At 62.0% G+C, this 56303-nt stretch carries 61 protein-coding genes (2 of these 61 cut by a window edge); 28 read left to right on the forward strand and 33 right to left on the reverse strand.

Features of this window, described 5'->3' with window-relative positions:
• Positions 1 to 97, reverse strand: the 5' portion of a protein-coding gene (locus PCS43_RS08650) for a cation:proton antiporter (RefSeq protein WP_030536077.1). It extends 1043 nt beyond the left edge of the window; the window shows 97 of its 1140 coding nt (coding positions 1-97); it begins with the start codon at positions 95 to 97; the stop codon falls past the left edge of the window.
• A 7-nt stretch (positions 98 to 104) separates the two neighbouring features.
• Positions 105 to 467, reverse strand: a complete 363-nt coding sequence (locus tag PCS43_RS08655) for a hypothetical protein (protein WP_058226926.1) — start codon at positions 465 to 467, stop codon at positions 105 to 107.
• A gap of 272 nt (positions 468 to 739) precedes the next feature.
• On the opposite strand from PCS43_RS08655, the gene PCS43_RS08660 reads away from it, so the two are divergent.
• Both PCS43_RS08660 and PCS43_RS08665 read left to right on the forward strand, forming a co-directional pair.
• Positions 740 to 1186 carry a cupredoxin domain-containing protein gene (locus PCS43_RS08660; RefSeq protein ID WP_003943263.1) on the forward strand — a complete coding sequence of 149 codons (447 nt, stop codon included), beginning with the start codon at positions 740 to 742 and terminating at the stop codon, positions 1184 to 1186.
• Positions 1187 to 1267: 81 nt separating this feature from the next.
• On the forward strand, positions 1268 to 3058 hold the full coding sequence (locus PCS43_RS08665) for a CocE/NonD family hydrolase (RefSeq protein WP_058226871.1): 1791 nt from the start codon (positions 1268 to 1270) through the stop codon (positions 3056 to 3058).
• A gap of 18 nt (positions 3059 to 3076) precedes the next feature.
• On the opposite strand, the gene paaI is transcribed toward PCS43_RS08665, so the two are convergent.
• The 4 genes from paaI to PCS43_RS08685 all read right to left on the reverse strand — a co-directional run bounded on the left by paaI (position 3077) and on the right by PCS43_RS08685 (position 6572).
• Positions 3077 to 3445, reverse strand: a complete 369-nt coding sequence (gene paaI / locus PCS43_RS08670) for a hydroxyphenylacetyl-CoA thioesterase PaaI (protein ID WP_046380079.1) — start codon at positions 3443 to 3445, stop codon at positions 3077 to 3079.
• A gap of 66 nt (positions 3446 to 3511) precedes the next feature.
• Positions 3512 to 3823: an EthD family reductase gene (locus PCS43_RS08675; RefSeq protein WP_003943191.1), complete on the reverse strand. Its 312-nt coding sequence runs from the start codon at positions 3821 to 3823 to the stop codon at positions 3512 to 3514.
• Positions 3824 to 3829: 6 nt separating this feature from the next.
• Positions 3830 to 5872, reverse strand: a complete 2043-nt coding sequence (paaZ, locus tag PCS43_RS08680) for a phenylacetic acid degradation bifunctional protein PaaZ (RefSeq protein WP_058226873.1) — start codon at positions 5870 to 5872, stop codon at positions 3830 to 3832.
• Positions 5873 to 5960: 88 nt separating this feature from the next.
• Positions 5961 to 6572, reverse strand: coding sequence for a TetR/AcrR family transcriptional regulator (locus tag PCS43_RS08685; protein WP_007730612.1), 612 nt, complete (start codon positions 6570 to 6572; stop codon positions 5961 to 5963).
• Positions 6573 to 6679: 107 nt separating this feature from the next.
• Between PCS43_RS08685 and PCS43_RS08690 the strand changes: the two genes are divergently transcribed.
• From PCS43_RS08690 to paaK, 9 genes are all read left to right on the forward strand, one after another.
• Positions 6680 to 7408 carry an enoyl-CoA hydratase/isomerase family protein gene (locus PCS43_RS08690; protein WP_058226874.1) on the forward strand — a complete coding sequence of 243 codons (729 nt, stop codon included), beginning with the start codon at positions 6680 to 6682 and terminating at the stop codon, positions 7406 to 7408.
• Complete coding sequence (locus tag PCS43_RS08695; protein WP_007730617.1) at positions 7405 to 8262, forward strand: 3-hydroxyacyl-CoA dehydrogenase family protein; 858 nt, start codon at positions 7405 to 7407, stop codon at positions 8260 to 8262. Before PCS43_RS08690 ends, PCS43_RS08695 begins: the two co-directional genes overlap by 4 nt.
• Positions 8263 to 8289: 27 nt before the next feature.
• Positions 8290 to 9075 (forward strand): enoyl-CoA hydratase/isomerase family protein, encoded by a 786-nt coding sequence (locus PCS43_RS08700; protein ID WP_209910233.1) that lies wholly within the window; start codon positions 8290 to 8292, stop codon positions 9073 to 9075.
• 92 nt (positions 9076 to 9167) lie between these two features.
• Positions 9168 to 10136 carry a 1,2-phenylacetyl-CoA epoxidase subunit PaaA gene (gene paaA, locus PCS43_RS08705; protein ID WP_007730621.1) on the forward strand — a complete coding sequence of 323 codons (969 nt, stop codon included), beginning with the start codon at positions 9168 to 9170 and terminating at the stop codon, positions 10134 to 10136.
• Positions 10133 to 10450, forward strand: coding sequence for a 1,2-phenylacetyl-CoA epoxidase subunit PaaB (gene paaB / locus PCS43_RS08710; protein WP_270923017.1), 318 nt, complete (start codon positions 10133 to 10135; stop codon positions 10448 to 10450). The genes paaA and paaB overlap by 4 nt, the downstream gene beginning before the upstream one ends.
• Positions 10451 to 10478: 28 nt before the next feature.
• The gene (gene paaC, locus PCS43_RS08715) at positions 10479 to 11396 is read left to right on the forward strand and encodes a 1,2-phenylacetyl-CoA epoxidase subunit PaaC (protein WP_007730623.1); all 918 of its coding nucleotides are present in this window, start codon (positions 10479 to 10481) and stop codon (positions 11394 to 11396) included.
• Positions 11397 to 11446: 50 nt separating this feature from the next.
• Complete coding sequence (paaD, locus tag PCS43_RS08720) at positions 11447 to 11905, forward strand: 1,2-phenylacetyl-CoA epoxidase subunit PaaD (protein WP_047269445.1); 459 nt, start codon at positions 11447 to 11449, stop codon at positions 11903 to 11905.
• Between the two features lie 4 nt (positions 11906 to 11909).
• Positions 11910 to 12989, forward strand: coding sequence for a 1,2-phenylacetyl-CoA epoxidase subunit PaaE (gene paaE / locus PCS43_RS08725; protein WP_058038340.1), 1080 nt, complete (start codon positions 11910 to 11912; stop codon positions 12987 to 12989).
• 41 nt (positions 12990 to 13030) lie between these two features.
• Positions 13031 to 14332, forward strand: coding sequence for a phenylacetate--CoA ligase PaaK (gene paaK, locus PCS43_RS08730; protein WP_007730627.1), 1302 nt, complete (start codon positions 13031 to 13033; stop codon positions 14330 to 14332).
• 2 nt (positions 14333 to 14334) lie between these two features.
• Here the strand turns inward: paaK and PCS43_RS08735 are convergent, their stop codons facing one another.
• The 10 genes from PCS43_RS08735 to lepB all read right to left on the reverse strand — a co-directional run bounded on the left by PCS43_RS08735 (position 14335) and on the right by lepB (position 22609).
• The gene (locus PCS43_RS08735; RefSeq protein WP_007730629.1) at positions 14335 to 14958 is read right to left on the reverse strand and encodes a LysE family translocator; all 624 of its coding nucleotides are present in this window, start codon (positions 14956 to 14958) and stop codon (positions 14335 to 14337) included.
• A gap of 92 nt (positions 14959 to 15050) precedes the next feature.
• Complete coding sequence (locus PCS43_RS08740; RefSeq protein WP_058226877.1) at positions 15051 to 16244, reverse strand: globin domain-containing protein; 1194 nt, start codon at positions 16242 to 16244, stop codon at positions 15051 to 15053.
• A 31-nt stretch (positions 16245 to 16275) separates the two neighbouring features.
• A complete protein-coding gene (locus PCS43_RS08745; RefSeq protein ID WP_003943059.1) occupies positions 16276 to 16725 on the reverse strand; it encodes an RrF2 family transcriptional regulator in 450 nt (149 codons plus the stop codon).
• A 119-nt stretch (positions 16726 to 16844) separates the two neighbouring features.
• Positions 16845 to 17975: a galactokinase gene (galK, locus tag PCS43_RS08750; protein ID WP_065455025.1), complete on the reverse strand. Its 1131-nt coding sequence runs from the start codon at positions 17973 to 17975 to the stop codon at positions 16845 to 16847.
• Complete coding sequence (gene galT / locus PCS43_RS08755) at positions 17975 to 19075, reverse strand: galactose-1-phosphate uridylyltransferase (RefSeq protein WP_065455024.1); 1101 nt, start codon at positions 19073 to 19075, stop codon at positions 17975 to 17977. The genes galK and galT overlap by 1 nt, the downstream gene beginning before the upstream one ends.
• A complete protein-coding gene (locus tag PCS43_RS08760; RefSeq protein WP_042446400.1) occupies positions 19072 to 19698 on the reverse strand; it encodes an SMI1/KNR4 family protein in 627 nt (208 codons plus the stop codon). Before PCS43_RS08760 ends, galT begins: the two co-directional genes overlap by 4 nt.
• Positions 19699 to 19719: 21 nt before the next feature.
• Complete coding sequence (locus tag PCS43_RS08765) at positions 19720 to 20304, reverse strand: TetR/AcrR family transcriptional regulator (RefSeq protein ID WP_007730752.1); 585 nt, start codon at positions 20302 to 20304, stop codon at positions 19720 to 19722.
• Complete coding sequence (locus PCS43_RS08770) at positions 20301 to 21350, reverse strand: saccharopine dehydrogenase family protein (protein ID WP_209910230.1); 1050 nt, start codon at positions 21348 to 21350, stop codon at positions 20301 to 20303. The genes PCS43_RS08765 and PCS43_RS08770 overlap by 4 nt, the downstream gene beginning before the upstream one ends.
• Before the next feature lie 55 nt (positions 21351 to 21405).
• Entirely contained in the window at positions 21406 to 21759 is a 354-nt protein-coding gene (locus tag PCS43_RS08775; protein ID WP_073513382.1) for a glyoxalase superfamily protein, read from the reverse strand.
• Positions 21760 to 21865: 106 nt separating this feature from the next.
• Positions 21866 to 22609 carry a signal peptidase I gene (gene lepB / locus PCS43_RS08780; protein WP_073513381.1) on the reverse strand — a complete coding sequence of 248 codons (744 nt, stop codon included), beginning with the start codon at positions 22607 to 22609 and terminating at the stop codon, positions 21866 to 21868.
• A 425-nt stretch (positions 22610 to 23034) separates the two neighbouring features.
• Here lepB and PCS43_RS08785 point away from each other — a divergent pair, with 425 nt between their 5' ends.
• On the forward strand, positions 23035 to 24516 hold the full coding sequence (locus PCS43_RS08785; RefSeq protein WP_073513380.1) for an anion permease: 1482 nt from the start codon (positions 23035 to 23037) through the stop codon (positions 24514 to 24516).
• Between the two features lie 3 nt (positions 24517 to 24519).
• On the opposite strand, the gene PCS43_RS08790 is transcribed toward PCS43_RS08785, so the two are convergent.
• The 3 genes from PCS43_RS08790 to PCS43_RS08800 are packed head-to-tail and all read right to left on the reverse strand — an operon-like array spanning position 24520 to position 27968.
• A complete protein-coding gene (locus tag PCS43_RS08790) occupies positions 24520 to 25269 on the reverse strand; it encodes a succinate dehydrogenase/fumarate reductase iron-sulfur subunit (protein ID WP_042921559.1) in 750 nt (249 codons plus the stop codon).
• Complete coding sequence (locus PCS43_RS08795) at positions 25266 to 27218, reverse strand: fumarate reductase/succinate dehydrogenase flavoprotein subunit (RefSeq protein ID WP_007730764.1); 1953 nt, start codon at positions 27216 to 27218, stop codon at positions 25266 to 25268. Before PCS43_RS08795 ends, PCS43_RS08790 begins: the two co-directional genes overlap by 4 nt.
• Positions 27219 to 27968, reverse strand: coding sequence for a succinate dehydrogenase cytochrome b subunit (locus tag PCS43_RS08800; protein WP_047269404.1), 750 nt, complete (start codon positions 27966 to 27968; stop codon positions 27219 to 27221).
• A gap of 156 nt (positions 27969 to 28124) precedes the next feature.
• On the opposite strand from PCS43_RS08800, the gene PCS43_RS08805 reads away from it, so the two are divergent.
• On the forward strand, positions 28125 to 29453 hold the full coding sequence (locus PCS43_RS08805; protein ID WP_065455020.1) for a lipase family protein: 1329 nt from the start codon (positions 28125 to 28127) through the stop codon (positions 29451 to 29453).
• The gene (locus PCS43_RS08810) at positions 29450 to 30706 is read left to right on the forward strand and encodes a Tat pathway signal protein (RefSeq protein ID WP_052416923.1); all 1257 of its coding nucleotides are present in this window, start codon (positions 29450 to 29452) and stop codon (positions 30704 to 30706) included. The genes PCS43_RS08805 and PCS43_RS08810 overlap by 4 nt, the downstream gene beginning before the upstream one ends.
• A gap of 52 nt (positions 30707 to 30758) precedes the next feature.
• Here the strand turns inward: PCS43_RS08810 and PCS43_RS08815 are convergent, their stop codons facing one another.
• Together PCS43_RS08815 and PCS43_RS08820 are read right to left on the reverse strand one after the other, a co-directional pair.
• Positions 30759 to 32135, reverse strand: coding sequence for a spinster family MFS transporter (locus PCS43_RS08815; RefSeq protein ID WP_003942962.1), 1377 nt, complete (start codon positions 32133 to 32135; stop codon positions 30759 to 30761).
• Positions 32136 to 32188: 53 nt separating this feature from the next.
• Positions 32189 to 33064: an SGNH/GDSL hydrolase family protein gene (locus PCS43_RS08820; protein WP_073513379.1), complete on the reverse strand. Its 876-nt coding sequence runs from the start codon at positions 33062 to 33064 to the stop codon at positions 32189 to 32191.
• Between the two features lie 136 nt (positions 33065 to 33200).
• On the opposite strand from PCS43_RS08820, the gene PCS43_RS08825 reads away from it, so the two are divergent.
• From PCS43_RS08825 to PCS43_RS08835, 3 genes are all read left to right on the forward strand, one after another.
• A complete protein-coding gene (locus PCS43_RS08825; RefSeq protein WP_054826048.1) occupies positions 33201 to 34484 on the forward strand; it encodes a PucR family transcriptional regulator in 1284 nt (427 codons plus the stop codon).
• A gap of 181 nt (positions 34485 to 34665) precedes the next feature.
• Positions 34666 to 35073 (forward strand): hypothetical protein, encoded by a 408-nt coding sequence (locus PCS43_RS08830; protein ID WP_209910228.1) that lies wholly within the window; start codon positions 34666 to 34668, stop codon positions 35071 to 35073.
• 55 nt (positions 35074 to 35128) lie between these two features.
• Entirely contained in the window at positions 35129 to 35857 is a 729-nt protein-coding gene (locus PCS43_RS08835; protein WP_209910225.1) for a YdcF family protein, read from the forward strand.
• Between the two features lie 2 nt (positions 35858 to 35859).
• On the opposite strand, the gene PCS43_RS08840 is transcribed toward PCS43_RS08835, so the two are convergent.
• Positions 35860 to 36663 carry an AraC family transcriptional regulator gene (locus PCS43_RS08840; protein ID WP_256670265.1) on the reverse strand — a complete coding sequence of 268 codons (804 nt, stop codon included), beginning with the start codon at positions 36661 to 36663 and terminating at the stop codon, positions 35860 to 35862.
• On the opposite strand from PCS43_RS08840, the gene PCS43_RS08845 reads away from it, so the two are divergent.
• Complete coding sequence (locus PCS43_RS08845; protein ID WP_225320434.1) at positions 36586 to 36753, forward strand: hypothetical protein; 168 nt, start codon at positions 36586 to 36588, stop codon at positions 36751 to 36753. The two genes, PCS43_RS08840 and PCS43_RS08845, sit on opposite strands and share 78 nt — an antisense overlap.
• 190 nt (positions 36754 to 36943) lie before the next feature.
• The gene (locus PCS43_RS08850; protein ID WP_003943002.1) at positions 36944 to 37636 is read left to right on the forward strand and encodes an alpha/beta hydrolase; all 693 of its coding nucleotides are present in this window, start codon (positions 36944 to 36946) and stop codon (positions 37634 to 37636) included.
• Between the two features lie 54 nt (positions 37637 to 37690).
• Here the strand turns inward: PCS43_RS08850 and PCS43_RS08855 are convergent, their stop codons facing one another.
• Positions 37691 to 38122 (reverse strand): MarR family winged helix-turn-helix transcriptional regulator, encoded by a 432-nt coding sequence (locus PCS43_RS08855; protein ID WP_003942924.1) that lies wholly within the window; start codon positions 38120 to 38122, stop codon positions 37691 to 37693.
• A 146-nt stretch (positions 38123 to 38268) separates the two neighbouring features.
• Positions 38269 to 38937 carry a DsbA family protein gene (locus tag PCS43_RS08860; protein WP_209910222.1) on the reverse strand — a complete coding sequence of 223 codons (669 nt, stop codon included), beginning with the start codon at positions 38935 to 38937 and terminating at the stop codon, positions 38269 to 38271.
• A 140-nt stretch (positions 38938 to 39077) separates the two neighbouring features.
• On the opposite strand from PCS43_RS08860, the gene PCS43_RS08865 reads away from it, so the two are divergent.
• A complete protein-coding gene (locus tag PCS43_RS08865; RefSeq protein ID WP_030536057.1) occupies positions 39078 to 39905 on the forward strand; it encodes a helix-turn-helix domain-containing protein in 828 nt (275 codons plus the stop codon).
• On the opposite strand, the gene PCS43_RS08870 is transcribed toward PCS43_RS08865, so the two are convergent.
• The gene (locus PCS43_RS08870; protein WP_042446360.1) at positions 39892 to 40887 is read right to left on the reverse strand and encodes an ABC transporter substrate-binding protein; all 996 of its coding nucleotides are present in this window, start codon (positions 40885 to 40887) and stop codon (positions 39892 to 39894) included. The two genes, PCS43_RS08865 and PCS43_RS08870, sit on opposite strands and share 14 nt — an antisense overlap.
• A gap of 6 nt (positions 40888 to 40893) precedes the next feature.
• Positions 40894 to 42288, reverse strand: coding sequence for an MFS transporter (locus tag PCS43_RS08875; RefSeq protein WP_003942889.1), 1395 nt, complete (start codon positions 42286 to 42288; stop codon positions 40894 to 40896).
• A 119-nt stretch (positions 42289 to 42407) separates the two neighbouring features.
• Here PCS43_RS08875 and PCS43_RS08880 point away from each other — a divergent pair, with 119 nt between their 5' ends.
• Complete coding sequence (locus PCS43_RS08880; RefSeq protein ID WP_058226889.1) at positions 42408 to 43070, forward strand: TetR/AcrR family transcriptional regulator; 663 nt, start codon at positions 42408 to 42410, stop codon at positions 43068 to 43070.
• 6 nt (positions 43071 to 43076) lie between these two features.
• Here the strand turns inward: PCS43_RS08880 and PCS43_RS08885 are convergent, their stop codons facing one another.
• The gene (locus tag PCS43_RS08885) at positions 43077 to 44297 is read right to left on the reverse strand and encodes an SfnB family sulfur acquisition oxidoreductase (RefSeq protein WP_058226890.1); all 1221 of its coding nucleotides are present in this window, start codon (positions 44295 to 44297) and stop codon (positions 43077 to 43079) included.
• Between the two features lie 98 nt (positions 44298 to 44395).
• On the opposite strand from PCS43_RS08885, the gene sfnG reads away from it, so the two are divergent.
• Positions 44396 to 45520 carry a dimethylsulfone monooxygenase SfnG gene (sfnG, locus tag PCS43_RS08890; protein ID WP_058226891.1) on the forward strand — a complete coding sequence of 375 codons (1125 nt, stop codon included), beginning with the start codon at positions 44396 to 44398 and terminating at the stop codon, positions 45518 to 45520.
• Positions 45521 to 45532: 12 nt separating this feature from the next.
• Here sfnG and PCS43_RS08895 read toward each other — a convergent pair whose 3' ends face one another.
• The gene (locus PCS43_RS08895) at positions 45533 to 47059 is read right to left on the reverse strand and encodes an aldehyde dehydrogenase family protein (protein WP_065455056.1); all 1527 of its coding nucleotides are present in this window, start codon (positions 47057 to 47059) and stop codon (positions 45533 to 45535) included.
• 127 nt (positions 47060 to 47186) lie between these two features.
• Here PCS43_RS08895 and PCS43_RS08900 point away from each other — a divergent pair, with 127 nt between their 5' ends.
• Positions 47187 to 48329, forward strand: coding sequence for an acyl-CoA dehydrogenase family protein (locus tag PCS43_RS08900; RefSeq protein WP_007730792.1), 1143 nt, complete (start codon positions 47187 to 47189; stop codon positions 48327 to 48329).
• Between the two features lie 9 nt (positions 48330 to 48338).
• Complete coding sequence (locus PCS43_RS08905) at positions 48339 to 49031, forward strand: GntR family transcriptional regulator (RefSeq protein ID WP_054781111.1); 693 nt, start codon at positions 48339 to 48341, stop codon at positions 49029 to 49031.
• Positions 49032 to 49041: 10 nt separating this feature from the next.
• Here PCS43_RS08905 and PCS43_RS08910 read toward each other — a convergent pair whose 3' ends face one another.
• Positions 49042 to 49662, reverse strand: coding sequence for a TetR/AcrR family transcriptional regulator (locus PCS43_RS08910; RefSeq protein WP_007730794.1), 621 nt, complete (start codon positions 49660 to 49662; stop codon positions 49042 to 49044).
• 116 nt (positions 49663 to 49778) lie between these two features.
• Here PCS43_RS08910 and PCS43_RS08915 point away from each other — a divergent pair, with 116 nt between their 5' ends.
• From PCS43_RS08915 to PCS43_RS08925, 3 genes are all read left to right on the forward strand, one after another.
• Complete coding sequence (locus tag PCS43_RS08915; protein WP_047269413.1) at positions 49779 to 50648, forward strand: oxygenase MpaB family protein; 870 nt, start codon at positions 49779 to 49781, stop codon at positions 50646 to 50648.
• Positions 50649 to 50752: 104 nt separating this feature from the next.
• A complete protein-coding gene (locus tag PCS43_RS08920) occupies positions 50753 to 51892 on the forward strand; it encodes a serine hydrolase domain-containing protein (RefSeq protein ID WP_058226892.1) in 1140 nt (379 codons plus the stop codon).
• Positions 51893 to 52039: 147 nt separating this feature from the next.
• On the forward strand, positions 52040 to 53134 hold the full coding sequence (locus PCS43_RS08925; RefSeq protein WP_042446343.1) for a GGDEF domain-containing protein: 1095 nt from the start codon (positions 52040 to 52042) through the stop codon (positions 53132 to 53134).
• 9 nt (positions 53135 to 53143) lie between these two features.
• On the opposite strand, the gene PCS43_RS08930 is transcribed toward PCS43_RS08925, so the two are convergent.
• Both PCS43_RS08930 and PCS43_RS08935 read right to left on the reverse strand, forming a co-directional pair.
• Positions 53144 to 53356: a hypothetical protein gene (locus PCS43_RS08930; protein ID WP_007730800.1), complete on the reverse strand. Its 213-nt coding sequence runs from the start codon at positions 53354 to 53356 to the stop codon at positions 53144 to 53146.
• A gap of 32 nt (positions 53357 to 53388) precedes the next feature.
• The gene (locus tag PCS43_RS08935) at positions 53389 to 54819 is read right to left on the reverse strand and encodes an MFS transporter (protein ID WP_209910219.1); all 1431 of its coding nucleotides are present in this window, start codon (positions 54817 to 54819) and stop codon (positions 53389 to 53391) included.
• A 63-nt stretch (positions 54820 to 54882) separates the two neighbouring features.
• Between PCS43_RS08935 and soxR the strand changes: the two genes are divergently transcribed.
• Complete coding sequence (soxR, locus tag PCS43_RS08940; RefSeq protein ID WP_003943238.1) at positions 54883 to 55323, forward strand: redox-sensitive transcriptional activator SoxR; 441 nt, start codon at positions 54883 to 54885, stop codon at positions 55321 to 55323.
• Positions 55324 to 55335: 12 nt separating this feature from the next.
• Here soxR and PCS43_RS08945 read toward each other — a convergent pair whose 3' ends face one another.
• Positions 55336 to 56142, reverse strand: coding sequence for an ABC transporter ATP-binding protein (locus PCS43_RS08945; protein ID WP_003943111.1), 807 nt, complete (start codon positions 56140 to 56142; stop codon positions 55336 to 55338).
• A 15-nt stretch (positions 56143 to 56157) separates the two neighbouring features.
• Positions 56158 to 56303: the 3' portion of a FadR/GntR family transcriptional regulator gene (locus PCS43_RS08950; protein ID WP_003943086.1), read on the reverse strand. Its footprint extends 559 nt past the window's final position; 146 of the gene's 705 nt are visible here — the last part of the coding sequence; its start codon lies beyond the right edge, outside the window; the stop codon is at positions 56158 to 56160.

Consider the following 56303-nt stretch of genomic DNA (forward strand, 5'->3'; position numbering starts at 1 on the left):
CGCCGACCACCACGGGGACATGCCAGCTGACGCGAGCGCCGAGCAGCGGGCCGAGAATGCCGGCCAGCGCGACGAGGGCAAGGATGCCGAAGGTCATCGACGACCTACGAGTTAACTGTCGAGGGTGCGATCTTCGCGGGGATGGCGGTGTTCTCGTCCACGTGGTAGCTCGCACAGACACGGTGGTAGCCGTCGGCGATCTGCGCCGGTACTCCGGCGCGGAAGTCTCCCTGCACCAGCAGGATCGGCGACAGCGCGATCCCCTTGCGGATCTTCAACAGGTCGGTAGCAACGTGTGGGTTGTCGACCGGAAGCAGAGGGAGCCCAGCAGCCCGCAGGATGTCTTTGGCCTTCTTCGAGACCAGCGTCGCCGTCTTGAGGGCGTACACGAGAGCTTGGACCTGAACCGGCGTCGCGCCCAACTGGAGGTAATCGCGGGCCGCCGGGTAGTCGTGCTCGTCCGGCAGGTCCTTCCAGAGAACGGCGGGAGCCTTCTCGGCTACCTTCGGCTCTGCTGTCTTGGGAGCCTTCGGCTGCGCTGCCTTCGACGCCTTCGGCTGGGCTGCCTTCGACGTTTTGCTCTTGGCCATCTGTGCTGTTTCCTTCAGTGTCGGTCCGCGAGTGGAGCTGGTGCAGAAATCGTGCACTATCAGCGCCGCAGGCACCACATCGGAGCTGTTTGGCCCCCTAGGCGGCGGGTAATCAGCAGACTGCGGGGGAACGAGCAGGAGGCGAAGCAATGAAGCGGATTCTCGCAGTGCTCGCAGCGCTGATCCTGGCGGTGTTCGCACTGACCGCGTGCAGTGACAACAACGATTCGTCGGACAACGATTCGGCCGATCACGACGGCATGGCGATGACCAGTATGCCGATGACCAGCATGCCGACCAGTATGTCGATGCCGAGCATGCCTCTGGGTATGTCGACGCCGGGAGCGTCGTCGATGGGAATCGTGATCAGCGGCTTCGAGTATTCGACGCCGGAGTCGGTGATGCCCGGACAGGTACTGACCATTCAGAACAACGACACCGTCGAGCACTCGGTCACGTCCGATACCGCGGGGTTGTTCAACGAGGACATCGAAGCGGGTGAGACGGAAACCATCACGGTGCCGAACGAGCCTGGAACGTACACGTTCCACTGCACCTACCACCCGAGCATGCACGGCACCTTGACGGTCAAGTAGAGGTCGGCCCGTCCGGCGTAGCTTTTGCTCCGGAAACTTCGGCGGCGCGCAGCCGATCAGGCTGGTGGAGAACAGATCCGGGTGTACGGTTTTCAGGTGCGCCGGAGAACAGCGATCAGTGTCGTCACGCTCGTGGTTTGCGCCCTCGGCTTTTCGCCGCCGGCGCTCGCGGATTCACCGAACGGCTCGTATTCGTCACAGCTGCTGTACTTCTCGGTCGATGTCGGGCCTGAACTCTCGACGCCGTGCACCGTCGTCGGTGAACTCTTTGTTCCCGATGGTGTCGACGCTGACAACCCAGCTCCCGCGATCCTGACCACCAACGGGTTCGGCGGTTCGTACAAGGACCAGATTCCGGCCCTGCAGAACTTCGCCGAGAACGGGTACGTCGGACTGACGTATTCGGGATTGGGTTTCGGCGGCTCGAGTTGCAAGATCACCCTCGACTCTCCCGCATACGACGGTGTCGCCGCTTCCCAGTTGGTCAGCTTCCTCGGCGGCCAAGAAGGGATTGCCTTCACGGATCAGGCTCTGACGCAGCCCTATCCGGCGCTCACCGCGGTGGTTCAGGACTCCGTCGATCACACCGGTGCACCGTCGACGAACGACCCGCGGGTCGGAATGACGGGTGGCTCTTACGGCGGCGGCATTCAATTCGCCGCCGCGAGTGTCGATCCCCGTATCGACACGATCATCCCCATGATCACCTGGAACGATCTCTCGTATTCCTTGGCGCCCAACAGCACGGGAATCATCTCCGGTGTGTCGACAGCGGAGCCGGGAGCCGCGAAGGTGCTCTTTGCATCGCTGCTCTTCGGCGCGGGCATCGCGAATCCCGGTGTGGACGGTTACATCGCAGATCCCGCACGGCTACCCGGCTGCCCGAACTACGTCCCTTACATGTGCAACGCGATCGCCGAGGCGGTGGTGACCGGCGACATCGGACCGCAAGTAGTGAGTGAGCTCCGAGCGTCGTCGGTCTCGTCGTTCGTCGACCGGATCAACATTCCGGTACTGCTTGCTCAGGGGCAACAGGACACCCTGTTCGATCTGAACGAGGCAACCGCGACTTACGACGCGCTGAAGGATCGTGGCGTCGATGCCAAGATGATCTGGCATTCGTGGGGGCACAGCCACTTGGCCGCTGCGCCGGGCGAGTTCAGCTTCTCCGCACCCGACGAGGATACCCAGTACGAGACCGGTCGCTTCATGGACTGGTTCGATCACTACCTCAAGGACGAGAACACCGAGACCGGCCCGGAATTCGCGTATTTCCGCAACTGGATCGACTACGAAGGAAACGCGGCACCGGCCTACGCGACGTCCGACACCGTCGATGTCGGGACCGCTCGCGCCTTCCATCTGTCCGCTGACGGGGGACTGCTACCGGACGGCACGCCGGTGATACCGGGTTCGAAGACGATCGTCACCGCACCGGCTGGGCTGCCGACGGGCGTAGAGCCACTCAATATCAATCCGGCCGGAAACATTCCGAATGCACAGATTCCGGGAACCGAGGCGCTCTGGACCACTGCGCCGATGACCGAGGCGATGGACGTGGTGGGAGCTCCCACTGTGACGCTGCGTGTTGCGGCGCCCGGACAGCCGGTGGTGTTCGCGAAACTCTACGACGTGGCTCCGGACGGAACTTCCTCGCTGATCAACGGACTCATTGCGCCCATACGCATCAGTGATCCGTCGCAGCCGGTGCCGGTGACGATGCCGGCGATAGTGCACCGATTCGAACCGGGGCATTCCGTTCGTCTGGCAATCACCGGTGGCGACATCAGTTTCCGTGGGGGACTGCAAGGTATGCCGGTGGCGATCTTCGCCGACGGGTCCGGCCCCCTCGAACTTCCCGTCGTGGGCTGATACACCGTGGGCTGAATTTCAGCGGGTGATGGTGCGACTGTCGCCGCGGAACTCGGCCACGACGGTGTCGCCATTGCGAACGGTCACGTCGTAGATCCCACTTCGGCCGCCTCGAGCCTTCTCGGTGGCGACCGCGGTCAAGGTGTCGCCCAGACGGGTCGGACGCAGAAATCTGATGTCCGCGCGCGCTGCAACGGCTGAATCCTCGTAGCCGTTGCAGGCGAGCGCAAACGCGGTGTCCGCGAGCAGGAAAACATAACCGCCGTGTGTGATTCCGTGACCGTTCACCATGGTTTCGCCCACGGTGACGGTCACGGTTGCGCTACCGGGCGCCAGCTCGGAAATCTCGATACCGAGTGCCTGCGATGCCTGGTCCGCGTCGAACATCTCTCTGGCGGTGATGCTTCCTGTACTCACGAGACAACTCCTGTGTGATCGGGAAATTGCAGGGGTCTAGAGGACCGAGACAACTTCCTGGACATACATGTCGACCGTGCCGGTGGCAAAGTTTGCGACATCTTTTCCAGCGGCGCCCATCTCCGGGGACTTCAGGCCGCTCTGCATCGTCTCGAGATCGGGAAACACGAGGTTGGCGACGGCATAGAAGACTGGATCGGAGCCGTCCAGCGTCGAGCACTTGCTGAACGTGAAGTCCGAGAGCCCTGGCACTGCGCTGGCGAGCGGGACGTGGATCTCGTTGTAGTACTTGTCGAAAGCCTCCGGATCGGTGGGGCGTCCGTAACACACTGCTACTCGATAGGTCATGTGCTTTCAATTCCCTTCGGGGCGAGTCTTGGCTACCAGAGTCAGGACGTCGTATGTCGCGACCGGATCGTTGTCCTGGTTCGTCACCACGGCGTCCCAACGAACCTCACCGTAGTCGGCGCTGCTGCGAGGTGTGATGGTCTTGGCTGTGAGGGTGACCGTCAGGCTGTCTTCGGCTTTGACCGGAGTCAGGAACCTGAGGCTGTCCACGCCGAAGTTCGCGAGAACCGGGCCGGGAGCCGGGTCGACGAACAGGCCCGCAGCGAGTGAGACAACAAGATAGCCGTGCGCGACGATGCCGCCGAAGAGTGGATTCGCCGCAGCGGCCACCGGATCGGTGTGAGCGTAGAAGGTGTCACCGGTGAACTCTGCAAAATGATCGATGTCTGCGAGTGTGACCTGGCGCGGACCGCCGACAACAGTGTCACCGATCTTCAACTCGGCGAGACTCTTTCGGAATGGATGTTCGGATCCGGTCGTGCGCTGCGATCCGGTGAACCAGCGCTCGCCGACTGCGGTGAGGACGTCGGGTGTGCCCTGTACGGCGGTCCGCTGCATGTGGTGCAGAACTCCGCGGATGCCACCCAGCTCCTCACCGCCGCCGGCACGGCCGGGACCGCCGTGTACGAGGACTGGAAGGGGAGAGCCGTGGCCGGTGGATTCCTTGGCGTCGTCGCGGTTCAGCACGAGCACTCTGCCGTGAAAAGCTGCGAGACCCAGCACCAGTCGACGTGCGATGTCGGTGTCGGCAGTGACCACCGAGGCGACGAGGCTTCCCTCGCCACGGGCCGCGAGTTCGATCGCATGATCGATGCCGTCGTATCCGATGACGGTGCTGACGGGTCCGAAGGCCTCCAGTTCGTGTACCTCGTGCGCATTCTCTTCCGCCCGGAGAAGGACTGGGGAAAGGAAGGCTCCTGACTGGCCGTCGGCACCGACCACGTCCACGTTGTCCGGGTCTCCGAATACGATGGTTGCCGACTTCGTCAGACCGCGAATGGATTTCAAGACCTCATCACGCTGTTCGATGCTGGCGAGAGCTCCCATAGTGACGCCATCAGCATCGGGGTGTCCCACGACCACTTTGTTCAGTCGCTCGGATGCGGCATCGACAACGGCGTCGACCAGCGAGACCGGGACCAGGGCGCGCCGGATCGCCGTGCACTTCTGACCAGCCTTGACCGTCATCTCGGTGACGAGTTGTTTGACGTACAAATCGAATTCGGGCGTTCCTGGTACGGCGTCCTCGCCAAGGATCGACGCGTTGAGTGAATCGGCCTCGGCATTGAAATGGACGCCCTTGCCGACGACGTTCGGGTGAGCACGCAGCGTTGCTGCGGTGTCGGCGGATCCGGTGAATGCCACTGAGTCCTGCCCGCCGAGGTGATCGAGGAGGCCGCGTGCACTACCGGAGAGCAGTTGGACGGAACCCTCTGGGAGCAAGCCTGACTCGATGATGCGCCGGAAGACGAGTTCGGTGAGATATGCCGTGGAACTGGCAGGTTTGACGATGGACGGCACCCCCGCGATGAATGCCGGTGCCAGCTTCTCCAGGAACCCCCACACCGGGAAATTGAAGGCGTTGATCTGCACGGCGACGCCGCGACGTGATGTATAGATGTGTTGCCCGAGGAAGGTTCCGCCCTTGCCGAGAGGCTCGACGTTTCCGTCCAGAAAGACTGTGCTGTCGGGCAATTCGCGCCGAGCCTTGCTCGCGTAGCTCAGCAGGGTCCCGAATCCGCCGTCGATGTCCACCCCGGAATCTCGCGTCGTCGCACCGGTGGCAGTGGAGAGTGTGTAGAACTCGGCTTTTCCTGCCATCAACGTGAGGGCGAGAGCCTTGAGCGCGCCGGCACGTTCGTGGAAGGTCATCGCGGACAGTGCAGGCCCGCCGACCTCGCGGGCGTACGTAACCATCTCGGCGAGGTCGATGCCGGTTGCGGAGATCCGGGCCACCTCCGATCCGTCCACTGCGCTCGGCAACGGGGTACCTGCGTCCGGTGCGGCGTACCACTGACCGGCCACATAGCTTTCCAACAGTCTGCTCACGACAACTCCATCTCACCGTACGTTCGGTCGGTAATTACGATCGCCCGGTAACGCCGCGTTGTCAAGGATTCGGCAGAACTGCCTGGAGTCAGGCCTTGCGAAGTCCGTCGAAAGTGACGGCGACGACCGCGTCGGCGATGTCGGAGACGGACTCACCCGCTCGGGGTTTGTACCACTCGATCAGTGAGTTGACGGTGCCGAACATCAGCTTGCTGGCGAGGGCTGGTTCGATGTCCGGGCGCAAGTCTCCCTCCGCTGCGGCGGACGCGACGAGACCTCCGACGAAGTTGTCGAATTCGCGTCGACGAGCTAGCGCGGCGCGCTCGACCGTCGTGTTGCCGCGGACGCGCAGGAGCAGGGTGACGTATGGAAGCTCTGCGACCAGCACCTCTACGCTGCGCCGGACCAGGTATTCGAGCCGGTCGATGTACGGACCGGTGGTGGCGCCCTCTTCGGTCGTGACCGCAAACAGGGCGTTGAGTGCACGCGAAAGGGCGAGTTCGAGAAGTTCTGACTTTCCGGACACATGGTGGTAGATCGAGGACTTCGTGATGCCGAGTTTCTTGGCGAGCACCTCCATGCTGGCGCCGTCGTAGCCCTTGTCGTTGAACACCTTCACGGCCACGGCCAGGAGCGAATCGAGGTCGTAGCCGGGACGTCCGGGGAGGCCGGTGCGTCGAGTGGGGCGTGCCGTAGTCATGTCCCCATCTTCTCAGTTCGGGCAAAGCTGTGCACCATCCTCGTTCTCACCCTTGCCAAACGACCGAATGTTCGGTTACTAATGGAGAAGAGCGAGAAGGAGCGAATGTGAACACCCTGCACGTGGACGAGCGCGAGGATCGCGTCGTCGTCACCCTCGACAGGCCCGCGCAACGCAATGCGATCAACGCGGAAATGATCGACGAACTGCATCAGGTTTGTGGACGCCTCGAACGGGATCCGAAGCTGCTCCTGCTTGCCGGGCGCGGAGACCACTTCGCGGGCGGCGCTGACATCGCGGAGCTCCGAGCGCGCGGACGAGAGGAAGCGTTTGCGGGTATCAACCGGACCCTGTTCGACCGTATCGGAAAGCTCCCGCTGCCCACCGTGGCCGCCGTGAGCGGCTATGCGCTCGGCGGCGGGGCAGAGTTGACCTACGCCTGTGACATTCGCGTCGCGACAACGACGGCGGTCTTCGGTAATCCCGAGCCCAATCTCGGCATAATGGCAGCCGCCGGCGCCAGCTATCGATTGCCGAAGCTCGTCGGCGTCTCGATCGCGAAGCAGATGCTCCTCGGTGCCAGGAACCTCGACGCCGAGCAGGCGCTACGAGCGGGCCTGGTTGTCGAGGTAACCGAACCGAACTGCCACGTCGACGCAGCGCATCGGCTGCTCGACCGCATTTCCCGACTGTCCCCGCTGGCACTGCGATTGACCAAGATCATCGTCGATGCGCCGGGATCGCATCCGTTTGCCGACGACATCGCCCAGGCCGTCCTGTTCGAGAGTTCGGACAAGCGCGATCGCATGACGGCCTTCCTGGAGAAGAAATCATGACTGAAGCAGTTGCACCGAAGACCGTCGGAGTCATCGGCGGTGGACGCATGGGTGCGGGTATCGCCCAGGTGTTCGCCAGTCTCGGCGGGGCGGTCACCATCGCGGAGAGTGGCGACACCGCGGCCGCGTTGCAGCGTGTTTCCGCCGGCCTCGACAGAGCTCACGAGCGAGGGAAACTCGACGACCAGGACCCCGCGACGGTGCTGGCGCGCGTGAGCACCGTGGACGCAGTGACCTCGTTGCCACCGTCGCTCGACCTGATCGTCGAGGCGGTCCCGGAAATTGCGGCCCTCAAGGTCGAGGTGCTCGCCGCTGCGGAAACCGTTGCCGGAGAAAGCACCGTGATCGCCAGTAACACCAGTTCCATGTCGATCGCCGAACTCGGCGCAGCGCTGACGGATCCGGGCCGGTTCATCGGTATGCACTTCTTCAATCCAGTCCCGGCGTCGCTGTTGGTCGAGATCGTCCGGGCGCCTCAGACCCGCCCCGAGGTTGTCGACTCGGTACGAGCATGGGTGTCGATGCTCGGCAAAGCCGAGGTGCTCGTCAACGACTCACCTGGTTTTGCAACCAGCCGGCTTGGTGTCGGTCTCGGGCTCGAAGCCATCCGCATGCTCGAAGAGGGTGTGGCGGACGCGGAATCGATCGACCGAGCAATGGAATTGGGGTATCGGCATCCGATGGGCCCGCTGCGTTCGACAGATCTGGTCGGGTTGGATGTGCGCCTGGCGATCGCCGAACACCTCGCGAGCACGCTCGGTGATCGATTTGCACCTCCAGCACTGCTGCGAGAGAAGGTGGCTCGCGGCGAGTTGGGGCGCAAGACGGGACAGGGTTTTCACACATGGAGCTGAACCGAACTGCCTGCGAAAGGAACATCGATGACTGACGTGATTCGCTTGGAGATCGAGCGAGGTTTGGCGACAATCACTCTCGACCGACCCAAGGCCGCCAATGCCGTCAACGGCGAAATGAAGTCTCAGCTGCTCGAAGCGTTGCTGCAGGTCCACACGGACGCAGAGGTTCGAGCGGTGTTGATTCTCGCCGAAGGCAAGAACTTCTGCGTCGGTCAGGATCTGGGCGAGCACGCTGCAGCGTTGGATGCTGATCCGGCGCACGCGATGGATACCGTCGAGGCGCACTACAACCCCATGGTCACGGCGCTGTCGACGCTCTCTGTCCCGGTCGTGGTGGGTATCGGCGGTGCCTGCGTCGGGGCCGGGTTGGGAATCGCGTTGGCCGGAGACATCCGTGTCGTGGGGGCTCGCGCGAGCTTTGCGACGGCATTCACCGGCATCGGTCTGGCCAGTGACTCCGGGCTCAGTCATGCGCTCGTGCACGCGCTCGGACCTAGCCGCGCCAGTGGCCTGATGTTGCTCGGCGACAAGTTCGACGCGCAGAGCGCGCTGGAGTGGGGCTTGGTTCATCGCGTGGTGGCCGACGAGGACGTCGCAGCTGAGGCTCGGGTACTCGCGCGTCGGCTTGCCGACGGACCCACCGCGGCCTTCGCCCACGTGAAATCGCTGATCCGTGCCGTTGCTCCTGGGCTTTCCCAGACGCTGGCGGCCGAGGCGAACGCACAGGTGGAGCTGGGTTCCACGGCAGATCATCGAGGCGCAGTCACGGCTTTCCTGTCGAAGCAGAAGCCGGTTTTCGGGGGCCGCTGATTTCTGGTGCGGCGAAAGATTCTCTTGTGTGCTGGGACACCTCGGTGCATACTAGTTACCAACCGATCATTCGGTAATAAAAGGTAGGTACGATGACCAACGTGGAAGCTCCACAAGACCTGCAGAACCTGTTCGACGAGACGATCGCGGCAGACCAGCGCATCGAGCCTCGCGACTGGATGCCGGACGGCTACCGCAAGACTCTGATCCGTCAGGTTGCCCAGCATGCGCACTCCGAAATCATCGGAATGCAGCCCGAGGGAAACTGGCTCACCCGTGCGCCTTCGTTGCGACGCAAGGCGATCTTGATGGCGAAGGTCCAGGACGAAGCCGGGCACGGTCTGTATCTCTACTCCGCGGCCGAGACGCTCGGTGCCGATCGTGGCGATCTGACCACCAAACTGATCGAGGGAAAGCAGAAGTACTCCTCGATCTTCAACTATCCGACGCTGACATACGCCGACGTGGGTGTGATCGGCTGGCTGGTCGACGGAGCTGCTATCTGCAATCAGGTTCCGCTGTGCCGCAGCTCCTTCGGGCCGTATGCGCGCGCGATGATCCGTGTGTGCAAGGAGGAATCGTTCCATCAGCGGCAAGGCTTCGAGCTGTTGGCGACGATGATGCGCGGCACGGAAGCTCAACGGGCAATGGTGCAGGAAGCCGTCGACCGATGGTGGTGGCCCGCTCTGATGATGTTCGGACCGCCGGACGACGAATCGCCGAACACCGAGCAGTCGATGAAGTGGCGCATCAAGCGGCACACGAACGACGAACTGCGGCAACGATTCGTGGACATGTCGATACCGCAGGCCGAGATACTCGGTGTGACCTTCCCTGATCCCGACCTGCGCTGGAACCCCGAGCGTGGCGCACACGATTTCGGCGAGCCGGACTGGAGCGAATTCATGGACGTGGTCCGCGGCAACGGAGCGGCGAGCGTCGAGCGGATCACCAATCGGAAAGCCGCACACGACAACGGGGCCTGGGTTCGCGACGCCGCGTACGCCTTTGCACAGCGCGAGAGACTCGCGCACGATCGCACGACTGGGGAAACATCATGAGCGAGAACGATCAGGTACAGCGCGATCAGGTGCGGGGCGAATGGCCTTTGTACGAGGTATTTCTGAGGGGAAAGCGCGGACTGAACCACGTGCACGTCGGATCCCTGCGCGCGGCAGACGACCAGATGGCGTTACGCCACGCGCGCGACGTCTACACCAGACGTAACGAAGGCGTGAGTATCTGGGTCGTGCCATCCGCGAAAATCGTGGCTTCGAGTCCGGCAGAAAAGGATCCGTTCTTCGCGCCGAGCGGCGACAAGGTCTGCCGGCACCCGACTTTCTACGACATCCCGGACTCCGTTCCGCACATGTGAGAATCACTTCGACTTCGAGGACCAACAGATGAACGATCACGACAGTGCCTACGACGGCCTGGTCGACGGTGACGGCCACGGTCAGTGGGCGTTCGGAACGAGCTTCGACGACCCCCTCGCCGGCGTCGACACCACGGTGCCAGGCGATGTCGATCTCGGTGCGCTGGCGCGCTACTGCCTCATGCTCGGCGACGACGCGCTCGTCAGTTCGCAGCGACTCGCCGAATGGTCGACGCGGGCACCGGAACTCGAAGAAGAGGTAGCTCTCGCCAACGTCGGCCTGGACTTGATCGGGCAGGCCAGGCTGCTGCTGGCTCGCGCGGCAGCAGCCGATTCCACTGTGGTTCCGTTCATCTCCGATACGTCACCGGTGCCGGCTGAAGATGCGCTTGCCTTCTTTCGTGATCAGTTCGGTTTCCGCAACGTGAGACTGGTGGAACTCGCCAACGGCGACTTCGCGCACACGGTCGTTCGGCTACTCGTGTTCTCGACCTGGCGGCTGGCGCTGTTCGATCGGCTGCGCATGTCGCGCGATCCGGTTCTCGCAGCTGTGGCGAACAAGGGCGTCAAGGAACTGACCTATCACCGCGACTACGCGGCAAGATGGGTCGTCACCTTGGGCGCCGGCACGGCAGAATCCAAGCGTCGGACGGCCGACGCCTTGCTCGAGATCTTCCCGTTCGTGGACGAACTCTTTGTTCCCACTCAGGACGAACTCGTCTTGGCAGAAGTTGGCGTCGGAGTGGACCCGCGTACTGTTCGGCCGGAGTTCGACGCTGTTCTTGCCCAGGTCCTCCATGCAGCCGAAATGGAAGAGCCCCCTTCGCGTTTCTCCGGTTTCGTCGGCGGCCGCGGCGGGCGTGCCGGACTGCACACCGGGGCACTGGGGCTACTTCTCGCCGAAATGCAGAGCGTCGCTCGGGAGCATCCGGAAGGGGTGTGGTGACCGTTACTGCCGCTACCGTCTCTTCCGCGCAGGAGATCGTCGCCTCGGTGATGGATCCGGAGATGCCACTGTTGACCTTGGCCGATCTCGGCGTCATCCGATCGGTCGACGTCGAAGCGAACTTGGTCTGTGTGACAATCACTCCCACCTATTCCGGGTGTCCGGCGATGGCGACGATGCGAGACGACATCGAGCACAAGCTGACCGACGCGGGGTACGGCAGCGTCCAGATCAAGACTCAACTGTCGCCGCCTTGGAGTTCGGATTGGATCAGCGAAGAGGGGCTCGCGAAACTTCGGACGGCCGGGTACTCGGTGCCGGGGGCCGCGCCGCGTCGCACCTCCGGCCCGATCGCCTTGACCTTGACGGCCAAGCCGCGCGACATCCTGTGCCCCCAGTGCGGTTCGGCAAACACCAGACTGAGTTCGGAATTCGGTGCGACCCTGTGCAAAGCGCTCTATCGCTGCCTCGACTGCCTCGAGCCGTTCGATCACGTGAAGGAGATCTGAACAGATGAGTACCGCAACGACGAACCGGAACAAACCATTTCACGTGTTGACGGTCGCCGGTGTCGAATCACTGTGCGACGACGCAGTTGCCGTCACCTTCGACGTGCCTGCCGATATCGCCGATCAATTCGACTTCGGCGCCGGGCAGTCACTGACACTGCGGCGGATGATCGACGGCGTCGAACACCGTCGCTCCTACTCGATCTGTGCACCGGTAGGGGCGTCTCCACGGGTGGGGGTTCGCGAAGTGGCAGACGGACTCTTCTCCTCCTGGTTGGTGCGAGACGTCAAGGCCGGGGATCGAATCGACGTCCAGGGCCCATCTGGCAATTTTGTCGCCGATCCGGCATTGGGTGGACGGCACGTCCTGATCGCGGCGGGCTCCGGAATCACGCCCATGTTGTCCATCGCTGCAACACTGCTGGTGAACCCCGAGGCCGATGTCACCCTGCTGTACGGGAACAGGCGCACCCGTTCGGTCATGTTCGCCGAAGAGATCGCCGACCTGAAGGACCGGTACGGTGCGCGCCTGGACGTTATTCATGTCCTCTCTCGCGAGCCGCGCGAGGTCGAGTTGTTCTCGGGCCGTCTCGACGCCGACCGGTTGCGTGAGATCTTCACCTCTCTCGTTCCGTGCGACCAGGTCGACGGCTTCTGGTTGTGTGGTCCGTTCGGGATGGTCAACGACGCCCAGGAAGTACTGGCCGGCTTGGGAATTGCCAAGGATCGCATCCATCACGAGCTGTTCTACGTCGACGACGTCGCTCCGCCGGTTGCAGTGCATCGTGAGCCCGGAATTGTGGGACCAGGCAGCGAGGTCACCATCACGCTCGACGGTCGATCGACCACCGCGACACTTCCGCGAGACCAGTCGATTCTCGATGCAGCGGAACAGTACCGATCGGATCTGCCCTTCGCGTGCAAGGGCGGGGTCTGTGGAACGTGTCGCGCCAAGGTCACCTGCGGTGACGTCGAGATGCGCAGGAACTACGCACTCGAAGACTACGAAGTCGACGCGGGTTTCGTACTGACCTGCCAGACCTTCCCTGTCGGTGAACAGATAACAGTCGATTTCGACGCCTGACCGCCCGCACAGCGCCCTCACTGAGCCCACCGGAGACAATCATGACCGAACTCGTCACTGCTACTTCGCAAGAAATCGAATTTGCCAGTCGGGACCGCATTTCGACGCTCCAACTCGAGCGGATGCAATGGTCCCTGATGCACGCGTACACCAATGTTCCGCACTACCGCAAAGCTTTCGACGACGCCGGCGTCCACCCGAGCGACTTGAAGGATCTGAGCGATCTCGCGAAGTTTCCCTTCACCACCAAAGCGGATCTGCGTGAGAACTATCCGTTCAAGATGTTTGCGGTGCCACAGGACCGGGTCTCGCGAATTCACGCGTCTTCGGGGACCACCGGTCGCCCGACGGTGGTGGGGTACACGAGCAACGACCTGAACAACTGGGCCGATCTCATCGCGCGCAGTCTCTCGGCCGGCGGCGTGCGGTCTTCGGACAAGGTTCACGTGGCTTACGGGTACGGTCTGTTCACCGGTGGGTTGGGAGCACACTACGGTGCGGAGCGCTTGGGCTGCACGGTCATTCCCATGTCCGGTGGCATGACCGAGCGGCAGATTCAACTGATCGAGGACTTCGAGCCCGACGCCATCATGGTGACTCCGTCGTACATGTTGACCATCGTGGATGCGATGATCAAGAAAGGCATCGATCCCTCGAAGACCTCACTGAGGGTGGGAGTTTTCGGAGCGGAGCCGTGGACCGAACAGATGCGTACCGAGCTGGAACAGCAACTCGACATGCATGCGGTCGACATCTACGGACTCTCCGAGATCATGGGCCCGGGTGTGGCAATGGAATGTGTGGAAACCAAAGACGGGCTCCATATCTGGGAAGACCACTTCTACCCGGAGATCATCGATCCGGTCACGGGCGAAGTGCTGCCGGACGGTGAAGAAGGTGAGCTGGTTTTCACCTCTCTCACCAAGGAAGCGCTGCCCATCATTCGCTACCGAACCAGGGACCTGACCCGTCTGTTGCCCGGTACGGCGCGCTCGATGCGTCGGATGCAGAAGGTCACCGGCCGGACCGACGACATGATCATCCTGCGTGGGGTCAATCTGTTCCCCACACAGATCGAAGAGCTGATCCTGACCGTCCCCGCCCTGGCACCCCAATTCCAGTGTGTGCTGGAGCGTCCGGGCCGGATGGATACTCTGACAGTGCGCGTCGAGGCTCGCCCTGACGCGGCAATTTCCGATCATGCGGCAGCGTCTTCGGCGTTGCAGAAGCTGGTGAAGAACAAGATCGGTGTCACGGTCGAGGTGAGCGTTCTCGAACCCGGCGGACTCGAACGCTCGATCGGCAAAGCGCGTCGTCTGATCGACCAACGTCCGAAGGACTGAAACTACTCCAGGGCCATGCGGGTGGCGAAGATTCCGAGAATGCCACCCGCTAGCCATTTCTGAGCCCGCATCCACACCGGACGCGCCATGAGGAAGGTCGACACGGCTGCCGCACAGCACACGATCAACGCGTTGACGGTGACTGCGACCAGGATCTGCACGCCGCCGAGTACGAGTGCCTGTTGCCAGACCGGACCCGCAGTGGGATCGACGAACTGGGGGATCAGGGCCGCGTACATCAGCGCAATCTTGGGATTGAGCAGATTGGTGGTCAACCCCATCCCGAACAGACGGCCGCTACCGTGGCGGTCGACCTCGCCCACCTCGAAAGCGGACTTCCCACCTGGTCGGAGTGTCGACCAGGCGAGATAGGCCAGGTACAGGGCACCACCGATTTTCACCGCGGTGAACACCGTTGGTACGGCGAAGAGAACCGCCGTCAGCCCTGCACACGTGGCGGTGAGGTAGACCAGGAAACCGGTTGCGACTCCGCCGAGCGAGATCAAACCTGCCCGGCGGCCCTGGCTGATGCTGCGGGACACCAGATAGATCATGTTGGGGCCCGGTGTCAGAACCATCGCCAGGGCGATCAGCGCGACTCCCGTCATCGACGCTGACGTGATCATGTCGGTCTCCCACTACTCGGTACGTATGTTCCGTCGAGTACACAAGGGATTACTGTGGCGCGCCAAGGTCCAGTTCGCAGGCAGTGGTCCGCTCAGGTGTTGGCCCAGCTGTCGGGCCCGAAGACCTCGTAGTGGATATTCTGCGCCGGGACGTCCCGTTCGAGCAACGAGGCGCGCATCGCCAACATGAACGGCATCGGCCCGCAAAGGAAGGCTTGGGTATCGGGCTCCACTGCAATACCTTGCAAATCCGCCCGTCCTTCGTGAACCGATCCGAACGCAACGTGCGTGCCGAGATCCTCGTACCAACGGTGCAGGGTTGCGGCGGGAATCTGGTCGACGAGTGTGCTGAGTTCTGCGCGGTGCGCGTGATCCGCAATGGATCGATCCGCATGGATGACAGATACCGGACGGTCAGCGCCGGTGTCCACGAGATGATTGAGCATCCCGATCATCGGTGTGCAACCGATTCCGGCCGACGCGAGCAGGAGCGGCGAGTTGTCGTCCGGCAAGGTGAGATCACCGAAAGGTGTGGTGACGGAGAGTTCTTGGCCTTCGAATACGTTGTTGTAGAGGAAGTTCGACACTTCGCCATCGGGAGTTCCGGAGATTCGCTTGACGCTGATCCGCCAGTCTGCGCTGCTCGGTATCGAACACAGGCTGTATTGGCGGATCTGGCGGGCGCCGTCGGGCAGCGTAACCCCGACCGAAAGATACTGTCCGGGAGCGAAGGTGGGGAGTGCACTGCCGTCGAGCGACGTGAGCGTCAGTGAGACGGTGTCGGCGGACTGAAGAACTCGTTCACTGATCCTGACTGTGCGCCAGACGTCACCGGCGTCCACGCCGGCGAGTTGGTAGAGGCCACGCTCCATCGTGATGAGGGTTTCCGCCATCAGCCAGTAGACCTCGTCCCAGGCTGCTGCGACGTCGGGAGTGACTGCATCGCCGAGTATTTCGACGATCGCGGCAAAGAGGTGTTCGTGCACGATTGCGTACTGGTCGGGCGTGATTCCCAGCGACGCATGCTTGTGGGCGATACGTGAAAGTATGAGATCGACCTTGGCGCTGTCCGGCTCGAGCTGAAGCGTCGCGAATGCCGCGATGGCGCCGGCGAGAGCCTTCTGCTGTTCGCCCTGCTTCTGATTGCCGCGATTGAACAAATCACGTTCGAGTTCAGGATGTGCGTCGAACATCTTGCGGTAGAACAGGGTTGTGATATCGCCGATGGCGGCGCCGACCACGGGAAGGGTGGCGCGAATGACCTCGGTTGACTGTGGGGAAAGCATGAGCTGCTCCGTTCGGTCGAAATTCGATTGATCAGCCTGCTTCGTCGCTCCGGGTGGTGAGGCGTAGCAGGACAGTTTTGGACGGCTGCCGGATGACGTCTTCGATCGTGACCGCGTCGAGTGAAACGAAAAACGCTTCCTGTGCTTCGCGCAACGCACTTCGAAGGAGGCAACCTCCGCGCAATGGGCACGGTTTGTCGCCTTCGCAGTCGACGACTTCACCCGGGCCTTCGAGGCGTCTGGCCAGCCAGCCGATGGTGGCGGTGCGGCCGAGTTCGGTGATGGAAAGCCCACCGCCGCGGCCGCGCCTGGTTGTCACGATGCCGAGCTCACCGAGCCGTGTAACCACCTTGGTGGCATGGGAATACGACACGTTGAGCTGCTGCGCAACATCCCGAGTGCTGGGGGAGGCATCCGCGTCGAGTACGGCCAACCGCATGACGACGCGCAATCCCAGATCGGTGAACTGCGTCAGTTGCATGATCTGAACCTACATAATTCGCATCTGAGATGACTATTTATGTGAGGGGGATCTCGAGGTACCCCAACCAGGGCGAACGGTACGTTCGGCGCCTCCAGTGCGCTGAACGTGCCGTTCGCTCAGAGACGGGCGGCCGAACCCCCGGCAACGACGCCGAGAAAGTGTGGTGCTCGCCAACCTCGCGCCGCAAAGTCGCGGCTCACCGATGCGATGACCTCCGCTCCGCTTCCTTCCGGAACCAGCGCGATGGCCGAGCCTCCGAATCCGCCGCCGGTCATCCGCGCACCGATCGCGCCGCCGCGTCGTGCTGCGGCAACGGCGACGTCGAGTTCTTCACACGAGACCTCGAAGTCGTCGCGCAACGAGGCGTGCGAGTTGTCGAACAGCTCGCCGACGTCACTGAATCTGCTGTTGCGCAGAAGTTCTGCGGTCTTCCGCGTCCTCTCGATCTCGGTCACGACGTGCCGTGCCCGCGCCCGGAGGATCGGGTCTCGCACTGTCTCGGCCTGGCCTGCTGTAGCCTCTCGCAAGCTGCCGACGCCGAGAGCTGCTGCTGCAGCGACGCATTGAGAGCGCCGCATTCCGTACTGTCCGTCTGCGAGTGAGTGTTTGACCCGGGTGTCGATGACGATCAGGTCGTAACCTGCACCGTGGAGTTCGAAAGGTATGGGTTCGGTGGATCCGTCCTGGCAGTCCAGCAGGAGCGCAGTCGAGGGCTGAGCAAAGAGGGCAATGGTTTGATCCATCCCTCCGGTCGGTGCGCCGACGCCGTCGTTCTCGGCCTGGATGCACACCTGTACCAGCTCATCGCGGGCGAAAGGTGAATCATGAAGTTCGTTGACGGCCAACGCAACCGAACAGGTGAGGGCAGCGGAGCTCGACAGCCCGGCCCCGACCGGTACCGACGAGTCGACGGCAAGATCGATTCCTTCGATCGGGAGGCCTCTGCGCGCAAGAGACCACAGAACGGCTGTGGGGTAGGCGGCCCACCCTGTGGCGATGTCGCCGAGGGGCCCGGTGTACGTCTCGGCGGATTGCCGACTGTGCACGCGGACGACCCCGTCGCTGCGCAGTGCGACGGCAACCAGTGTTCGCTGCTCGAGAGCGACCGGTAGGCACAATCCACCGTTGTAGTCCGTGTGTTCACCGATCAGGTTGACTCGACCGGGTGCCGCCCACACTCCGGTTGCCGGATAGCCGTAGGTGGCGTGAAACTGTTGGAGCACAGAATTGTTCGAGACCGTATCCACTATTTCAACTCCCGTAGGCGGGCCGCGACTGCCTCGGGAACGGTGTCGTTCACCCAGGCGCCCATGGCGGACTCGGACCCGGCGAGGTATTTGAGTTTGCCCGGTGCGCGCAAGATCGAGAACAGCTGAAGATGCAGTCGGCCCAGAGGTCGGTCGATGCGGACGGGAGCTTGGTGCCAGGCCGCGATGTACGGTACCCGGTCGACGCCCGGATAGAAGCGATCGATACGGCGTAGGAGATCTTGGTAGACGACCGCAAGCTCGTCGCGCTCTTGGTCGTTCAGCGAGGGAAGGTCCGGGACGTCTCGGTGCGGTGCCAGGTGAATCTCGATGGGCCATCGTGCGGCGGTCGGGACGTAGGCGCTCCAGTGATCGCCGTCGTAGATCAACCGGGCCTTGTCCTCGCGCTCGAACGCCAGAACATCGGCGAGTAGTGAGCGACCGGTGCGCTCGAAGTGTTTGTGCGCCTGCGTCAACATCGATCGGGTGCGTGGCGTGACATACGGGTATGCGTAGATCTGTCCGTGTGGATGGGTGAGTGTCACCCCGATTTCTTCGCCGCGGTTCTCGAAGCAGAACACTTGTTCCACAAGCGGATCCGCCGACAACTCTTCGGTCCGAGAAATCCAGGCGCCCACAATCGTGCGCATGCGTTCGAGTGGAAGCTCGGCGACGGACGCCGTGTGATCGCTCGAGAAGCACATCACTTCGCAGTGACCGGCCGCTGGGCGATCGCCCGCACCGTCTCCGGGACTGTCAATGGCTTCCTCAGGCGCCGCGGCAAAGCTCGGAAACCGATTCTCGAACACCGCGACGTCGTAGTCTCCGTCGGGTATCTCTGTGGGCGTGCGTGTTTCGTCGGTCGGGCACAATGGACATTCGGCGGCGGAGGGGAGATGTGTCCGTGTCATGCGATGCGAAGCCATGGTGATCCACTCCCCGGTGAGAACGTCGAATCTCATCCGAGACGAGTGGTCGAGAGCCGGCAATTCGCGGGAATCTCGCGCAGAGTGGGCGCGGGCACTGCCGGCATCGTCGAAGTAGAAGATCTGACGCCCGTCGGCGAGGGTGCGACGGGTCGGATCCTGCTTGGGTGTCATGCGTCGACTTCCCATTCCAGAACACCCTTGCTGACAACGGGTTTCCACACTCCGATCGTTGATCCTGTTTCCAGCGCTACGGCATGGGCGGCCAGCATTACCGAGATGGACGCCCAGATCGGACCGCCGTTGTCAGTGGCGTCCGAGGCATACTCGGTCACACAATGGTGGAGTGCGCCGCTGCGGGTGTCCACGAAGTAGTGGTACTCGTCCAGTCCGGCGAAGGGAACGAACGAGGGGATGAACATGGTTGCGGCAGTGCCTGCGTCGCGTTGATCGTGTCGATCCATCTCGTCCTCGGCGTAGAGGTCTGGATTCTCGTAGATCGTCTCATCCCACGTTTCGAGCAGAGTGAGACGAACTTCTGTTGCGACGTCGATGGGGTAGAAGAATTTGTCCGGGAGCACGCTGCCGAGAAAGAGGCCGGTCCGGTCGTCGTGGGTCAGGCTGCCGTTGTGGACCCGATACAGGTCGCGAAGTTCCTGGGGCCACGTGACGCCGGTCGAGGCTTCGAATTCCTCGATAACGGCGTCACCGAGTCCTGGTTGAAACGCTGCAGCCGTCACCGGTGCGTGTGTACGGCACCACGCTTCGATTCGGCTCCATTCGTTTGCAACGCTCATGGGCTTTACGATACGTCCGAGTCAGGACCCGTGAATCAGGTACTGCAGTGTGTCCACGAGCTTTCGGTCCGAAGCCTCGGACTTTCGGCCGGTGATTCCCGATCGGAGAATTGCGGAACCCTCGAGCAGGCTCACGATGGTCTGCGCTGTCGCGCCAAGTTCAGTCGCATCCAGCTCCGGTTGTGCACACGCGACTGCGCGCTCTACGTGTGCGATGTACTGGGCGTAGAAGTCTCGAAGCACGACCGCGACTTCTTGGTCCGCCGCTGCAATGGCCCATACTTCGACGTACAGACGCACCGTGGCCTGGTCGTCCTGTTCTCCGAGCAGGACTCCGATGAAGTGTTCGGATTCCTCGCGGGAAAGGCTCTGATCCGTATCGGGGACGACGGCAAGGCGATCCAGTGAGCGGGTCAATGCACGTGACATCACTGCGCGTATCAGATCTGCACGGGTGGGGTAGTAGTGCTGCAGATGTCCTACCCGCACTCCGGCCGCGGCTGCGAAATCGCGCATTGCCGAGTTGGCATTGCCCTGAGTAGTGAGGACCTGTTCTGCTGCGTCGAGAAGTGCTGCCGCACGGGCGGCGCCCTTGGAGAGGGTCATGGTCGCAATACTGCCACCCCGAAGCTCTCCAACTCGGAGACGGTGCGGCGAGGGTTCGGAAGCGATTCGGGGAAAGTGACTCCAGGCCGGGCATCGTCGGCCAAGGCTCGTCTGACGGCCAGCGCGCCGCCCACCGCGGTGAGGTGAGCCTGGCCCTGCCGGTCGACGATTGTCGCGCTTGTCGTGCCGCTCGGGCCGGTGACATCGATGCGTACTTGCGCGCTCCCGCCCTTGCCCGGCGAGTACAGGAGTCCGCGTCGTAGCGGTGTGAAGCGGTCGCCGCGACCCCAACGGAACAGACCCACCTTCTTGACGGCGAGCAGCGCAGTTGTGGATGCATTCGAACTGAAACCTATTCGAGTGCTGGCAGTTTCGGCGCCCAGGGTCATGGGGAACGTGAATTGTTCCGGAGTGTCGATTCTTCCGACCTTGGTGCGCGATCCGGGGAAGTCGACCCAGCGTGTATCCGTCAACGGGCTGACGGTGATCGGGTTTCCTTGCTGAATCACCTCGAAATCCTGCCCGAGCCGATCGATGAAGTCGACGGAGTCGAGCCCGGCAATGTCGTTGACGTCGTAGCGAATCGAGACGTCGATCGTGCTCGCGCCACCCAGTTCCTCGGCCAGCGCTGCGGCGACGATATTGGTGACTCCGCCCATCCATCCGGACGACAGGTACACCGGTGCGCTCGGCGACTTCTGACCCGCCAGAGTAGCGGCGCGAGCGACGCGGGTTGTCCAGCGGGTGATGTCCACGTACGGAATGCCGGCCTCGACGGCGGCGGACAGGACACGATCGTGGGGATCGTTGACCGTCGACACGACCGCGCGTACGGACGCGTCGAAGGGTGTCGGGTCGAGGAGGTCCCAGCGGCGGACGGAAGCGCCGTGACGGCCGGCCAGTTCGTCGCCTCGCTCGGGGGTGCGTCCGGTGAGGAGTAGTGGGAAGTCGGGGGCGAGCAACGCTGTCAGGGCGCTGCCCACGGTTCCGTATCCGCCGGCCACGAGGATCGGGCCGTCGGCTGAATACTGCAATGAATCGGTCATGCACCTAACTCTAGGTCAAATGACCTAAAACGTCGAATGGGGTTCTTTTCGCTGCTCAGTCCCGGTGTTGCACGATGTTGACGACGTTGCCATCGGGTGCCCGGACGAGGAATCGGCGAACACCCCACTCTTCGGTCGTTATGGGGTGCACGATTTCGTAGCCGAGCCTGCGGGCCTCTTCGTAGGCGCCGTCGACGTCGTCTGTGTGGACTGAGATGACCGAGTCCTCGGCTGCAGTGGCGTCGTGCGTGACGAGCTGTACGTTCGCGCCGGTGTCGGGAGAGGTGTAGCGAGCGACCCACCCCATGTTGAACTCTTCGGTGCTCAGGCCGAGAAAGTCGGAGTAGAAGCTCTTGGCGGTTCCGACATCGGCGACTTTGAGGTTGGCGGTGATGCGTCGAGCGCGCATGTGGTTCTCCTACCTTCGGCAACAGATGCGCTCGATGATCGTCCGAAAGCGGATCCATGTCGACTGTGCCGTCCGAAGATGCGGGCCGCCTGGTTGATTCGATCTGTCACTGCGGATCGAACGAGCTCACAGTTCCCCACCGTGAGAAGGGAAGGACGATCAATTGAACCTTGCCGATGACATTGTCGATCGGCACCGTTCCACTGTGTTCGTCATCGAGATGGAACCGTGAATCCTTCGAATGGGCGCGGTTGTCGCCCATCACCCACAGGTTCCCGTCGGGAACCGTGACCGGCCCGAAATACCTTCCTTGACAAGAGGTATCGTTGCCCGAAATGCGCTTGTCGAGGTACGGCTCGGTCAGCGGCTTGCCGTTCACCCGAAGCCCCTCTTCCTCGGACAGGCACTGTACGGTTTGGCCACCGACCGCGACTACCCGCTTCACGAGGTCGTTTTCGTCCGGCGGGACCAAGCCGACGATGGACCCGAGTCCCTGAAATGCGCGAACAATCGAATTGTCGGATCGAATGGATTTGTACTCGTCGTTCCAGGACTCGGGTCCCTTGAACACGACCACATCCCCAGGCTGTGGATCCCCGAATCGATAGCTGATTCTGTCGACGAAAATCTTGTCTCCCGTGCAGCCGGTGCATCCGTGAAGTGTCGGTTCCATGGACTCCGACGGGATCAGAAAAATGCGTCCGACGAAGTTCTGAATGACAACACTCAGGACAAGTGCGACGACAACGAGGATCAGAATCTCACGCCACAGTGGACGTTTCCGCGGGTGACCGGCCACTTCCGATTCAGTGGAGTCGGTCGAGTCCTCGTGGGCGTCGGATTCCGTCACACTCCCGACAATAGATGGCGCAACCACTCGTCGGCCCGATACGAATCTTCTCGGTTCGTGGGTCTGTCTGTCGGCTGACATGCTTCGGAATTGGATCACATCACGCGCGAAGATCCGGTCGAGGTCGGCAATCCGCGCAGTCCTGACCCAAACATCTTGCCGACGAATACCTTTCGAAGAAGCAGGTTGAACAACTCTCCGAGATTCAAGCGTGCAGCACGCCCGCGCCTCTGTTGATCGATTGGCACAATCTTTTGCGAGATGGGCATTCTCCCACTGAAGCGTCGGTGCGAGACAGCGCCTCGTGAGGACGACTGTACTTCCGGGCATTTTCTCTCGAACTTGGATTGACCGCACGAAAACCTGATGTTTGGGGGACAATCATCTGGGGCGATCACCTGGGGCGACAAGTCGAGGAGATGCAAATGTCCGAGGCCAAATCCGAAAGCACTGAGTCTTTTTCTGAGACGACACCGCCGGCGGAGCCGTCGAAACAATCGGTGCTCAGGCGGTACTACCCGGCTGCGGTGCCCGTCGTCCTCGGCCTGATCATCTATTTCATGCCTGTTCCGGACGGTGTGGATCCCAAGGGCATGCACATGCTCGGAATCTTCGTCGGCACCATCGTGGCGTTGATCTTGCAGCCTCTGCCGACGGGTTCTGTGGCGCTGGTAGGCCTGTCGATCGCCATGATCACCCAGACCGAGACGCCGACGGAAGCGTTGTCCGGCTTCAGCAATACCACGATCTGGCTGATCGTCGCGTCGTTCTTCATTGCCGAAGGCTTCCTGGTCACCGGACTCGGGAAACGGGTTGCACTCATGTTCGTGACCAAGCTCGGCAAGTCGAGCCTCGGTTTGTCCTACGGAATGACGTTGACGGACTTGATACTTGCTCCGGCGACACCGTCGAACACCGCCCGCGCTGGTGGCGTCGTCTATCCGATCATCGTCTCACTGAGCAAGTTGGAGGACTCCAATCCCGAGCCCGAGGACTCTCGCAAGAAGCTCGGAGCATATCTGCTGCTCACGTCGCTGCAAGTCAACGTCGTGACCTCCGCGATGTTCATCACCGCCATGGCGGGTAACCCCGTCGCCGTCGATGCGGCTGCCAAGATCGGCATCGACATCTCGTGGGGCAAATGGGCGCTGGCAGCATCGGTTCCGGGAATTGCGAGTCTCATCGCGATCCCGTGGGTGATGTCGAAGATCTTCCCGCCCACGATGTTGAAGACTCCGAAAGCACCCGAGCAAGCCAGGGAGGAACTGCGCAAGGCAGGTCCGATCAGCCGCAACGAGAAGATCATGGCCGCCACCTTCGTTCTGCTGCTGGTGCTCTGGTGCCTGGGCTCGCAGCTCAATGTCAATGCCACTACAACAGCATTCGTCGGAATCGGCATCCTGTTGGTGACCAAGGTGCTGACGTGGAACAACCTGGTCCACGACACCGGGGCGTGGCAGACGCTCGTGTTCTTTGCCGTTCTGGTCGGTATGGCAAGCCATCTCGAAGAACTCGGCGTGATCTCGTGGATCGGAACCCAGGTCTCCTCGAGCGTCGACGGTTTGCCGTGGATCTGGGCTTTTGCGATCCTGACCTTGGTGTACTTCTACGCGCACTATCTGTTTGCGTCGAACACCGCGCAGATCGTCGCGATGTACGCGGTGTTTCTCGGCGCGGCGGTGGCAACCGGTGCGCCGCCGCTGTTCTCGGCCCTGGTGTTCGGCTTCATCGGCAGCCTGTTCGGCGGTATCTCGCACTACGCGTCCGGTCCGGCCGGAGTGATCTACGGTTCCGGATACATCAAGACCTCGGAGTGGTTCCGAATCGGTTTCGTGATGAGCGTCGTGATCATCCTGATCTGGACGATCATCGGCGGGGCGTGGATGAAGCTGATCGGCGCCTGGTGACGATCAGTTGTCCTTGCGCCGCAATCCGAATCGCATCGATTCCTTGTTGACAGCGGCAATCGCGGTCAGCGGTATCTCCGCGGGACACACCTGCGCACATTCACCGTAGGTCGAGCACGGCCCGAAATCGGCCTCCATCTGGTGCGACATCGCTCGGGCCCGCTTGCCACGTTCGTTGCGGCCCTGCGTGACGAGAGACAGGTGGGTCAGTTTGGACCCGGTGAAGAGGTGCGCGGCACCGTTCGGGCAGGCTGCCACGCAAGCGCCGCAGCCGATGCACGCGGCGAAGTCCAGTGCAGCTTCGGCACTTTGATGCGAGAGCGGCTGACTGTCTGCGTCCGGCGCGGTTCCTGCATTGACCGAAACGTATCCACCGGCTTCGAGCACCCGGTCGAGCGCAGAGCGATCGACGACGAGGTCTCGGACCACGGGAAAGGCTGCGGAGCGGAATGGCTCCAGTTTGATTCGGTCACCGTCGGAGAAGCTGCGCAGGTGCTGACGGCACGTGGGAGTGTTCGCAACCGGCCCATGGGGAACGTCATCGACGGTGATGCCACAGGACCCGCAGATCCCTTCTCGGCAGTCGGAATCGAAGGCGATGGGTTCGTTGCCGCTCTCCACGAGTTGGTCGTTGAGTCGGTCGAGGAGCTCCAGCAGCGACATCTCCACCGTCGCGTCGTCTATTTGGTAGGTGTCGAATGCGCCGGACGACTCAGGTCCGGATTGGCGCCACACGTCCACGGTGATTTTCATACGTAGTTCCTCGTCTGCAGTGGAACAGCGGTGAAGGACAACGGCTCGTCGTGTCGAACGTGTCTGCCGTCCTGGGCGGTTTCCCACGCGGAGACGAAGCACCAGTCCTGATCGTTTCGCTGCGCTTCGCCGTCGGGAGTCTGATGTTCGGCACGAAAGTGCGCTCCACAGGACTCGTCACGATCGAGAGCATCGACGCACATCAGTTCGGCGAGCTCGAGGAAATCGGCTACCCTGCCGGCCCTTTCCAACTCCTGGTTGAACTGGTTTCCGCTGCCGGCAACTCGCAGGTTCGACCAGAAATCGGTTCGCAGTGCGCGGATTTCGGCGATCGCCTTGGTCAAGCCCTCGGCCGTTCGGGTGACACCGCAACCCGCATAGAGGATCTCGCCCAGTTGTCGATGGAACCTGTCGGGGCCGTGTGTTCCGCCGACCGAGAGCAGCAGGTCCACCCGACCCCTCACGTCAGTGAGCGTCGACGTCACAGCGGGATCGGACAGTTCGAGTGGAGTGGATCCGAGTAGCGGTGCAAGATAATTCGGAATCGCGTACGGGAGGGTGAACCAGCCGTCGACGCATGCCGAGAGCAACGAATTGGCGCCGAGGCGGTTGGCCCCGTGGTATCCCCAGCCTGCCTCACCACCGACGAACAAGCCGGGGATGGAGGTCATCTGGTCGTAGTCGTTCCACAGTCCTCCCATGGTGAAGTGGGCTCCGGGGGCGATGCGCATCGGCACCGTATAGGGGTCTTCGCTGGTGGCGTCGCGATACATCGAGAACAGATTTCCGTATCGCTCCTCGATGGTCTTGCGGCCGAGCCGTGCCAACGCATCGCGGAAATCCAGGTACACACTGTTTTTCAGAGGGCCGACGCCGTGACCGGAGTCGATTTGCTCGCGGGCGGCCCGTGAAGAGACGTCGCGGGGAGAGAGGTTCCCGAACGCCGGATATTTGCGCTCGAGGTAGTAGTCGCGTTCGTTTTCGGGAATGTCGCCGGGCTCACGATCGTCTCCGGGCTTGGCCGGTACCCAGATCCGGCCGTCGTTGCGCAGGGATTCGCTCATCAGAATGGTTTTCGACTGCCACTCGGAGTTGACGGGAAGTGCCGTCGGATGGAATTGGATGAACGAGGGTGAAGCCATCAACGCACCGCGTCGGTGCGCTCGCCACGCGGCCGTGGCGTTGGAATTCTTCGCAAGTGTGGACTTGTGGAATACGGTTCCGTAGCCGCCGGATGCCAGTACGACGGCATGGCCTGTGGTGGCGCCGATCTCACCGGTCACGAGATCGCGTGTGACTATCCCTTGTGCTCGCCCGTCCGAAACGATGAGATCGAGCATCTCGGTTCGGGTGTGTAGGTTGACCGTTCCGGCTGCGATCTGACGTTGCAGTGCCTGCGACGACGCTATCTGCAACTGCTGGCCTGTCTGCCCGCGCGTGTAGTACGTGCGCGACACCTGAACGCCGCCGAAGGATCGGGTGGCCAGAGTGCCGCCGTACTCGCGAGCAAACGGTGCCCCGATGGCATTCATGTGATCGATGACGCGTACGGATTCTTCGGCGAGACGGAAACAGTCGGCCTCACGGCCCCGGAAATCACCGCCCTTGACGGTGTCCTTCACGAAGCGGGCGAGACTGTCGTTGTCCACTTTTCGAGCGCGAGCAGCGTTGATGCCTCCTTGCGCGGCGACACTGTGTGCACGGCGGGGTGCATCGTGGAAGGTGAAGGACTCGACGTGGTAGCCCAGTTCACCGAGGGAGGCGGCGCAGGCCGCGCCGGCGAGGCCGGTACCGACGACGATGACCGTGAACTTGCGCCGGTTGAGTGGGCTGACGAGCTTGTAGTCGAGTTTGCGAGTGGGCCAGGCCGTCGCCGGATCGCCGGCCGGGACCTTACCGTCCACCGGTGTCCCGATGCTGCGCAGATCGTCGAGTTCGAAGCTGTTCACTTATGACGCTCCTGTCTTCGAGATGGCGCCGGTCATGACCGCGATGGGGATCGACATGTTTCCGACCATCACGACGAGCGCAAAGATTCCGGAGAGTGCAACGCCAATCTGGCGCAGTCGTTGGCCGGTCACGCCGAGATCGTTGACCGCGCTCCAGAGTCCGTGTGCGAGGTGCATTGCCAGCAGAGCCATCGCGACGATGTAGAACGCTGCCACCAGCGGACGCTCGAAGCTGGCAATCAGATTGTCGTATGCGTAACTCTGTGTGCGCGTGGCCGCTTCGTACTCGCTGCTGCCGATGGGTCGGGTTCCGGTCGTGAGGTCGAGTATGTGGAAAATGACGAATAGCAGCAGCACAGCTCCGGTGACGGGCATCGTGCGCGCTGTAAAGGACTTGATTCCCAGACCTTTACGTCGAAATTTTCCTCGAGCTCGGCGTCCGCGGACGGTGAGCAGCCAGGCACACCAGACGTGTGCGACCAATGACGCGAGCAAGACGATGCGAAGAATCCACAGAAGTCCCTCGTAGGGCAGGAAGGGTTCGAACACCGTTCGTAGCCAGTGTGCGTAGTCGTCGAAGTGATCGGCACCGGTGTAGACCTTCAGGTTTCCGATCATGTGGACGAGAACGAAAGCGGCGAAGATCAGTCCTGTCACGGCCATCAGAATCTTGCACGTGATGTTGGACGGCCGCGGTCGAGCTTGGAGTGAATCGCCGGTAGCTCGCGATACACGGGTCGGAGCACTCACAGACAAACCTCCCACGCCAGACTTGCCGGACAGGTGCCGTCAGCCTAAGCCCGATCGAGGTTTTCGGCCAACGGATGGGTGCCCGACTTGTCTGTTAATGCAGGTGAATGGGAGTGTAGGGGTGCTCATTACCCGAAAGTAAGGAACTCGTGAACGATGTTTGACTCGACGTGGCGACGGTGGTCATGGCGCGCCGGAACGGCATCGGCCCTGGCAGTGGCCTTGTTTGCGGTGGGGTCGCCGGCTGGTGCGCAGGAGACCGTCGACTTGGCCGACGTGTTCAACCCGTTGGTCGTGAAGGCACTCCAAGGCGCTGACATTTCCACCGAATTGACTCCACTCGGGCTCTCGTCCGATGATCCGTGGTTCGACGAACCTGAAATCGAGCCGGGTACCGCCCCCGGCACACTTCTCAAAGCGCGTCCGGTCAGCGTGCAGGTCTACCAGGTCCGTCCCGACGTGGTCTCGGCTCACCAACTCATGTACACCACCACTGATCACTTCGGTCGGCAGGTGATCAGCACCGGAATTCTAATGATTCCCGAGGACGGAACTGTGCCAGGTGATCGCAAGATCATCGGATACGCCGAGGCGAACGACAGCCTCGGCGCGAACTGCGCACCAAGTCACCAGTGGACCGGCGGCAATCAGAGCGACCCGGCGATGTTCTCGGCGCTCGGCCCGGTGGCTCAGATGTTCGGCCACGGCTGGGCAGTGATGATGAGCGACGTCGGCAACGACGGCGACACTGCTCCCCATCCGTTCTCGATCGGACAGTTTTCAGGGAAGGCAACGCTCGACGGCGTCCGGGCAGCACTCGCGCTTCCGGAAGCCGGCCTCGAATCAGACACCCCTGTCGGCATCTACGGTGTCGCCGGAGGCGGTGTCGCAGCGGGCTTTGCCGCGGAACAAGCCCATGATTATGCGCCGGAACTGAACGTCCAGGCCAGTGCCATTCAGGCGATGATGATCGACCCCGCAACGTTCGAGGAAACAGCGGCCGGTGGGATCGGTTCCGGATTCGTCTTCTCGAGCATTCTCGGATTCGACGCGGGCTACCCCGACGTTCGGCTCGACGACCATCTGACTCCGATCGGTCACAACGTCGCCGCAGCCTTCCGCGCGTCCTGCCAGGCGCTCTACCTCGGACTCCCATTCGTTCCGTTCGACGTCCTACTCACCAACCCTTCGCCCCGAACGATCCCTGCGCTGGCCGCGGCGTACGCGGACAACACGTTGGGAAAGCAGGCGCCGGCTTCCAAGCTTCTGATTTCTTCCTGTGAGGACGACTTTCTCGTTCCCTTCAGTGAGGCAGAGCAATTGGCGCAGACATATCGAGCAGACGGCGGCAGCGTGGACCTGCTCCCGTCGCAGTGCGGGCCGCTCGATTACGTGACCAACCTGTACAAGACGGTGACCGATCAGCTGGGTATGCAGGACATCGCCTGGCTGGCAAAGACGTTCGACGAAGCCGAGGGACGATGAGCTTGCGGAAGTCTCTGACGCGCAGGGATTTTGCGCGCACGGTTCTCGTTGCTTCGGCAGGTATCGGCGGTGCCGTCGTACTGGGAGGCAGGGCGTCCGCGGGTACTGGTGAGCTCGACAGGTACCTCGACCTGGAAGCAGTGAACGCAAACGCCGAAGCCACGGGCGGCCTGCATCCTTCTCTGCCATCGGATTCCGCGACGCTGCGGTCTTTGGTGGATACCGCCCGAGCCTCGGGAGTGGATCCGCATCGCTATCAGACACTGCTCAAGCAGTACTGGCTCGCGGTCGGGACGGAGTCGGCAGGTATCGATCTCGCTTCGTGGACTCCGTTCGACGGTGTGCACGCGAATCTCGGAAACCTCACCAACACTTTCCAATTCTACGAGCGACTCCAGCTCGAGCATCGAGAGCTGCAGTGGGCAGGTATGGGAGGAATGGTCGGGCCCGCTTTCGCCGGTGGACTCCTCGACTTGGACTACGGGCGGGTTGTGCTGGAAGTCCAAGCGATCAGCGAGGCGATGGCACTGGTGTGGCGAGAGATCGACCGCATCGGGGCGCCGGTTGCATCGTCGATGGGAGCGCCCGAGGACATTGCGGCACTTCTCCAGGTCGGCCACGAGATTCGCCCCGAGGACGTGATGTGGTTCCAGGGGAAAGTGATTGCGATGAGCAAACACATCTTCTCGGACCTGATTCCCATGCACATGGCGTGGGTTCACGACGGTGTCGACGGCATCGCCGAACTCGATCGCGCAGGGCTGCTCGACGAGAACGCCCGTATCGCGTGGAACAACATTGCTTCGGGGACACCGGAATCGGTCTTCGACGGCAATGTGCGTCTGCTGCGAAGGGAGCAGTACCAGTCGGTGGGTGATCAGTGGGACGAGGCGAAGGCCTACCGCGGTAGCGTTGGTCGCTCGTTGACTTACCTGACCACCTTCGCCGCATCACCGTCGATGCCTGGCGTCGTGCCGCCACGCGAGTCGAACCCGCTCTCGTTCGCGGTGGGCAATGCTGTTGTGCAAACGCCGCTTCCGGACTTCAACTGGGCGGACCGGGATGGTCGTTGGACCTACATCAACGATCAGTTGCTCCCGGTCTACAACAACCTGATGAAGAATCAACCGGAACTGTGGCGAGCGACGCTGGCCGCGCCCGTCTCCGTTCGGATAACCGAGCAGCGAATGATCGCTCGCTTGCCGGACATGTTGCGGTCCATGTTGTCGACTCTGGCGATTACGGTCAACTGAACTCGGCGGTGGCGGGGCCTCAGGGTCCCGCCACCGCCCGTGAACTTGTCGGTCAGGCCTGGCTCAGCTCCGCTTGCATGCGCGCGGAGTCCTTGCCTACAGTGCGGGTAGCCAGGTAGATGAATACCGCGGTGAGTGCCAACATGATCGGCACGAGATACATGGCCGAGTTCAACCCGTCGCCGGCGTACTGAGCCAACTTCCCGGTACCGGCATCTGCAAGCGCACGCTTGGCGAACCAGTCCGAGATCGCTCCAACGGCAACCGGTCCGGAGAATCCGCCGAGAAGGTACATGGCAGCGAAGAACAGCGCCGTCGCAGTGCCGCGGAGCCTGGGAACCACGACGTCGTGAATGGCAGGGTAGACGCTGATGTAGAAGCCGTAGGCCAGAAGCCACCCGGCCGAGAACAAGAGCGTGAACATCACGACGTTTCCGCCGTGTTGCAACAGTGCCAGCGCCGTCAAAGGTGCCGCCAATGCCGAGGTTCCGACACCGATCATCAACCGTGCGCGCGGTGAGCGTGCGCTGGCCTTGTCAGCGTAGCGAGCGCCGAGAAGCAATCCGATCAGGCCCGTGATTCCGACGATGATGCCCGTGACCGATGCCGCCGCAGTCAGCTTCAGGTGGTACTGGCGCATGAGCAGTGGGACGACAAACGAATTCACTGCGTAGGCGGCGAAGTTGAACGTCAGCCCGGCAAGGATGAGCCAACGAAGCGTGGGAATTGCGAGCAGACGACGGATCGGGCGGGTGATCGGTGCCTGTGAAACAGCGGCTGCGCGGGCCTCCGGACTTTCGGAACCACCACGAACCGGATCTGCCATGCGGTAGAGCACGACTGCCAGCAGGACACCGGGAATCGCCGCGAGGAAGAACGGTGCACGCCAGCTGTCGAATGCCTCGGCGATCTTGCCGACGGTGAAGTAGGCGAGCATGAGGCCAATCGGCAAACCGAGCATGAAGACACCAAGTGCGCGTGAGCGTCGTTCTGCCGGGTAGATATCGCCGATCATCGAGTTTGCTGCGGGTGTGAAGGTCGCTTCGCCCACACCGACGCCGAGGCGCGCGAGGATGAACAGCACGTAGCTGCCGGCGGCACCGGTTGCTGCCGTCAGTCCGCTCCACACCAGGAGTCCGATCCCGATGATCTTGGGACGGTTCTTCGTGTCGGCCAACCGGCCCAGAGGCAGTCCTGCGACTGCGTAGACGAGGGTGAATGCAGAGGTGATCAATCCCAATTGCAAGTCACTGAGCGAAAACTCGTTCTTGATCGGCTCGGCAACGACCGAGGGGATCGCCCGGTCGAAGAAGTTGAGCATGTTCGCGAGAAACAGGGCGACGAGTGTGCCGCCGAGAAGTTTGTCACGTGTTCCGACAGGGGCGCCGTCGACGGACGGCAGCGGCGGAGCGTCTCGTTGAATTGACATGATTGTTCCACCCTTTTCGCGAGTGCTGAATGAATTGTGCTGGGGGGAGAAGCTCAGGACAGAGTGTCGGCGACCGTTTTCCCGATCGCCCGCATCCCGGCCGCAGTGGGATGCAGTGGAACCGCCGGCTGGGTAGGGACGATTCCCGTGTAGTAAGCAGTGGCAGGGTCCGTGCAGATGTCATGCCCGGCAGTGGTTTCGGTGATGTCGATGTACTCGACGCCGTAACGGGCCGCAGTTGCTGCCATGACCGTGTTGCCGTAGTCGATCACACTCTGGAGATAGTCGGCGTCGCGCGGCCAGAACGGCTGAGTGCCGGGGCAGCCGCCACCACGGATGTATGTTCCGTATCCGACCACGACGATGCGCGCCGACGGTGCTCGATCCTGCGCGACTTCGATCATGGAACTCCAACCTGTGGACGCATTTTCGATCATCTGTCGCTGTTGATCGACGCCACCGGAGGTGAACTTGTCACGGCAGGACGTTCCGGTGGGTTCGGGGAGTGGATTGACGCAGCTCAGAACTGTCGGGAACAACGAGATGTCGTTGGCACCGATGGTGATGGTGACGAGGTCGGTATCAGGCCCCAATGCTGTTGCCTGCGGTGATACTTGACCGGAGAACGTCGATTGTGCGGTGTCCGTGACGTTGGCGGATCGCGCCGACGAGCAGGTCATATCCGTGAGTTGAGCGCCGAGTTCTCGCGCCACCACGGACGGGTAGTTGTCGAGTGATCGTAGACAGCCCGGTGACGACGAGTCCTGCGCGGTGACCAGTGGGCCGGCCGCCGCGGAATCGCCGAGTGCGACGTACTGGATAGTGCTGACCGGTGTCTCGGCACTCGACACACCGGTCCCGAGAGCCGCGATCGAACCGGCAGCCACGACGCCTGCCAGAATGGCTGCGCTGCGCGTTTTCCACGTCACTCGAGGCTCCTCTTGGTCGAAGGTGGGACTTCCAGTTACGCCGCTGATTGTGAATTCGTGAGTGGCGTGGGTTACATAGTGATAGGAAAAAGGCAGGTCGGCCTTGTGGTGGCAATTCAATTCTGTGGAGGGTTTTGTGTCAGGAAACAAAGATCTGCCGTTCGAGCCGATCCTGGTTGGTGGCAGATCTCTGGCCGACCGACTGGCGCAACGCACCCATCCACTGGTCATTGAGACAGTCGATCTGGTCCACCGCGACGTCACCTTCTACCGGTTGCTCCCTGACGAGGCATTACGTAACGACGTCACCACCATCGTGAGGCGCAATCTGGAACTGTTCATTTCGATGCTGCGGACCGGCGCCGATCTGGCGCCCGAGTTGCTCGCCGACATCAGCGAATCGGCTCGCCAACGGGCTCAGGAATTGGTTCCGCTCGGTGAGGTGCTGCGGGCATATCACCTGGCTGCCGGGCTGTGGTGGGAGACCATCAGCGAATGGGCGGTCCCGGAAGACGGTGTCGCACTTGCCCGCACCGGACGACTCTTGAATGCATACACCGCGGCCTCCGCGTCGGCGGTTCTTGCCGGCTACGGTTCCGACCACGCCACCCAGACGGACGAGGATTCTGCGCGAAGGTCATTGTTCGTAGCACTTTCGACGGGTGTCGATGTTGATCGGGTCTCCGACGATGTGGGCATCAGGTTGGCGCGCCTGTACTGGGTGGTGGCGCTGCACGTCGAACGGAATGACGACGAGTCCTCGACCGAGGTGGACACTGCCGTCGCCGAGCGGAGAAAGGTGCGCCACCTGCAACGAGAGCTCGATCAGGTGGGGCGTGACAAAGCGCTCGGGGTGCTCGGGAGCAGTGGCGGAGCCGTACTGATTCCTATTGTGGAATCGGAACCCGCTGAGGGGAACTGGGCGTCGAGTCCGCAATATCTTTCATTGTGTCGACGATTGGGTGATCTCGAGAAGGTCATCGGTGCATCGACGGTTGCCGCCGTACATGTCGCGGCACCGCCCGCAATTCCCGCAGCGGTGTCGCAGGCGCGCGAGGTGCTGAACGTTGCCCGAAAGTACGGCCGTACAAGTGGGGTCGTGCGTCTCGAGGATCTTGCAGTCGAGTATCAACTGACCCGCCCGAGCGCTGCGCTGCCGATCCTCGCAGATGTGTTGTCGCCGTTGGAGTCCGATCCTGCCGTGCTCGAGACGCTCGAATCTTTCATCGACTCCGGATTCGATCGAGCTACCACCGCTCGGCAGTTGCACGTACACCCGAACACGGTCGTGTACCGCCTGCGTAAAGCGAGTTCCCTGACGGGACTTGACCTGTCGTCACCGAAAGATCTTGTACAGGTCACCATGGCGCTGGGAGCGCGTCGCGCGCTCGGCATGGAGGCGGACTCTTCCCAAACGTGATGCGTCTGTGGTTCTCTGTGAACGTGTCTGATTCTCGGATTGGCAATCCGGCCGGGAGACATGGCCAGACTGGGTCAGCTGATGGTGCAACGAGGCGCGTGGCGTGATCAGACGTTGATCGACTCCGCCTACCTCGACGAGTTGTCCGCGCCCTCTCCGTCCAATGGGGGGGTACGGCTTCTTGACCTGGGTGAACGCGGGCGAGGACTTCTACTCCGTGAATGCGCCGGTGAGCAAGTATGTTTCGCATCCGGTGTGGCAGAACGCGCCTCGGGATCTCTATCTCCAGGAGTTCTTGCGGCTTGTCGTCGCTTCGATCGTGGACGTTCCACCGCCGCCGTACGTCGGGCCTCCCGTGCATGGGTCGGGTGGTCCGCTCATCGACGATCCGTCACAGCTCGTCGGCTTCGCGAACCCCGAATTGATCTTCGACACGATGGTCGGGACGGGGCGAGCAGGAACACCCGGATGCAACATCGTGATCTGCAACAACGAATTGTTGCCGTTCAGTGTCGCCGGCCTGCTCGGGGATGCTGCAGCTCAGATCGGTAACGCGGCAGGCGCGTCGATTCGAGATGCTGGTAGATGACGGTTTCGAACCCGAATTGTTGCCCAATATTTATGTTTAATCTGTGTGACGGTCAGTGAACAGTAAATTTGAGTCAAATGATGCAATCGCGACGAAATGTTCGTTACCGTGGGCTGGACAATCGACAATCTGGGGGTTCGGCTACATGGCAAATGTTCGTAGGTCTCTGACGAAGGGATTGATTGCTGCTTCGGTAATCGCCGCAGCCGGAGTGGGATTGTCGCCGGCGACAGCGAGTGCCGACATCACTCCGACGACGGTCGTCAACGGCATCCTGTCGACGGTGGGCGGCTGCCAAACACCGGTGCGGTCTCTCATTCTCGCGTGCACGAGTGCTGAGACGCTGACACGCCAGTCGCCCGTGCTGCTCGACCTAAACCCCGGGGGCACGAACATCGTCGTCTTGGGTGCCGGCCTCTTCGACGACGGCACGATGCGTCCGATGTTGGTCGACCGGCTTCAGGCGGCGCTCCAGCTGGCCCGTCAGTACCCGCAGTCTCCGATCATCACAAGCGGTGGGGCTCCGAAGGCCGGAGTAACGGAAGCCAGGGCGATGCGCGAATGGCTCGTTGCCAACGGCGTCAACCCGGGCCGGATCACCGAAGAGGGAACTTCGTGGTCGACGGTCGAGAATGCGATCAACTCTGCGCGGATTCTCGCCGATCGAGGCGCGACCGGCGTGGTTGTGGTCTCGAGCGCCAATCACGTGGAGCGCGCGATGGTGGACTTCCGCGTTGCAGTTCTCGGCCGGATCCCGGTCGCAGGCGTAATCGCTGCGACCTGACGTCAGTGATTGTGGGAGTTGGACTTTCGCCAGTTCAACGGCGAGGCGTCGAATCGTCGACGGAAGGCGCGGCTGAACGCGGCATCGGATTCGTAGCCGACAGTTATCGCAATGGTTCCGACCGGCTCGGTGGTTTGCACGAGTAGTTCGGCGGCACGGTCGAGTCGGCGCTCGGTGATGTAAGTGCCGGGCGTCTGGCCGACCAGTCGCGAGAAGCGCTCCGCAAAAGACGATCTCGACAGGGTGGACAGCGTCGCCAGTTCGTCGATGGTCCAGTTGCGTGACGGGTCGTTGTGGACGGCCTCGAGGGCCTGCCCGATTCGTGGATCCATTGCTGCGGTCAACCATCCGCCGTTCGATCCGTCCGCTCGAGCCCACGCTCTGAGGATCTGGACGAAGAGAAGGTCGAGAATCCGGGAAACCATCACGGAGGAACCAGGTTTCGGATCGTCCACCTCGGCGCCCAACAGTCGGCTGCTCACCTCGAGCCACTCGACCGGGGTTCCTTGTGTCGCGCGCAGTTCGACGAAGTCCGGCAGAACGGACAGCAGTCGCTGCGCTGCGACGTCGTCGAGTGTGAAAGTACCGAAAAGCCAACATGTTTCGTTTTTCGTGTGCATCGGCATCGCATTCTCGATCGTATGAGCATGCCCATGGGGTAACAGTACGAGTTCCCCGGGGCCGAGTTCGATCGGGGCTTTGCCCTGCGTTCTGATCACGATGTCACCGTGCTCGGCAATGTGAAGTGCTCGCACCCCAGTGGGTACCTCCACGGTGAAGTTCTCGCCGTGGACGCAGCGATGAATCTGATCACCGCGAAGGTGGACGACTTCGAGAACGTGCGAGAGGGTGTCCCGGGTTCGAGTCTCGTCGGTGGTGGGTACGTACCGCTGTGATGATGTTGTCCTCATGGATCGATCACTCCGATGGTCTCGAGCATTCGGCGTTTCTGCACAAAAACTTGGCAATCTGGTCATGGTTATTGATCCAGGATCCCCTTAACGTGGGTAACAGGCAAGGTCTGGGTTTCGAAGGCTTGCCGATCGTCGGATTATTCGTCGCACTGCGTATCTGGAGGAGTTGGTCATGGCAGAGAAGGTAAACATCGTTCTGGTGCATGGAGCCTGGGGAGACGGTTCTCATTGGCGTCACGTCATACCCACCCTGCACAACGCCGGGCATCGAGTGGTTGCGGTCCAGAATCCACTTACTTCGCTCGCCGACGACGTGGACCGGACCAGGAAGGTGGCCGAATCGATGGACGGCCCGACCTTGCTGGTCGGACACTCGTACGGCGGCGCGGTGATCACAGGCGCGGGTCATGCGGAAAACGTTGTGGGACTGGTATATATCGCTGCCTTTGCGCCGGACGAGGGTGACAGCCTGGGAAGTATCTTCGCCCGCACGGATCAGCCGGCGGGCGCGGCGAACATCGCGCCGGACGCCGAGGGCTTCTTGTGGATCGCCCCGGACAAGTTTCAGGAGAGTTTCAGTCAGGATCTCGACGACACCGAAGCATTGGTCATGGCGCTGACGCAGAAACCCATTGCGGGTCAGTGCTTCTCGGACCCGTCAGGGCCGCCGGCATGGCGCGGGAAGCCCAGTTGGTATCAGGTTTCAGGGCAGGACCGAATGATTCCGCCGGAAACCGAGCGATGGATGGCAGAGCGTATCGGTGCCCGCGAGATCGAGGAACTCGACGCAGGCCATGCATCCTTGGCGTCCCACCCGCACGAGGTCACCCAGTTGATTCTGCGTGCTGCTGCAGAATTGTCGTGACGGCGTAAATCGTCCGGCTGTTCGAGTGGGCTGCCCATCACGATTACTTTGTCGTCAGTCCTCGGAACTGCCCAGTCGGTGAAGCAGCGCTGTCAGCGTGGTGATGTCGTCCGTATCCCATTTCGCGAGTCGGGCGCGCCAGCGATCTATCTGGTGATTGCGGATGGTCGTGAGCTTCGTTCGCGCCTCAGGGGTCAGAGCTACCAACTTGGCGCGAGCGTCGTCGGGATCGGGGATCCGTTCCACCAGGCCGAGTCGAGCTGCGGCGTCGATTTGCCTGGTCAAGGTGGACTTCTCGATATCGAGGGTGCAGATCAGGTCGGACATCCGCACCGCATCCGAACGGTTCAGGATGACCAGAACCGGGTAGAGCGCCGGATCGAGTTTGGGATGAATTGCGCGCGCATAGGTGCGCGCCTGGGCGCGTCCTCGTTGCCACATGTCGGCAAGTTCCATCTCCAGGCCCGTGATCGGATCTGAAACCACTGTCGTTTCCCCTTTGGTGCGATTCGTTCGGTGTTCATCAAACCAGAAGGGGGGCCGAAGTGATTTGGGTGAAGTCACGCTGAGCGAAAGGTACGTTCGGCGTACTGAAGGCGCCGGGCGTACCTTTCGCTCGCAAGGTGGGTGGGTCAAGCCACCGCATACGCCCGCACACACGTGTTCAGGTCGCGGGTGAGATCGGCCGCGGTACTGGTCGGAGAACCGAATTTCACGACGGACCCGTCGCTCCCGTGGAACAACAGCGTCGGAAACGAAGTGGCGCCGAGCCTGCGTGCTCGGACGAAATCAGCGCGGGCGGCATCCTTCGAGGCGGCGGTGAACAGGGAAGACACCGCGGCAGATGGGTCGAGTTGGAGGGATTCCGCGATGGATCGGTACGTCTCGGGATCGGAAAGGCTGCGACCGTCTCGGTAGAACGCGATCTGCATGGCCTCCGCGATGTCGAGGGCGCGTGTCGGATCTTGCGCGCGCAGTGCGGCGAGTCCGATCGCTGCAACCGTCGAATCCATGACGAACCGCCCATCAGTCACCAGTTGTGAATATCCGTCACCGAAGACAGCGCCGGTCTGGGCGGCGATGGTGGCGTTGGCTGATTTCAGGTACTGAGCCGAAGACATGGGCGCGACGCGCTCACCGGTGAACAGTCCGCCGCTGACCACGGACAAGTCGATGGAATCGGCATTTTGACGGACGAACTCCGTCAACGCAGGGCCGAAGCCGAAACACCACCCGCAATAGGCGTCGAAGACGTAGGTGAGTTGCGTCTTGCCTGCTGTTTCCGAGCGTGATGTCTGCACTGGAAGATTCCTATCCGAGCGTGAACTGATTGATACCCTGACGGTATGTCGCATTCGGGTATTCGGTCACGGTGAAGATGAGTCCCGAACTAGTGAAAAACAGACAAGTACCCGTCCGGGACGTCGGGTACGCATCGTCGGTGGCAGATGCGACCGAGATCGAAGTACTCAGCCTGGACACCATTCGCATCAACGGGGGAAGCGCAGAGTTCGTCGGCCCCCAACGTCCGCAATTTCACTTGCTCGCTCTGGTGACCGAGGGCTCGGCGCTACACACCATCGACTTCGTGAACTACGCGGTGAGCCCGGGGACCGTGTTCTGGGTCAGACCGGGGCAGGTGCAACAGTGGGGGCGAATCCAGGATTTCGAGGCGACGGTTGTTCTGTTCACGCCCTCGTCGCTCGATGCCGTCAGTCAGCAGTTGTTGGACGGGAACGCTCGCAGTCGGCAGGCAGCGTGGCAGTTGTCCGGCGAGAACCTCGAGACCATCAGCACGGGTATGAAACACCTGAACCTGAACTACGGCTGCCCGGATACTTCCGCGCCGGTCGTTCGCGCGGCCATTCTGCGGCACACGCTGACAGCAATTCTGTTGAAACTGACCCATCTCGGTGGACAGGAACAGAGTTCCGTGCTGGCGCACAATGACGTGTTCGAAAGGTTTCATGCCGTTGTCGAACGTGACTTCGCCACGGTCCGTTCGGTTTCGGAGTACGCCAACAAGATCGGGTACTCCGAGAAGACTGTGCTGCGGGCCACCCGAGCCGCTGCCGGGATGACGGCAAAGCAGTACATCGATCAGCGTGTGGTTCTCGAAGCGAAACGTCTGCTGTCTTTCGGCACGGACACGGTCACCCAGGTGGCGTCGAAGTTGGGGTTCGACGATTCTGCGAACTTCACGAAGTTCTTCGCCACCCGGGTGGGTGTTTCTCCGCTGACCTTTCGTCAGGACGTCAGAGCGCGCTGAATGCCGCCCATCGCGCGTCGGCGCTGTCGAGGGTTCCGATACTGTTCTGCCCCTTGCCATGTGCGATGCCGTCCAGATCCTGGATGATCCAGTAGATGGCAAAAGGATGGCTGCCGAACCAGAGATCACCGCTGACGTCCAGAGCGTGCGCCGGATCGGGTGTCAGGTTGTCGAACAGTGGAGTGTTTCGCACGATGGATGCGTCGTACTGCTGCCCGGAAAGTACGGCGACGGTCTGCGCCGCATGCTCGGGTAGGAGTTCAGGTGAGACGGGCGAAATCGTGCCGGTGTCTTGATTGTTGGTCGCGTTGATTTCCGATGCCGGCCTGGTGAATCCGGCCTCGGTGACCAGTGTGGAGATGGGAGTGGTCGGTGGCACGGTGAACAGGTTTCCGCTGTAGCCGAGAAGGATCGCAAGGCTCTGGCCGGCAGCCGCGGACTTGACGTCTTCGAGACCGGATTCCAGCTTTCCGATCATGGCGGTTGCTTCACTGCCTCGATCGAGCTGTGCCCCAGCTTGTTCGAGCACGTCACGCCACGGCGCCGAGTACGGGAGGACCAAGGTTGGCGCCACGGCGTTGATCTGAGCGAACAGGCTCGGTAATGGACCGGCATTGCTCATCAAGATTTCATCGGGTTCGACGGACGCGATCTCCTCGACGGCGGGGTTGGCGAAGAAGGTTGGCTTGTCGAGAACTTCGACGCCCTGCTCGCGCAGGATCGACTTGGCGACGTCCGATCGCAGGGTGCTGTAGACGACGGTGGGCTTCACGCCGAGTGCGAGTGCACTCAACCCCGCGTACTCGTCGAGCGCGAGAATGCGCTGCGGTGAGGCCGGAACTTCGACGGTGCCGAGTTCGTGGGTGACGGAGCGAGTTGCAGAGGCGGTGTCGGACTCGGCGGAGCTGCTGCACGCGCTTGCGCCGGCGACGGTCAGGAGAAGCGCCGAGACGATGCCGAATGCGGTTCGGGTGGTGAACATCTGAGGTCAACGATCCATTCGTGGGAAGAAGAAGGACAGGAGGGTACCGGCCAGCAGTAGGCCGGAGCAGACGAAGAGGGCTTGGGAGTATCCGGAAACCAGTGCTTCGGTCGGCGCGCTGTCCGAACGTGCCGTCGAGGAAGCGGCGACGCTCACGAGAACGGCTAGTCCGAGTGAACCGCCGATCTGACGCGATGTACTCAGTAGCCCGGATGCCATGCCGACTTCTTCGGGGGGAGCGTCGGCGGTGGCGACGTTACTGAGCGGCATGAACGACAGACCGATGCCGATGCTCGCCAGAAGCGAAGGCACCAGGATGACGGCCCAGAAGGGACTGTCGAGGTTCATGGTCGAAAACATGAAAGTTCCGATTGCGGCGACTGCTGTCCCGACTACGAGCAGCGGTCGAACTCCGTAGCGCGGAAGGAGTTTGGTGGACGCGAGGATGCCGATCACCAGGCCGAAGCAGAAGGGCAGGAAAGCCAGACCGGTGGTGGTCGGTGAATAGCCCAGCCCGCGTTGCAGGAAGAGTGAGACGAAGAAGAACGCGCTGAACTGTGCCGCGCACACCAGGCACATGATGGCGTTGGCCAGTCCGATTCGGGGTCGAAGCAGGGTGGACAGTCGTACCAGTGGTGTGGCGCAGCGGCTTTCGACCACAACGAAAGCAGTGAGCAGCGCGATCGTGAGCGCGAATCCACCCAGCACGTAACCTGAAGTCCAGGAATGTGATTCCGTGGCGATCACTGTGCCGACAAGGGCGGTGATTCCGGCCGTCGCCAAGATGGCTCCGGGGAGATCGAGAGAGCCGCCTCTGGCGGCTTGGCCGGCCGGCAGGCCGCGGGCACCGGCAACTGCGGCGATCAGGGCCACTGGTGCGCCGGCGAACATCACCCATCGCCAACTGAGCCCTTCGGTCAAAATGCCGCTCAGGACGACACCGAGTGCGCCGCCCAGTGCTGACGACATTGCGCCGATGCCGAATGCCTTGGCCCTGGCGCGTCCGGTGGGAAAGGCCTGACTGAGGGCGGCGAGCCCGGCCGGCGCGATCAGTGCAGCGCCGACGCCTTGAAGCGCCCGAGCTCCGACAAGCATTTCGGCGGACACGGAGAAGGTGCCGACGATGCTGACGAGGGCGAACAGCAGAAGCCCGGAAACCAGAACTCGACGAGTGCCCATCACGTCGCACAGACGACCGCCGAGAAGCAGCAGTCCGCCGAAGGCGAGGGCGTACGCGTTGACGACCCAGGACAACCCGGCGTCGGAAAAGTTCAGCGATTCCTGGATGTCGGGCAGCGCGACGTTGATGACCGACATGTCGAAGGCCACCAGGAACTGCGCTGCCGCGGCGGCTGTGAGGACCAGAGCCGGTGCGGCTACCGCTCGAGTTGTTGTTGTCATTGCAGGTACCTAATTTGTATACGCGTTCTCATAAGTAGTTAGGTTTACCTTGCTGGCGACTGAGATGCAAGGGGTTCCCCGGGCGAGAGCGTCGTAGCAGGGGCGCGCACAATCGACGGATGGCCGAAAAGATGGAACCGAGATCACCGCGGCTCGGACGTCCCCCGACGATCACGTCGGAGCAGATAGTCGACGAGGCGAAACGGCAGCTACAGACCGGCGGCGCCGACGCGTTGAGCATGCGAGCGTTGGCGAAGTCGCTCGGCACCACGCCGATGGCGCTGTACCGGCACGTGGGCGACAAGGAACAGCTGATCAGCGCGGTGCTCGATGTGTACTCACAAGATCTCGGCGCGCTGGTCCTGCCGCAGGATCAGGTCGAACGGCTTCGCACGATCTTCACCGCGATCTTCGAAACGCTGGCGTCGGAGCGCTGGATCATCGAGTTGCTTCAGCGCGGTGGCCGTGGTGGGAGCGGCGCTGTGGTCTTGGTCGATCGGGCGATGGCCGCGTGTGTCGAACTCGGTATGTCACCTCGTCGCGCACTGTTGATCTATCGAGCGCTGTGGAACTACACACTCGGCGCATTGCTCAACATCTACGACACCACTACGCGACCGGAAGGCAGCGTGTCACCTCTCGCGGTCAAGATCCGAGAAATCGGGCCCGAGAAACTGCCGGTGCTCAGTGAGGTGCTCGAGGACTGGCCGGGAGGGACGACGACTGAGAGCTACTTGGAAGGACTGGAAGTCTTGATCAGCGGATATATGAACTCCGACTGAGTGTGTTCACAGCAGCCCGTGCCGCGGTGGGATTGTCCCGGACAGTGTCCACCGGCCGATGTGCTGGACCTTCCACCTCGTCGGATCGTGCAGGGTGTGCGTGCGCGCGTCACGCCAGAACCGCGAGAGGTTCGCCGATTCGCCTGCGCTTCTGGTGCCACCGATCTCGAACAAAGTGCTCGTGGCCGCCAATGACGCCCTGGCACCGACCACTTTGGCAGTTGCAGCGTCGATGGATGCTCGGGCCGTGGAGTCCTCGGTGGGATCACGACGCGCCACGTCGATCGATCGCGCTGCTTCCGCCAAGAGGGATCTGGCAGCGCGAACCTCGATTGCCGCTTCGCCGGCGAGTTGAACGAGCAGTGGATCCTCCACCGCTGTATCGACTTTCGCCTCGAAGAAGGGACGCGCCTTTGCCGCGAGTTTCACGGATTCACGCAGTGCAGCCGACGCGATGCCGGTGTCGATCGCGGCGTGCAGGATCTGGGCCTGTGCTCCGTAGGTGGTCGGGTGAGTGAAGAGCGACGTGAAGGGTACGACATTGAACTGCGGTACCGAAACGGATTCCAGGGTCACGGTTCCGCTTGCAGTTGTCTTCTGTCCCATGCCGTCCCAGTCGTCGACGATCGACAGTCCGGGAGTATTCAGGGGTAGGTAGACCGCGGATTTCACCTGTGCGCCGGTCTCGGTGAATTGATCCGCATTGGCGGCACGCACCACGATCCAATCTGCGAAAAGCGCTCCGGTGCAATAGAATTTTCGACCTTCGAGCACAAAGTCTTCCCCGTCGGGGGTGAGAGTGGTGCCGTCGATGTCGATGGTCTTGTTGCCGCGCTCGCTCTGGGCGTTGGCGAACTGCTTGCCCGACAATGCTTCGGCGTAGAAGAACTGCTTCTGCTCGTTAGACCCCTGGTACCGGAGCGCTTCCAGGAAAGTGAAGTGGCTGTGCGGAATCTGCGCGATGCTGGGATCGCCCTCGGCGAGTAGGCGGAAGACCTCGGCCAACGTCTCGGTGCTTGCGTCGATGCCACCGAACTCCTTCGGCACCGAGAGTCCGAGCAAGCCGGACCGCGCCAGGGTGCGAACCTCGTCGTGGGGAAGGAGGCGCTGCGCATCGCGGACTCCGGCACCTGCCGCGAACTCGTCGGACAGCTGTGACGCCACCGAGAGCGCCTCGTCCTCGCTGGTGATGCGGTGCGCGATCTCCTGAATGTCCACAGCAGTCATGCTGCCACCGTTTCACAGTCGCAGCACCCACCCAACACTTACAACCTGTGTGATCGCTACCCTGGAAACCACTGGGAACTGCATGTTTGCTGGGTTTCATGTCTACTGAACGTATCGCCGACGAGATCAAGTTCGCCTACTGGGTGCCCAATGTCAGTGGTGGTCTGGTCACCTCCGACATCGAGCAGCGGACCAGCTGGGACTACGAGTACAACAAGAAGCTGGCACAGACCGCCGAGAACAACGGCTTCGAGTACGCCCTGAGCCAGGTACGTTACGAGGCGAGCTACGGGGCCGAATTCCAGCACGAATCCACGAGCTTCAGCCTTGCGCTTCTCCTGGCCACTGAGAAGCTCAAGGTGATCGCCGCGGTGCATCCGGGACTCTGGCAGCCGGCCGTGTTGGCGAAACTGGGCGCTACCGCCGATCACTTGTCGAACGGTCGTTTTGCCGTCAACGTCGTCAGTGGTTGGTTCAAGGACGAGTTCACACATCTAGGCGAGCCGTGGCTCGAGCACGACGAGCGTTATCGGCGTAGCGCCGAGTTCCTTCAGGTTCTTCGGAAGATCTGGACGCAGGACGACGTCGATTTCCGCGGCGACTTCTACCGCATCCACGACTTCACGTTGAAGCCGAAGCCTCTCAACACTCCGGAGCGCCCCAATCCCGAACTGTTCCAAGGTGGTAACTCGGCGGCAGCCCGTGAGAACGCGGGCCGGTATTCGGATTGGTACTTCAGTAACGGCAAGGACTACGACGGCGTCACCGAACAGTTGGTCGACGTTCGCCGTGTTGCTCGTGAGAACGATCGGGAGGTCAAGTTCGGGCTCAACGGATTCATCATCGCCCGCGACACCGAGGCGGAAGCAAAGGACACACTGCGCGAGATCATCGCCAAGGCCAACCGCCCTGCGGTCGAGGGATTCAAGAATGCAGTCCAACAGGCCGGCGCATCGACCGCGTCCAAGGACGGAATGTGGGCGGATTCGACGTTCGAGGACTTGGTTCAGTACAACGACGGTTTCCGCTCACAACTGATCGGCACGCCGGAACAAATCGCGCATCGGATCGTCGAATATCGCCGTCGCGGTGTCGATCTGATTCTCGGCGGATTCCTGCATTTCCAGGAGGAGATCGAATACTTCGGGGCCAAGGTGCTTCCGCTGGTTCGTGAACTCGAAGCAGCCGACAGCGACGAGCAGGTGCTCGTCACCGCCGGCTGATCGCCTGATCTCTCAGGACTTCGCGTGGCGTTTCGCCAGCATCCAACGTGAGATCTTCATGTCCCTGGCTTTTCGCTCGATGGTCAGCAGGTCCAGTGGAGCGCTGAACTTCTGAACGGCCAGTGATTTCACACTGCTGAACTCACGCAGCCCATCGGCTCCGTGGATACGGCCGAATCCGGAATCGCCGACCCCGCCGAACGGCAGGGCGGCGATTCCGGCGAAACCGAGAACCGAATTGACCGTGACGACACCGCATTCGAGCTTCTCGGCAATTGCTCGGCCCTTCGACGAACTCTTGGTGAACACCGAGGCGCCTAAGCCGTACTTCGACGCATTGGCGCGTTCGATCCCCTCGTTCATGTCGGCGACCTTGTTCACCACGACGCTCGGGCCGAACGTCTCCTCGGTGATCGCCGTGGAATCCTCCGGAACATCCGTCAGGATGATCGGATCGATGAACGGACCGTTGAACGAATCAAGTCCGCCGAGTACAGCTTTCGCGCCGCGACTGAGAGCGTCTTCGATCTGGCCCCGGACTATCCCAGTCTGCTTTCCCAGCGTCATCGGCCCGTAGGTCGAGCTGTCGGTGGCGCCGGCGTGGGCGTCTCGTAGCGCGGCGGTGAGCTTGGACAGGAAGGCGTCGTACACGGGCGCTGCGACGTAGATTCGTTCGACGCCGGCACAGGTTTGTCCGCCGTTGCCCACTGCCCCGAATGCCGCGAAGCTCACGGCCGCATCGAGGTTGGCGTCGGAGTCCACCAGCATGGCGTCCTTGCCGCCGCATTCGGCGACCAGGGGGGTGAGGGTGTCCGCGCAGGCGGCCATTACGCGCTTTGCGGTAGCGGTCGAACCGGTGAATGCGATCTTGTCGACACCGGACGAACACAGAAGTGCACCGGTTTTTCCGTCACCGGTAATGGTCTGCAGGACAGGGTGTCCGGGTGCGGCGATGTTCCACAGCCGGGCCAATTCGACGCCGACGCCTGGTGAGAGTTCGCTCGGTTTGAAGACTACGGCGTTGCCGGCGGCCAGTGCGTAGCCGATCGACCCCATCGGTGTGTACAGCGGATAGTTCCAGGGGCCGATCACGCCGACGACGCCCATCGGCCGGTAGCCAACGGATGCAGACTGGTTGGCGCTGATCAGTCCTGCACCGACGCGTCTGCGGCGCAACACTTTCTGTGCGTTGCGTGCCGCCCAGTCGAGATGTTCGACGGCCAGCATGACTTCGAGTAGTGCGTCGTCGCTGGGTTTTCCGGTCTCGGCGGAAATGATCGCCGCCATCGATTCGGCGTGAGTGGCGATCGCGGCGCGGAAATTGCCGAGCACCTTCCGGCGGCCTTGGAATCCGAGTTGATCCCACCACTTCGACGCCGTGCGTGCTGCGGCGACCGCTTTCTCGATCTCCTGCTGGTCTGCAATGGGGTGCTGCGCGACCACGGAATCATTGCGAGGGTCGAGGCTCGCGAAAGTGTGATCGTCCGATCTCGGATCTGTCGACGTGGACGTGCTCTGGCGGCCGAGCTGTTCTGTCATGTTCTTCAGATCCTCCACATGTCGGTGCATCACATATATGTGATGTGATTTACTGTGCTGGTAGTCACAGTATGCGTCGGGCCGAGCTCCGACAAGCCTCCAGCCTCATCTCACTCGGGAGTTTTCGATGTACATGGATTTCACGCAGGAGCAGTCTGATTTCGCCAAGTCGGTAGCGTCGTTCTGCAAGAAGGAAAGTGGTACCCGTGAGCAGCGAGACCTGCTGACCGATCACGGCGCCCATAACCACAACCAGGCGTTCTACGAGAAGATGGCGGAATTGGGATGGCTCGGGCTGACTGTCCCGGAGGAATACGGCGGATCCGCCGGAAGCACGGTCGACCTGTGCATCTTTCTGGAGGAAGCCGCCAAGGGCATGGCGCCGATCGGTGGACTCGGCCCGACCGTCATCACCGGGGCTGCATACGAGAAGTTCGGCAGTCCGGCCCAGAAGGAGGCAGTGCTCGGCGGGATCGTCCGTGGCGCGTCTCAGTCGATCTCGATGTCCGAACCCGAAGCGGGCTCCGACGTGGGAAATCTGAGTTGCCGCGCCGAGAAGGTCGACGGTGGGTGGCTGATCAACGGCCAGAAGACGTGGTGCTCCAACGCGCACTTCGCCGAGAACATCCTTCTGGTGGCTCGCACATCCCGAGGTGAAGGCAAGCATGAGGGCCTGACGATGTTCCATGTCCCGGCCGACATCTCCGGATTGAAGATCAGTGGAATCGACACCATGGGCGGCAAGGAGGTCAACGATCTCTACTTCACCGACACATTTCTGCCCGAGGACGCGGTGGTTGGGGAAGTAGGCAACGGCTGGCGTCAACTCATGGCCGGACTCAACATAGAACGCCTCATCCTCGCGGCGATGATGCTCGGGACCGCGCAGCGCGCTTTCGACGACACCCTCGAATTCGTAACCACGCGTAAGCAGTTCGGCCGTCCGGTCGGATCGTTTCAGGCGCTTCGCCATCGGATCGCGGATCTCGCCACGGAGATCGAATGCGGCCGTCTGCTGGTCTACAGCGTGGCCAGGATGGTCGACGCCAACCCGACCAAGATGTTCCCGCGGGAAGCGTCGATGGCCAAGCTCAAGCTGACCGAGACCGCCAAGAAGGTCGCGCTCGAGGGGATGCAGATGATGGGTGGGTACGGTTACGCGACTGAGTTCGACATGGAGCACCATGTGCGAAAGACTCTTGTGTCCTCCATTTATGGTGGTACCAACGAGATTCAGCGAGACATCATCGGCAAAACGTACGGACTGTGAGGATCGGTTGTGGCAACGTCTGCACGCACTCGGAGGGCGACATCTGAGCTGAGGAGACGGCCACAGTTGTCGGAGGACGTGGCCAACCACGTTCGCAACCTGATCATGTCCGGCTCGGTCCGTCCGGGCGAGTTCGTCAGGCTGGACGAAACCGCGGCCGACCTCGGGGTCAGCGTCACGCCGGTGCGAGAAGCCCTCGTCGCATTACGCGGCGAGGGGATGGTCGAGTTGGTTCCGCATCGCGGCTATCTCGTCTCGCCCCTCAGTCGCCAGGACATCGAAGACATCTTCTGGTTGCAGGGGCAGATCGCGGTCAAGCTGGCGTTGCGGGCGATGGACAGCATCACCGCTGATCAACTCGCGGAACTCGCGGAACTCAATGCCGATTTGCGAGCGGCGGTCGACGCTTCGGATGCAGCTGCGATCGAGCAGTGCGAATTCGAGTTCCATCGCCTGATCAATCGCGCTGCGGGTGGTGCGAAGTTGGCATGGTTCCTGTTCGGCGCGATTCGGTACACCCCTGCTCGTCTCTACGCGACGGATCCAGGCTGGGGTGAGCTTGCGGTATCGAGCCACGATGCTTTGATCGCGGCGTTCGAGAAGCACGATCGAGAACAGGTGGACGCGCAGATGAGTCTGCAGTTCTCCGACGGCGCTGCTCGACTTCTCGCTCACCTCGACAACATCGGGATCTGGGACTGAATGCAGGAGCTCAAGACGGCGGCAGGGCGGGTGCGAGCAGGATCGCCGCACATTCGGCGACCAGTTCTTCTTCCGTCACGTCGATGTACCCGTCGAGCCATGCACTGAGGGTCTGCGCCAGGCCGCCGACCAGGAACGTGGCCGTCAGGGTCAGATGACCGCTGTCGTTCAATCGGTAGAAGGTCTTCGCGTTGGCGGCCAGGAGGCCGATGAATATCGTCGTCGACGCTTGGCGTTTCTCGGCCAGGACAGGGCTCGTCAGGGCGCTGGAGAACAGTAGACGTCCGCGACGGGGATCGTTCGCGATAGTGCGGACGATATTCGCGATTCCAGCGAGCGCCTTGCCGCGTTCGGTCTCGGCGGCGTCCACTGCAGCCTGGGTTGAAACGGCGATGTCCGTGATGACGGTGTCGTAGACGGCCGACATCAGAGCATCACGATCGGTGAAGCTCTCGTAGAAGTACCGCGCCGCGACACCGGCCTTCTTGCACACTCCGCGGACCGTCAGTTCGGGCTCGGCGGAGCCCATGAGTTCCAGACCGGCCTCGATCAGCGCCTCCCGTCGTTGGGCTACGCGGAGCGCGCCGTCGACGCCACCGTACGAACGCGGTTGGTCATTCATGAAGACCATCTTTGCATCCAGAGATTGCTTGACATCTCGGCATTTCGGCGTTTCACTCATCTGAGAACATGCGTTCGCAGATATCGACTCGAAGGGGTTCTGCCATGACGGTGAGTAGGGATTCGATGGACGGGCGCGAGGAAGCGGTGGCAGGCGGCATCGGAGCGGTCGGCGTCCAGGCGGTCGACATCGACGCCGAGGTTGAAAAGGCGATGTCCGGGCTCGGACTGTTGGCCGCAGGCGCCAACGTCATCATGCAGTTGGCGCGCCCGGCGGTGGGGTACGGCGTGTATGAGAGCAAGGTCGAGACGGGTCGGTTGGATCGGCATCCGGTGAAGCGAACCCGGACGACGCTGACGTATCTCGCCGTCGCAAGCCTGGCGACGGACGAAGAAAAGAAGCTGTACCGACGCGCAGTCAACGGCTCTCACAAGCACGTTCGCTCCGATGAGAACAGCGCGGTCGAATACAACGCGTTCGATCCCGAACTGCAGTTGTGGGTAGCCGCCTGCCTGTACCGAGGCTTCGAGGACGTCTACAAAATCTTGTACGGGGATCTCGATCCGGTCACCCGGGATGCGTTCTATCAGCGCAGCGCCACGTTCGGTACAACCCTTCAGATGCGACGCGACATGTGGCCGGCGGACCGGGATGCGTTCGAGGTCTACTGGAACGAGAACCTCGACAAGGTGGCGATCGACGAGACGATTCGTGAGCATCTCTACGGGATCGCGTCGGCGACCTTCACTCCGAAGTTGTTGCATCCCGTGGTCGGTCCGCTCAACCGATTTGTCACCACCGGGTTCCTGCCCCAAGCCTTTCGTGACGAAATGCGGCTCCCGTGGTCAGTGCGTCAGCAGCGTAACTTCGACCGATCCATGCGCGTCGCCGCGCTGGTCAATCGGTTCAGTCCGAAGATTCTGCGGATGTTTCCCTACAACTTCTATCTCTGGGATCTGCGTCGGCGCATCGCCAAGGGAATCCCGTTGGTCTGAGCCGACTCTGGCACTTGAAGTGATTGACACCACAGGTGAATCGGACACATACTCGACATAGTTGAAGTTGACGTCAAGTTTCATCATTCCTGTGGAGGCTGTCAGTGGCGAACATCGAAGGCGTATGTGACCAGCGATTCTCTGGCTTGAAGGAGGCGCTGGCACGCAATCTCGATTCCGGCGAGGACGTCGGGGCAGCGATCGCACTGACGATCGACGGCGAATCCGTCGTCGACATGTGGGGCGGTTGGGTCGACGTCGAGCACACTGCTCCTTGGTCTCGCGACACCGTTACCAATGTCTGGTCCTGCAGCAAGACCGTGACCGCACTGGCCGCGCTCATGCTCGTCGACCGCGGGTTGCTTGATCTCGACGCCCCGGTCGCGCAGTACTGGCCGGAATTCGCAGCAGCGGGCAAGGACCGAATTCGGGTCCGGCAACTGTTGTCGCACACCTCGGGTGTGTCGGGGTGGGATCAACCGTTCACCCTCGAGAACATTTGCGACGACGAATATGCCACCGCCAGGTTGGCGACGCAGGCTCCGTGGTGGGAACCGGGTACGGCATCCGGATACCACGCCCTCAACTACGGCCACCTGATCGGCGAGGTCGTCAGGCGCATCGACGGACGAACCCTCGGCCGCTTCATCGACGAGGAAATCGCCGGCCCACTCGATGCTGATTTCCGCCTGGGCTTGCCGAAGTCGGAATACGGGCGAGTCTCGAATGTGATTGCGCCACCGCCGTTGCCGATCGACATCGCGGCACTCGGGATGGACAACATCATGGTGAAGACATTCACCGCGCCGCCCGCTGACGCTACAGGTTCGTGGACCGACGGGTGGCGCGCCGCCGAGATCGGTGCGGCCAACGGTCATTCGAATGCGAGGGCACTCGCAAGGATCCAATCGGTGATCGCGTGCGGTGGCAAGGTCGGTGACGTTCGCTTGCTGTCGGAGGAAACGATCGACAAGATCTTCGAGGAGCAGTCGTACGGGGTCGACCTCGTCCTCGGCGTGCCGGTCCGCTTCGGCGTCGGATTCGGATTGCCGACGCCCGAGTCCGCCCCGTTCATTCCGGAGGGGCGAATCTGCTTCTGGGGAGGTTGGGGTGGCTCGCAGATCATCATCGACACCGAGAAGCGCATGACGTTCTCGTACGTGATGAACAAGATGGGGCCGGGTCTGCTCGGTTCCGAGAGATCGGCGCAGTACGTATCGGCGGCCTACGACGCTTTGAGTTGATCGACCGATTCAAATCCGGCAGAACGGTTTTTGTCTGTCGCCGCTGACTATGCTGCCGGATATGCCAGTGTGCTCCGGGGGGAAATCAGCGAGTCCGTTTCGTCGAAGTACGCCCAAAAGTTGCGGAGCTGCATCGGCTGATCGGCGATGAACGGTTTGGTCGACGTCGTCATGCGCTGGTGGCAGTTGCCGGACCAGTTCCACAGTTTCAGCAGGTACCTCCAGGACCGCGGGTTCTTGACTTCCTGCCGGGCGCTGGTCGGCGGAACAGCATTCTGGATGGGGCTGGTGTTGCTGTCGGCGCGATTCAGTGACGTCGGTCCGCAAGGTACGTTCTGGCGAGCGGTCAATCTGGCGGTCATCGCGCTGTGCCTCGGCGCGGCCCTGATCTGGTGGCTGTTTCCGCCTACGCCGCTGTGGTCGTACACCTTTGTCGTGGGTTCCGACGTCGCGATTGCGGCGGCGGCCGCAACCGACTCGGAACCGCTGGGACGACTCATCGCGTGCGTCGTTTTCGCGTCGATCGGCGGCTACATCGCGTTCTTCCACAATCCGAAACTCCAAGTCGGTCACTTGGTCTTCGCCTCGACCGTCACGGTGCTTTCGGGGTGGACTTTGTTGTTCGGGCCAGCAGCGGACGTCGGCTTGGGACTGGCGAAGATCTCGGTTGTGCTGGCTACGATCATCGTGATTCCTGTTGTGTCACAGATTGTTCTGGCGGTCCTGGGTTCGGATGCCACTACCTCCGACATCGACCCGTTGACCGGACTGCTCAACCGTCGCGGATTGGCGCGTCGGGTGAACGACTTGATGGGCGCTCCGGTCACCGAAGCGGATGCACTGCTCGTAGTGGTGATCGACCTCGATCGCTTCAAGACGATCAACGACGTTCACGGCCATGACGTAGGAGACAGCACGATCATGCGAACTGCACTGCGCATCCGTTTGTGGACAACCCAGTCCGCCTTGACTGCTCGTATGGGCGGTGACGAGTTCGTCGTGGTCGAACGGGTACCGGTCAGCGTGATCTCCAGGCTGGAAGGACAGATCCGCTCCGCGATGGACGGAGCGAACGATGACCCTCCGACGAGCGCGAGCATCGGAATGGCGGTCCGCACCGCGCCCCGGAATCCGGGTGAGTCAGTCGACGCTGCTTTTGCCGAACTCTTCCGCGTCGCGGACTCGGTGATGTACGAAGCGAAGCGCGAAGGTGGCAACCAGGTGCGGGCGAGCCTGGTCTGATGTGAGAGCTCAGTCGGCGAAGCTCAGACCACGTTCGGCGAGTGCTTCGCGCAGAATCCTCAAGGCCTTCGGTCCCATCCCGTGCAAAGCGCCGAGTTCCTTCTCGGACACGGACGTCAGCTGCGCGAGATGGGTGTAACCCGCTGCGATCAGCGCGCGCTGTGCGGGAGCTCCCGTCTTCGGGAAGTCGGTTTCCACTGTGCCCGGATCCGGTTCTGTCACTGGCCAACTCCTCCGTGTGGGTTTCTCACAGTTTAGCGAGCGTCGTGAACGATTTCGGGGCTGCCGATTTTGTCGGGCGTTCGCGGAAGTGCGCGAGCTGCCACGGCAATGCCGATGATCGAGACAGCGGCGAAGGTGAAGAGAAGCAATTGCGCAGAACGAAGCGTCGACGGTTCGCCGATGTTGACCAGCACTCCGGCCAGGGCTGCACCGAAGGCATTGGCGATCAGCTGAACGGTGTTGATGGCAGCCGAGGCACGCGCACCTTCTCCGGGATCGGTGACCGAGGTCATCGCCCCGACTGCAAGATGAGGCCAGGCGATGCCGATTCCGACGCCGGCGAACAGCAGTCCGATCACCCACGCGACCACCGCACCGGCGCCGGCGTGTTTGGTGAGAAATGCTGCCATGATGCCCAACCCGATCGCGACGAGGATCGGACCGCTGACAACGATTCGTCGCACGATACGAGGGGCTGTTGCCGAGGCGCTCGGGATTTCGCCGAGAGTCCAGCCGAGAGCGAGTGCGGCCCCGAGGAATCCGGCCGCGAGAGGCGCCAGGCCGGCAAGTCGTTGCCCGAAGAGTGGAATGAACGTCTCGACGGTCGACGCGACAGCGAGGACGACGATGGTCAGGTACACCCATTTGAGGGACGACGCGTTGAACGTCGACGGCGGTAGTACGCCGTGGCGCGAGCGACGGTCTGCGGCGACAAAAGCGATCAGTAGCAGCACAGCGGCGAGAACCATTGCGGCGGTCACGGCGAGGTTGGACAGAATTCCGGCAACGCTGACCAGCAAAGCTGCCGCAGTCAGCAATGCCAGCGAGAGGACCGGCACCGGGCTACTGGTGGTGCTGCCCGGTTCATGTGCCGGTAGCGCGCTGGGGACGAGAGCGGCGACTGCGATCGTCGCGATGACCAGGACGCCGAAAGCCCATCGCCAGGCTCCGAACTGAGCAAAGACACCGCCGATTGCAGGGCCGGCGAAGGTGCCGACTCCCCACATCGCCGAAACCAGCGCGGCCCCGCGAGTCCACAGATGTCTGGGGAGCGCGGCATTGATGACGGCGTAACCGAGACCGGCCAGCAGGCCACCGCCCGAACCCTGGATCGTGCGGCCGACCAACAGCAATTCCATCGTCGGGCTGACCGCACAGACAACGGTGCCGAGCGCGAAGATCGCGAGGCCGATCAGGTAGGCCCCGCGCGGTCCCCTGGCGGCGAGGACGTTGGTGACCAACATCGAAGAGATGACGGAAGCAATGAGGAAGACCGTCGCGGTCCAGGCGTAGTACTGCTGACCGCCGATGTCGTCGATGGCAGTCGGAAGCAGGCTGGTCGTCAGGTAGACGTTGGTCGCGTAGAGCGCAACGCCGCCTGCGAGGACGGTAGCGGTGCCGAGGTATCGACCGCTCAGGAGTTGCCGCCAGGTTCCGGCGGGAGCATCGGTGGGGGAGTGCATGTTGTCGAAGGTAGAATCTCGAGTGCGCTTCAGGTCAATGTCGCGCAGCCATTGGGAGGCAGAATGATCCGTAAGAGTGACGAACTTCTCTCGATCGGCGAGGTATCGGAGCGCACTGGCGTCGCCGTGTCGGCTGTGCGCTACTACGAAACACTCGGTCTGGTTCCTGCGGAGCGGACGGCAGGAAATATGAGGAAGTTCCCGCGGCATTCGATCCGGCGGGTGTCGCTGATCCAGTTGGCAGTCAGATTCGGGATACCCCTGGCCGAAGTTGCCGAAGTATTCGGATCGTTGCCGCAGGGGCGAACTCCGACGAAGAAGGACTGGCGTAAGATTTCCACGGAGTGGAATCAGCGCCTCGAGGATCGCAAGCAGGCCATCAACCGGATGCAGGACGAACTGACGGGCTGTATCGGCTGCGGGTGTCTGTCACTGAAAACATGCAACCTGCTCAACCCTGGAGACGAACTGGGCCGGGAGGGACCCGGCGCCAGACGTCTCTGAAACTACTGTCGGTCACACTCTTTCGCGTGGCCGCGACTGAGCATTCCACCGACCACCACGACGCTCGATCTCGATGGGATGCGAGAAGCACTCGCTGATGTTCTGGGTGGTGATCACATCCTCGGCGAGGCCGCTGGCGGTCACGACGCCGTCCTTGATCAGAAGAGCATGTGTGGTGGTGCTGGGGATCTCCTCGATGTGGTGCGTCACGAGGATGCTGGCAAGTGACGGGTTCTGATTGCGGAGGTCGTCCAGTGCCGTCAAGAGTTGTTCGCGTGCAGCAAGATCGAGCCCGGTCGCCGGTTCGTCGAGCAGAAGCAGGCGCGGTTCGACCATGAGTGCGCGGGCGATCAGGGCTCGTCCCCGTTCGCCTTGGGACAAGTTGGGCCACAGTGCGTCCGAACGCGGACTCATTCCGAGTAGATCGATCAGTGCGTCGGCGTGAGCCTCTTGCTCCGGCGTCGGTGACCAGCGCGGCATCACCTCGGTGGTGTTGGTGAGGCCGGTGATCACGACGTTGCGGACGGTGATCGGAATTCCGATCGTGTGACGAGGGTTCACGTGCCCGATGTCCATCCGCAGTTCCCTCATGTCGACGCGGCCCAACTTGTGGCCGAGGACGTAAACGGAACCGCGAGTCGGGTGGGCGGTTGCTCCGAGCAGGCTCAGAAGCGTGCTCTTGCCCGCGCCGTTCGCGCCGAGGAGGACCCAGTGTTGTCCGGGTTCGATCGAAATGTTGATGTCTTTCAACAAGTATCGGCCGTCGCGGACGAGATCCACGTGTTCGGTCGACAGAACTGTGCCGGTGGGGTGTTGCACGAGAACTAACCTCTCTTAGGCGTCGAGCACACGCAGTCGTCGTAGGACGGTGTCGATGTTTGCTCGAGTTGCCGCTACCGCGGCTTCTGGGTCGGCGTCTTGAAGGGCCTCGACCAACTGATCATGGGCATGTGAGGTGTCGGGGACGCCGGCCTCGTGGG

This window comes from Rhodococcus sp. C-2 (assembly GCF_027854095.1).
GTDB classification, from domain to species: domain Bacteria; phylum Actinomycetota; class Actinomycetes; order Mycobacteriales; family Mycobacteriaceae; genus Rhodococcus_F; species Rhodococcus_F qingshengii.

Bases quoted from the DNA above. Each gene is read 5' to 3' on its own strand.
- PCS43_RS08660 (WP_003943263.1), top strand. From the start codon at position 740: ATGAAGCGGATTCTCGCAGTGCTCGCAGCGCTGATCCTGGCGGTGTTC.
- paaI (WP_046380079.1), bottom strand. From the start codon at position 3,445: ATGTTCGACGCGGACCAGGCATCGCAGGCACTCGGTATCGAGATTTCC.
- PCS43_RS08675 (WP_003943191.1), bottom strand. From the start codon at position 3,823: ATGACCTATCGAGTAGCAGTGTGTTACGGACGCCCCACCGATCCGGAG.
- PCS43_RS08685 (WP_007730612.1), bottom strand. From the start codon at position 6,572: ATGACTACGGCACGCCCCACTCGACGCACCGGCCTCCCCGGACGTCCC.
- PCS43_RS08695 (WP_007730617.1), top strand. From the start codon at position 7,405: ATGACTGAAGCAGTTGCACCGAAGACCGTCGGAGTCATCGGCGGTGGA.
- PCS43_RS08700 (WP_209910233.1), top strand. From the start codon at position 8,290: ATGACTGACGTGATTCGCTTGGAGATCGAGCGAGGTTTGGCGACAATC.
- paaA (WP_007730621.1), top strand. From the start codon at position 9,168: ATGACCAACGTGGAAGCTCCACAAGACCTGCAGAACCTGTTCGACGAG.
- paaB (WP_270923017.1), top strand. From the start codon at position 10,133: ATGAGCGAGAACGATCAGGTACAGCGCGATCAGGTGCGGGGCGAATGG.
- paaC (WP_007730623.1), top strand. From the start codon at position 10,479: ATGAACGATCACGACAGTGCCTACGACGGCCTGGTCGACGGTGACGGC.
- paaD (WP_047269445.1), top strand. From the start codon at position 11,447: ATGGATCCGGAGATGCCACTGTTGACCTTGGCCGATCTCGGCGTCATC.
- paaE (WP_058038340.1), top strand. From the start codon at position 11,910: ATGAGTACCGCAACGACGAACCGGAACAAACCATTTCACGTGTTGACG.
- paaK (WP_007730627.1), top strand. From the start codon at position 13,031: ATGACCGAACTCGTCACTGCTACTTCGCAAGAAATCGAATTTGCCAGT.
- PCS43_RS08735 (WP_007730629.1), bottom strand. From the start codon at position 14,958: ATGATCACGTCAGCGTCGATGACGGGAGTCGCGCTGATCGCCCTGGCG.
- PCS43_RS08740 (WP_058226877.1), bottom strand. From the start codon at position 16,244: ATGCTTTCCCCACAGTCAACCGAGGTCATTCGCGCCACCCTTCCCGTG.
- PCS43_RS08745 (WP_003943059.1), bottom strand. From the start codon at position 16,725: ATGCAACTGACGCAGTTCACCGATCTGGGATTGCGCGTCGTCATGCGG.
- galT (WP_065455024.1), bottom strand. From the start codon at position 19,075: ATGACACCCAAGCAGGATCCGACCCGTCGCACCCTCGCCGACGGGCGT.
- PCS43_RS08760 (WP_042446400.1), bottom strand. From the start codon at position 19,698: ATGAGCGTTGCAAACGAATGGAGCCGAATCGAAGCGTGGTGCCGTACA.
- PCS43_RS08765 (WP_007730752.1), bottom strand. From the start codon at position 20,304: ATGACCCTCTCCAAGGGCGCCGCCCGTGCGGCAGCACTTCTCGACGCA.
- PCS43_RS08770 (WP_209910230.1), bottom strand. From the start codon at position 21,350: ATGACCGATTCATTGCAGTATTCAGCCGACGGCCCGATCCTCGTGGCC.
- PCS43_RS08775 (WP_073513382.1), bottom strand. From the start codon at position 21,759: ATGCGCGCTCGACGCATCACCGCCAACCTCAAAGTCGCCGATGTCGGA.
- PCS43_RS08785 (WP_073513380.1), top strand. From the start codon at position 23,035: ATGTCCGAGGCCAAATCCGAAAGCACTGAGTCTTTTTCTGAGACGACA.
- PCS43_RS08790 (WP_042921559.1), bottom strand. From the start codon at position 25,269: ATGAAAATCACCGTGGACGTGTGGCGCCAATCCGGACCTGAGTCGTCC.
- PCS43_RS08805 (WP_065455020.1), top strand. From the start codon at position 28,125: ATGTTTGACTCGACGTGGCGACGGTGGTCATGGCGCGCCGGAACGGCA.
- PCS43_RS08810 (WP_052416923.1), top strand. From the start codon at position 29,450: ATGAGCTTGCGGAAGTCTCTGACGCGCAGGGATTTTGCGCGCACGGTT.
- PCS43_RS08815 (WP_003942962.1), bottom strand. From the start codon at position 32,135: ATGTCAATTCAACGAGACGCTCCGCCGCTGCCGTCCGTCGACGGCGCC.
- PCS43_RS08850 (WP_003943002.1), top strand. From the start codon at position 36,944: ATGGCAGAGAAGGTAAACATCGTTCTGGTGCATGGAGCCTGGGGAGAC.
- PCS43_RS08870 (WP_042446360.1), bottom strand. From the start codon at position 40,887: ATGTTCACCACCCGAACCGCATTCGGCATCGTCTCGGCGCTTCTCCTG.
- PCS43_RS08875 (WP_003942889.1), bottom strand. From the start codon at position 42,288: ATGACAACAACAACTCGAGCGGTAGCCGCACCGGCTCTGGTCCTCACA.
- PCS43_RS08880 (WP_058226889.1), top strand. From the start codon at position 42,408: ATGGCCGAAAAGATGGAACCGAGATCACCGCGGCTCGGACGTCCCCCG.
- PCS43_RS08885 (WP_058226890.1), bottom strand. From the start codon at position 44,297: ATGACTGCTGTGGACATTCAGGAGATCGCGCACCGCATCACCAGCGAG.
- sfnG (WP_058226891.1), top strand. From the start codon at position 44,396: ATGTCTACTGAACGTATCGCCGACGAGATCAAGTTCGCCTACTGGGTG.
- PCS43_RS08895 (WP_065455056.1), bottom strand. From the start codon at position 47,059: ATGACAGAACAGCTCGGCCGCCAGAGCACGTCCACGTCGACAGATCCG.
- PCS43_RS08900 (WP_007730792.1), top strand. From the start codon at position 47,187: ATGTACATGGATTTCACGCAGGAGCAGTCTGATTTCGCCAAGTCGGTA.
- PCS43_RS08910 (WP_007730794.1), bottom strand. From the start codon at position 49,662: ATGGTCTTCATGAATGACCAACCGCGTTCGTACGGTGGCGTCGACGGC.
- PCS43_RS08915 (WP_047269413.1), top strand. From the start codon at position 49,779: ATGGACGGGCGCGAGGAAGCGGTGGCAGGCGGCATCGGAGCGGTCGGC.
- PCS43_RS08925 (WP_042446343.1), top strand. From the start codon at position 52,040: ATGAACGGTTTGGTCGACGTCGTCATGCGCTGGTGGCAGTTGCCGGAC.
- PCS43_RS08935 (WP_209910219.1), bottom strand. From the start codon at position 54,819: ATGCACTCCCCCACCGATGCTCCCGCCGGAACCTGGCGGCAACTCCTG.
- soxR (WP_003943238.1), top strand. From the start codon at position 54,883: ATGATCCGTAAGAGTGACGAACTTCTCTCGATCGGCGAGGTATCGGAG.